Here is a 56860-nt window from a genome sequence, read left to right as displayed (position 1 = left end):
GTCGTGCCCATGATTTCCGGGGACTGACCCAGCCCCGTCGCCTGCAGCTGCTGCGGGCCGTGCAGCGCACGCCCGGTCGGCGGGCCGCCGAGCTGGCCGAGGAGTGCGGCATCCCGCTGAACACCGCGCGCGACCATCTGCGCGTGCTCGGCGACGAGGGGCTGATCCGCGCCGAGACGGTACAGGTCGGCGTGCGGGGACGCCCGCCGATCGTGTTCCATCCCGTCGTCGACGCCGACGCCAGCGCGCCGGCCGGTGCCCGCGTGGCGGGGGCGAGCGCGCGCGGGCGGATGCTGCGCAGGATCATCGCCGCGGATGCCGGGTCGGTTTCGGGATCGGGTGCCGGATCGGATGCTGGGTCGGATGCTGCTGCCGACGCGCTGCGCGAGGATGCGGTCCGCCAGCTCGACGTGCTCTACGAGCATCTCGACGACGCCGGGCTGGAGCCGGAGGTCGACGAGCGGACGCTCTCGATCGGCCTCGCACCGTGCCGGTACCACGAGATGATCGACGCCGACGAGGCGCTGGTCTGCAGTGTGCACGCGCGTCTGGTGAAGGACGTGCTGCGGCAGGCCGACGGGCCGTTGCGGGTGCGTGCGCTCGAGCCGTTCGTGACTCCGCACACCTGTCGGCTGCGCCTGACGCACGCACGCCAGGGATCCTGACTCACCGACGTCGGGCTGACGGCTCTTGCCGCGCGGGCGTCTCTGCTCTAGTGTCCGGTCACAAGCCCTTTCTGCGGGCTGAACAGGCACGACGACGTGACGGAGATACCCATGACGACGGTGAAGGCGGCGATCAGCCAGACGACCTGGACCGGTGACAAGCAGTCGATGCTCGACAAGCACGAGCAGTTCGCGCGGGATGCCGCCGCAGACGGTGCGCAGGTGATGAGCTTTCAGGAGCTCTTCTACGGCCCGTACTTCGGCATCACCCAGGACCAGAAGTACTACCGGTTCGCCGAGGCTGCCGATGGCCCGATCGTGCAGCGCTTCCGCTCGGTCGCGAAGGAGCTGGGGATGGTTCTGGTGCTGCCGATCTACGAGGAGGCGCAGACCGGCGTCTACTACAACACCTCGGTGCTGGTCGACGCCGACGGCAGCATCCTCGGCATCTACCGCAAGAACCACCTGCCGCATCTCGAGAAGTTCTGGGAGAAGTTCTACTTCCGTCCCGGCAACCTCGGCTACCCCGTGTGGGACACGGCCGTCGGCCGCGTCGGCATGTACATCTGCTACGACCGGCACTTCCCCGAGGGCTGGCGCGAACTGGGACTGAACGGCGCCGACATGGTGTTCAATCCCAACGCCACCAAGCCCGGACTCAGCAACCGGCTCTGGGAGGTCGAGGGTCCGGCCGCTGCCGTCGCCAACGGCTACTTCGTGCTGCAGCCCAACCGCGTCGGCCGCGAGGACAACGAGTACGGCGACGACGCCGTGGCCTTCTACGGCACGAGCCAGGTGATCGACCCGCGCGGGAACTTCGTCGGCGAGCGCGGCAGTGACACCGACGAGCAGGTGCTGGTGCGCGATCTCGACATCGACATGGTGCGGCAGATGCGCGACGACTGGCAGTTCTACCGCGACCGCCGCCCCGACACCTACGGAGGGATCGTCGAGCCATGACCACCACACTCATCACGGGCGGCACCGTCGTCTCGGCCACCGGGCGCAGCGAGGCCGATGTGCTCGTCGACGACGAGCGGATCGTCGCCGTGCTCGAGCCGGGTTCGCAGCTGCTCGGCAGCGATCTGAAGTCGTCGGTCGACACCGTCATCGACGCGACGGGCAAGTTCGTCATCCCCGGCGGGATCGACGCGCACACGCACATGGAGATGCCGTTCGGCGGCACGGAGGCATCCGACACGTTCGAGACGGGCACGCGCGCCGCGGCCTGGGGTGGCACGACGTCGATCATCGACTTCGTCGTGCAGCGTCAGGGCGAGCGCGTGCAGGACAGCCTGGCCGAGTGGCACGAGCGCGCCGGCGGAAACTGCGCGGTCGACTACGGCTTCCACCAGATCATCGGCGGCGTCGACGACGACTCGCTCGCGGCGATGCGGGGGCTGCTGGATGAGGGGGTGTCGAGCTTCAAGCTCTTCATGGCGTATCCCGGCGTGTTCTACTCCGACGACGCGCAGGTGCTGAGGGCCATGCAGGTGTCGGCCGACACCGGTCTGATGACGATGATGCACGCCGAGAACGGCCCGGCGATCGATGTGCTCGCCGAACAGCTGGTCGCCCAGGGCAAGACCGATCCGTATTACCACGGCATCGCGCGCGCGTGGCAGATGGAGGAGGAGGCGACGCATCGGGCGATCATGCTCGCCGATGTCGCCGGGGCGCCGCTGTACGTGGTGCATGTCAGCGCGAAGCAGGCGGTGGCCCAGATCGCGACCGCGCGCGACGGCGGGAAGAACGTCTTCGGCGAGACGTGCCCGCAGTATCTGTATCTGTCGCTGGAGGATCAGCTCGGAGCGCGCAGCGACGAGTGGGGAACGTTCGAGGGGGCGAAGTGGGTGTGCTCCACTCCCCTGCGCTCGCATGCGGAGGGTCACCAGGATCACATGTGGCAGGCGCTGCGCACCAATGACCTGCAGATGGTCTCGACCGATCACTGCCCGTTCTGCATGAAGGATCAGAAGGAGCTCGGCCGCGGCGACTTCCGGGCGATCCCGAACGGGATGGGCTCGATCGAGCACCGCATGAACCTGATGTACCAGGGCGTTGTCGCGGGACACCTCACGCTCGAGCGCTGGGTGGAGCTGACCAGCACGACGCCTGCGCGCATGTTCGGCCTGTACGGCCGCAAGGGCGTGATCCAGCCTGGGGCGGATGCCGACATCGTCGTCTACGACCCGAACGGGCACACCTCGATCGGCATCGACGCGACCCACCACATGAACATGGACTACTCGGCGTGGGAGGGGTTCGAGGTCGACGGGCATGTCGACACCGTGATCTCGCGCGGTCGGGTCATCGTCGACGGCGGCGAGTATCGCGGGAGGCCGGGCGACGGCCGATTCGTCAAGCGCGGCCTGTCGCAGTATCTGGTGTAGGGACGCGGCCATGGACTTCGGTGTGGTGCTTCAGACCAATCCCCCTGCCGCGCGGGTCGTGCAGCTGGCGCAGCTGGCCGAGGCGCACGGATTCGGGCACGTGTGGACCTTCGACTCGCATCTGCTGTGGGAGGAGCCCTACGTCATCCACTCCGCGATCCTCGCGAACACGCACCGGGTGAGTGTGGGCCCGTTCGTGACGAACCCCGCCACCCGGGACTGGACGGTGACAGCATCCGTCTTCGCGACGCTCAACGAGATGTACGGAAACCGCACCATCTGCGGGATCGGCCGCGGCGACTCGGCGGTGCGCGTCACCGGCGGCAAGCCGACGACGCTGCGCGAGCTGCGCGAGGCGATCCACGTGATCCGCGAGCTCGGCAATTCGCGGTCGGTGGAGTACAACGGCACCACCCTGCAGTTCCCGTGGAGTCACGGATCGTCGCTGGAGGTGTGGGTGGCGGCGTACGGGCCGCTCGCGCTGAAGCTCGCCGGCGAGGTGGGTGACGGGTTCATCCTGCAGCTCGCCGACGTCGACATCGCCGCGTGGATGATCAAAGCCGTGCGGGATGCCGCGGAAGCCGCCGGCCGCGATCCCGACGCCCTGTCGTTCTGCGTGGCTGCGCCGATGTACATCGGCGACGACGTCGCGCACATGCGGGAGCAGTGCCGGTGGTTCGGCGGGATGGTCGGCAACCACGTGGCCGACATCGTCGCGAAGTACGGGACACGTTCGGGGGGTGACGGCGTCGTTCCCGACGCGCTGACGTCGTACATCGCCGGCCGGCAGGGCTACGACTACAACACGCATGGGAAGGCCGACAACGACCACGTCGACTTCGTGCCCGACGAGATCGTCGACCGATTCTGCGTGCTCGGGTCGGCCGAGGAGCACATCGAGAAGCTGAAGCAGCTGAAGGAGCTCGGGGTGACGCAGTTCGCCGGCTACTTGCAGCACGATTCGAAGGAGGAGACGCTGCGGGTGTACGGCGAGACGGTGATCCCCGCGCTGCGCGAGCACGTCACCGCGAAACGATAGGTGCGGGCTCGCGGCGACGGATCATACTCGCCGCCGTGCGTCGCGTCACGGCCCTGTCGGATGCCCGATATCGCGGGTGTACTCATGACATGAGCACCGACAAGCACCACGACGCGTCCGCAGACATCCACGCGGTCCACCGCGCCTCGCAGCAGGATCCCCCGCCCGCGTCCGAAGCCGCACCCGACGGCCAGTTCAACGATCAGCGCATGCCCACCACCGACGGTGAACCCGCTGACGATCAGGATTCTGCCGCCAGCGCCGGCGCCGAATCTCAGGAGGAGGGCGAGGCGGCGATGGATGCTGCGGAGGAGGCGACCGAAGACGACTGAGCATGGCGCCGGGGGCTTCTGACGATACGATGAACAAACGTTCATTGTAAAGGTGGCCCATGCCCCGCACGGCAGAGCAGAACACGGCAGCAAGAGCCGCGACGCGAGCGGCGATCGAGACCGCCGCCGTCCGTGTCTTCGCGCGACACGGGTTCGCGGACTCCAACATGCGCAAGATCGCTGCCGAGGCCGATCTCAGCGCCGGATCGATCTACCGCCATTTCGCGAGCAAGGAGGAGCTGTTCGATGCCCTCCTGCGCCACGCATCCGAGGGGATGCGGATGGCTGCGGCCCACCTCTCCGGGGGCGGCGATCCCCTCCACCTCCTCCGCGGGTTCACCGAGGGGTACATCGCAGACCTCGTGAGCGGCGACGGTGCCGCCGAGTTCTTCATGGTCATGAATCACGGCTTCACGACCGACAGTCCGCCGGGAACAGCGTCCAGGCTCGCGGTCGAGCAGGGCGCGCTCTGGGATGCTGTGGCGGATCTCGTGCGGCGCGGCCAGCGCACCGGCGCGTTCGCAGCGGGTGATCCCCGTCGTGTCACCGCCCACTACTTCGCGCTGCTCACCGGGCTCACCTCGATGCACCTCGCGATGGGCACCGGGCTGCCGGAGCCGGACGTCGACCTTGTGCTTCGCACGCTTATCGGAGGAGAACAGAGATGATCGCGACCATGCGCGGCGACGAGCTGGGCGAGGGGTACCGCCGAAGGATCACCGAGGTGCTCGTGAACGGGTTCGCCGACGACTTCGCCTTCTTCTCCAAGGACCCGCGGGTGCTCGCCGACGCCTTCGAGCACATGGTCATCCTCGAGCGGTTCCACGTCGCACTCGTCGACGGGGAGCCCGCTGCCATCGCGTCGGTGACCGAGGGTGCACAGGAGTGCTTCGCACCGGAGAAGCGCCCGATCCAGCAGGCTCTCGGATGGATACGCGGCACGATCAGCTATCGGATCGTTCGCAGCCAGTTCCTCGGCGCCTACGAAGATGCCCGCGACGGTCTGGCCGAGATCGGGTTCGTCACGACCGCACCGGCCCATCAGGGCAAGGGCGTCGCCACCGCCCTGATGCGTTCGATCCTTGAGCTGCCGTACGACGAGTTCGTGCTGCGCGACATCAAGGACACGAATGCGGCGGCCCTCGGGCTCTACCGCAAGCTCGGATTCGCCGAGACGGTTCGGCGTCCCGTGAAGTTCGCCAAGCGCGCGGGATTCTCGGACTACGTCTCGATGGGACTGCGTCGGGCCTGAACGGAATGGGCGTTGCGCGGACATCACGCGGTGGATGCGCGATCACCGGAGCCAACGAGTGGAGTCGGGCGGATCTCATCGCGAGCACCGCCCGCTGCGTACCGTTCCGCCAGCTCGGCGAAAGCGTCGACCAGCTCGGATGGCCCGACGACCTCCATCTGCGCTTCGAACCTCCCGAATGATGCTGCGAGGGCTCCCCACGACCACGAACCGGCTTCGAGGGTGCACGTGCGACCGTCGACCGCGGTGACCGTTCCGTCTCCGGCGAACGGCAGAACCTCGCCGGCCGGCAGATGAAGGAGCACGGTGCCGCGGCATGGCCATTCGTCGACGGTGGACCCCTTGAACCGCGCGGACACGAATTCATCGACATCACCACCGGGCGCGGCGCGCCGTTCGAAGCGTGGCCCGTGGGGAATGCGCGGCGCGATGCGATCAACGCTGTAGATGCGCCAGTCGTCGCGATCGAGATCCCATCCGACGAGGTACCACCGTCCGTGCGAGGTGACCAGGTGATGGGGTTCGACGCGACGGCGCGGGTTCGGCTCCTGCCCGTTGTCGTCGGCTGCGTCACGGCGCGCATAGTCGAAGCGCAGCGTCTGCCGGTCGCGAATCGTGTTCGAGAGCGTGACGAGAACGTCCGCCGAGACGTGCGTGGGCGCCCCCTCGCCCGGACGCCCGATCGTCGTGACCTCGAGCGCGTCGAGGCGGTGCCTCAGCCTCGACGGCATCACCTGACGGATGGTGCCGAGGGCACGGACGGCCGCTTCTTCGATGCCCGTGCCGGTCGCGGGTGCGGCACGGAGCGCGATCGCAATCGCCAGGGCCTGATCATCATCGAAGAGGAGCGGTGGGAGTTCACTGCCGGAGTCGAGGCGGTAGCCGCCGTCCGGCCCGAGGGCCGCCTGGATGCTGTACCCCATCTCGCGCAGGCGGTCGATGTCCCGCCGAACCGTACGACCGCTGACCTTCAGGCGCGATGCCAGGACCGACCCAGGCCATTCCCGGTGCGTCTGCAACAGCGACAGCAGACTGAGCAGCCGCGATGTCGTCGTCATGGCTCCACGCTAGGTGCTATCTAGGACCGAAGTCGACCTATATGGCTGAGACGGTGGATGCATCGAGCCGCACGGCCGAGTCCGACTAAAGGAGCAGAGATGACCATTCAGACCACCACCCACCTCAACTTCCGCGGCGATGCGCGAGCGGCACTGGAGTTCTATCAGTCCGTCTTCGGCGGTCGCGTCGTCATCAACACCTACGCGGATTTCGGCATGCCTGCCGACGCACCCGGCGCCGACAAGGTCGTGTTCGGTCTGGTCGCCGCAGAGAACGGCTTCCGTGTGATGGCCTATGACATCCCCGGCCAGACCGAGGGATCCATCGCCGGCGGTGGGTCGACCAGACGTGAGAACAGCGCCACGATCACCGACCAGGCTCTGTTCGTCTCAGTCGGCTCCGACTCCCTCGATGAGCTCCAGGGGTATTGGGATGCCCTGTCGGTGGACGCCATCACCGTCGAGCCGCTGGCGGCATCGGCGTGGAGCGCAGGCTTCGGGATGCTCACCGACCGCTTCGGCGTCACCTGGAGCTTCACCGTCAGCCCCGCCTGAGCGACCCGGTCGCGGCGCCCGGCCCAGGAGACCAGAGGTCGGGCACTCAGCGCACCTCGGCGCTCAGCGCCGAAAGACTGGTCGGGTCGGCGAGGACATCGAGCGCCACGATCCGGCCGGAGGAGAACGTGACCAGGTAGACGGCGTGGATCGTGTCGCCGGTGACATACGCGGCCGCGGGGACGTTCTCGACCCAGACGAGGCGGGTGAGCTCCGCACGGCCCGCGAAGACGCGAGCGACCGCATCGGCGCCGTTGACCCGGCCGTCGAGCAGCGGCGCGCCGTACTCGGCGCCGTCCGCGGCGAGCGCGACGGCCGCCTCATCGCTTCTCAACTCGATGTCCGGGTCGAGAAGCTGGAGCAGCCGTCCGAAGTCGCCCTTCCTCGCGGCATCCAGGAAGGCGCCGGTGGCGGCATCCTGACGCTCCCTGGTCTGGGCGACGTCGACGCCTCGAAGTCGGGCGCGAGCTCGGGATGCCATTTGCCGAGCCGCGACCGGCGTGCGCTCCACGATCGGCGCGATGTCGTCGTACGACAGCGCGAACACGTCGTGCAAGACGAGTGCGAGTCGCTCGAGCGGGCCGAGGGTGTCGAGGACGACCTGCATCGCGACGGCGAGGTCTTCTGCGCGCATCACCACGTCGAAGGGGTCGGATGCGTCGGATGCCGGCGTCGCAACGGCCGTGTCCGCTGCCGCACCGCCGTTGGAGCCGGGGTCGTCGTCGAGGTCTTCCCGCCAGCTCACCTGCTGACGGATCATGTCGATGCAGACGCGCGAGACGACGGTCGTGAGCCAGGCTTCCAGGTTGGCGATGGCACGGGCATCCGATCTCTGCAGCCGCACCCACGTCTCCTGCACCGCGTCGTCGGCCGACCAGGGCGAGCCGAGGGCGCGGTAGGCGATCGCGTACAGCTTCGCGCGATGCGTCATGAACTCCGCGGCGATGTCATCGAGTGCTGCGGTGGGTGTCTCGGGCATCGTGCTCCCTGCTTCGTCGTCTCGTTCGTCACGTTTTCCGCATGCGTAACGACTTCTGGGTGAGAGCATGATCTGCGATCGTGCTCACTCGAACCGTCTCGTGAAGGAGTCCCGATGAACATTGTGTCCCAGTCCGGCCTGACCCAACTGTCGGATGCGGTGCGCGGCCGCGTCTGGCTCCCGTCCGACCCCGGCTTCGCGCAGGTGCACCGCCCGTGGAACCTCGCCGTCGCGCAGCCCGTGTGCGCCGTGGTGGAAGCTGTCGACGCCGATGACGTCGCAGACCTGGTGCGCTTCGCCCGCTCACGCGCGTTCGCCGTAGCCGTCCAGCCCACCGGCCACGGCGCGACCGGACGCGCGTCGGATGCGATTCTGCTGCGCACGAACCTGCTCGACGCCATCGACGTCGACCCGGTGGCGATGACCGCGCGGATCGGCGCCGGAGTGCGCTCCGGTGATCTGCAGCGCGCAGCCGCTCAGCACGGCCTCACGGCGCTGCCAGGCAGCTCGCCGGTCGTCACCGTCACCGGGGCGTCGCTCGGCGGAGGGCTGAGTTGGTTCGGCCGCGCGTTCGGGTGGATGGCCGACAGCATCCTCGGTGCCGACGTCGTCACCGCAGACGGCGTCGCTCGCCACATCACGCCGGATGCTGACGCTGAGCTCTTCTGGGCGCTGAAGGGAGGCGGCGGCGACATCGTCATCGTGACGGCGCTGGAACTGCAGCTGCACCCTGCCCCATCGGTGTTCGGCGGACGTCAGCTGTGGGCCGGCGAGCATGCGCACGAGGTGGCGCGGGTGTTCCGCGACATCACGGCGTCGGCGCCCGATCATCTGACGCTGTGGCTCGAGGTGCTGCACTTCCCCGGCGCGGACCCGCTCATCGCGATCGATTCGACGTGTCTCGGTTCGGAAGCAGAGGCCCGTGCGCTCATGACGGCGACCGAACAGCTGCCCCCAGCCCTGTCGGATTCACGAGCGACGATGAGTGTCGCCGAACTGGGCAGCATCACAGCCGAGCCGACCGATCCGAGCGCCGGGGAGTCGCGCGGCGAGCTTCTCACGCGTCTTGATGACGCCGCGCTCGCCGCGTTGCTCGACGATCCGATCGCTCCGCTGATGAGCGTGCAGATCCGGCATCTGCAGGGTGCGTTCGCCCAGCCGAGCGACAGCCCGCACGGGTCGCTGACTGAGCCTTACGTGATCTACATGTTCGGTGCGCCGGCTGATGAGCAGGCCGCTGAGGTGATTTCGCAGAAGCAGGTGCGCCTCGTCGGTTCGCTGCCCGTGAGCGGACGCAAGCCGATGACGTTCCTGCACCGCAGTGAGAAGCTGTCGGATGCCCTGCCCGAGGCGAGCATCGCGCGTCTCCGAGCCCTGAAGACGGAGCTCGATCCCGAGCAGCGGGTGCGGGGCAATTACGCGATCCCACGGTGAGCGGTGCTGCGTCGTCATCTGAGGTCTCGTCGGAGCGGGACGATCACCGCCAAGAGGCCTGCGACTGCGGCATAGGCGAGCAGGATCAGCGTTCCCGCGGCGGGAGACACCAGCGCGGCGGAGCCGAGCGAGGTCTGCTCGGCCATGGTGTCGGTGAGGAAGGAGAAGCTCGTCAGGGATGCCGTCGCTCCGCCGGGCAGGAACGGGTAGAAGGTGTTGACGCCGGGGATCATCATGAGCACGAACTCGAGCAGGTAGAAGTATCCGAGCACGATGGCGATCGCGATGAGCTGATTGCGAGCGAGCGCTCCGATGCTCACCCCGAGCACCATGTACACGGCGGCGGCGAGCGCGAGCTGGATCAGCGGCAGCAGGACCTCCCCGATCGGGACCGGGATCGAGACGCCGCGCGCCGCGGCGCCCGCGAACAGTGCCGCGCCGGATGCCACCGACGAGACGATCCCGTAGGTCAGGCCGAGCAGCGCGTAGACGATGAGCTTCGCACCGAGCACCCGCCCGCGTCTGGGGACGGCGAGGAACGTGGTGCCGATGGTGTGGTGCCGGTACTCGGAGGTCACGGCGATGGTGCCGATGAGCGCGGGGACGAACAGCATCACACTGGGGAGCCCGAGGACGATCGCGACGCCGTCCGCGGTGTCGAGGCCGGGCATCGGCGGGGTCGCGTTCTCGGGTCCGATCAGCGCGAGCGCGCCTGTCAGCAGGGCGCCGCAGGCTGCTGCGAGCAGCATCGCCCAGATGGCGAGGCGAAGTGTGAAGAGCTTGGTGAGTTCGCCGTGGATCGCGTTCACTGCGGCACTCCTTCCTGGGTGGCGCTGAGAAAGACGTCTTCGAGAGACGCCCCGCTCGATCGCAGGTCGGCGAGCGTTCCGGTCCGGGTGACGTGGCCGCGGTCGATGAGCACCACATCGTCGGCGGTCTGCTCGACCTCGCCGAGAACGTGACTGGACAGCAGAACGGTGCGTCCTGAGGCGGCGAAGTCGCGCAGGAACGTCCTCAGCCACACGATGCCCGCGGGATCGAGACCGTTGGAGGGCTCGTCGAGCACGAGGATCTCCGGGTCGCCGAGCAGCGCGGTCGCGAGCGAGAGACGCTGTCGCATCCCCGTCGAGAAGGCACCGACGCGCCGATCCGCAAAGGCAGTCGCGCCGGCTTGCTCGAGCACGGCATCCACTCGTTCCGCCGGGAGCCCCGACAGTGCTCCGTAGGTGCGCAGGTGCTGCCGGGCGGTCATCCTCGGATGCGCGCCGGCAATGTCGAGAACCGCCCCGAGGAGGCGGGCGGGGTGGGAGTGATCGCGATACGGCTTGCCGTGCACGAGGGCCGAGCCTTGGGACGGGCGCACGAGACCGAGCAGCATGCGCAGCGTCGTGGACTTTCCCGCGCCGTTCGGGCCGAGAAAGCCCGTCACCCGGCCGGCGGCGGCGACGAACGTCGCATCCGTCACGGCGTCGACGGATCCGAAGCGCTTGGCGAGATCACGGATCTCGATGGCTGCGTGACTCATCGCGCGACACCTTCCTGTATCGCGTGCGCGATCTGCTCTGCGTCATCGGTGCTGAGCAGAATCTCGTCGAACCCGGTCTGGTTCCGGTCCGTATGAAGCCTGAGCAACGGCATCCCCCGTTTCATCGACACCAGCCGCCTCGCACCGGAAGGGTGCGTGAAGGTGCCGAGTTTGCGATACCCCGACACGACAAGGCCAGAGCGGATGCCGAGGATCTCCGAGGTCCAGCCGGGCTCGACCCGAGCCGACAGGATCGCGTGCTTCGGGACATGGAAAGAGCTCCTGCCGGCCATCGTGGCTTCCCAGCCCGGGAAGTGGATGTCGACTCCTCCCGGCCCGTGATTCGTCTGCGTCATCAGGCTCACCTCTGGTTCAATGGTTGATATCTCGATGAGAACATTATCAGAGCGATAATGGTTAGGTGAAGAGCTCATGACCCAAGAGCGTCCGATCGCGGACATCGTGCTGCACCCGGTGCGCATGAAGATCATTCAGCAGCTCGGCGGCCGCAGCATGACGACGACCGAGCTGCGCGAAGCGCTGCCCGAGGTGAAGCAGGCCACCCTGTATCGGCATGTCGCGGCCCTGCTCGACGCCGACGTCCTCGCTGTGGTCGAGGAACGACAGGTGCGCGGCGCCGTCGAGCGCACCCTCGCGCTGGGTGAGCGGATGGCGCACGTGGGCCAGGGCGAGATGCAGGCGATGGATGCTGTGCAGCTTCGCTCGGCGTTCGCGATGTTCCTGAGCGGGCTCTCCAACGACTTCGAGGAGCTGCTCGACGACGACCATACGGAGATGCGGGGCATGCTCGGGTTCTCACGCGCGCCGCTCTATCTCGACGCTGAAGACCTCGAGCGACTGCAGTCGGAGTTCATGCAGGTGCTCACCCCGTACCTGCAGCCACGCAGGGACGGACAGCACCGCATCAGCCTCGCCACTGTCCTCATCCCCGAAACCGACGGAAGGACCCCATCTTGAACGACGCGCAGCAGGTGATGGCGGGAGGGAACATGAACGCCGTCGTCCGGGATGGCGACACAGTCCGCCGCATCGGCGGGCCCTGGACGCCGACCGTGCACCGGTACCTGCAGTACCTGCGTCGCGGCGGGATCGACTGGGGTCCGGAGCCGCTGGATTTCGACGGCACGCACGAGACGCTGAGCTTCATCGACGGCATCGTTCCCGCCTATCCCCTGCCGAGCTGGGTGTGGACCGACGCCGCTCTCGAGCAGGGGGCGCGGATGCTGCGCCGGCTCCACGACGCATCGATCGGGTTCCCGCTCGATGAGGCGACCTGGCAGTCGTCGACCAAGGTGCCCGTCGAGATGATCTGCCACAACGACTTCTCGCCTCACAACCTGGCGTTCCGCGACGGCGCGATCATCGGCGCGATCGACTTCGACATGTGCTCCCCCGGCCCGCGCATCTGGGATATCGCGTACTACGCCACGCGCATGGTGCCGCTCACCGGCGAACCACCGCACGGTGCGCCGTCGGGAGCAGACGCGCCGCGGCGCATCCAGCTGCTGCTGGATGCCTACGGGTCGGATGCCGGCAGCATCCCGCTCACTGTCGAAGCCGTGATGCAGGTGGCGATCCGCAGGCTCTACGAGCTCGCTGACTTCTCCCGCCTCAAAGCCGTCGAACTGAACAAACCCGAGCTCCGCGACGACGCCGACGAGTACGAGCGCGACGCCGAATTCCTGTCGAGAAAGTGAGCATCATGCGCGCATCTGGAACATTCACCGTGGAGGCGTTCACGCCTGTCGATCCCCCCCTCGACACCGGGGTGGAGACCGCGGCATCCGTGGCGGTCGTGAGGATGGAGAAGGTGTTTGTGGGCGAGGTGGCCGGGCGCTCGACCACGGTTTTCACGTACGCTATGGACCACGTCGCCGAGAGCGGCGGCTACGTCGCAATGGAGTCCTTCGAAGGAGCGCTGGCCGGCCGGGCGGGCACCTTCAACTTCTCGCACTCGGCGAGCACTCTTGGGGCGGACCGGAGCGACGAATCGTTCACGATCATTCCTTCCAGCGGCACCGGCGAGCTGGCCGGGATCTCGGGCGGCGGCGGCATCACCGTCGACGCGGATGGCACCCACCGCATCTGGTTCGACTACCGCCTGCCGGAGTGAGTGGCGGGAACTCAGGCGAGGTCAGTCAGCGGCGAATCGAGCGGATCGCGGCGATGAGGATCCCGAACGCGAACACGGGTGCGGCCGCGAAGATCGATCGCCAGTTGCCGTTGAGCAGCGGGACCGCGACTGCCATGATCACCCCGATCGCGAAGATCCCGATGATGATCAACCGCCACAGGATGTCGGATGCGGTGCTTGCTCTAGCCGATGTCGTGTCGCTCATGAGTTCCTCTCCACGCGGTCGTTTCATGCACTGTATCGGACCGGCTCTTCGGCGTCATTCCTGCGGAACGGCAACGGTCCCGTCGATGCCGTTGACGGTGATCCGAGCGCCATCCCGGATTCGGCTGGTGGCGTGCGGAACGCCGAGCACCGCGGGGATGCCATATTCGCGGGCGACGATCGCCGCGTGAGAGAGCGCTCCCCCTGTCTCGGTGACGAAGGCGGCGGCGATGCGGAACAACGGCGTCCATGCCGGGTCGGTGTAGGCGCAGATCGCGATCTCTCCGGGCTGGATGCGCGGGAAGTCGGATGGTCCGCGGAGCACTCGGGCCGTTCCGGTCACGCTGCCGTGGGATCCCGGCGTGCCGACCAGAGACCCGCTCCCTGTGGCTGGTGATTTCAACGCCAAAGGAGGAAGGGTCACGGTGAGCGGTCGCGCTTGGAGGATCCAGACTCTTCCGTCGGCGATCGCCCACTCGATGTCTTGCGGGTGGGCGAACACGTCGGCGATACGCTGCCCGAGGGCCGCGAGAGAAGTGACGGCGGCATCGTCAAGCGTCGGGAGCGTCTGCCGCTCCTCCGGCACGTCCCTGGTGGCGACGCCGCATCCATCACGATCCAGGCGGGTCGCCTTGCGAGCGATGGTTCGTCGGATGCCGCCGCCTGACGCGACCGCGTAGGCATCGGGCGTGACGCTTCCGCCGACCACACCGAGGCCAAGACCCCACGAGGCCTCGATTCGGGTGTCTTCCCCGGGATGTGCGGCCGTGAACACGACACCTGAGACGTCGGCGTCGATGAGGCGCTGAACGAGCACGGCCATCTCGGGTTCACCCGTCGCGGCATCGTCGTCCAGATGGTTCCAGTAGTCGGTGGCGCGCACCGACGAGGCTGACTCCCAGCAGACGCGGACCGCTTCGGCAACGGCTGCCGTGCCGCGCACAGCCAGCACGCTCTCGTATTGACCGGCCGCCGACCCACCCGCTGTGTCTTCGGTCGCGGCCGACGAGCGAACGGCCACGGCGGGGTCACCCAGGCTCGCGAGGTGCCGGCCGAGTGCAGCACCGACAGGGCAGCTGCCTTCCCACCGCAGAATTCTGCTCTCGCATTCCGCAGAGTCACGATCATTCCCGTTGCCTCCATGCCCGAAGAGTCACGCATCAACATTACATTGACAACAGCATGTTGATCACCCAGGCTTGAAGCATGACGCACGAGCCGAACCGCCAACGGTCTGCTGAACACGCTCAGGCTCACCGGGAGCACGAGGCCCAGGATCGGCTTCTGCAGCTCGGCGCCGATGCTCTGGCGGTCCGCCCATGGCGGCCCGGTTCGATGCCGCCCACCGCGGTCGACTTGACGCAGTTCGCGCTCTGGCGTTCCGCAGATCTCTCCCCTGCTGACCTGCTCAGCACGCTCACTCTGCTCCCGGCGGCGCGGGCCGAGGTAGAGGGAGTGGAGGCCGCACTTCTGTTCACAGCGAAGGCAGCCGGCCTGACCTGGGCGCAGATCGCCGAGGCGATGGGCTTCCGGTCGCCGCAGGCGTGTCAGCAGCACTACAACCGCCTCGCTGCCCGGCAAGGCTCATGACGCATGACTCGGCTCCATCGCTGCTGGCGCTGCATGCGGTCAGATGCCTGGGCTTCGCCGACACTGTCATGATCGCCAATCGCGCGGGGATCGGCTACGACGCCACAGTCGAACTCTTGCGCGATGCGGAACGACATCGTTGGGTCAGGCGTGACGCGTTCGCCGGTCTCGACGGATGGTCGCTGACGGAGTCGGGCAGGGTCGAGAACCAGCGTCAGCTCGCCGACGAACGCGCCGGCGCCGACCCCGACGATACGGTCGGGAGCGTCTACAGCGATTTCCTCCCGCTCAACGCGCGGTTCGTGAGTGCCTGCACTGACTGGCAGCTCCGGCCCACCAGCGAAGACAGGCTCGCCGCCAACGACCATGCTGACGCCGGCTGGGACGCTCGCGTCTTCGGTGAACTCGAGGCACTGAGCGGCGCCCTCACACCACTTGTCGCGCGACTGACCGACATGCTCACAAGGTTCGCCGGGTACGACACCCGCTTCGAGGCCGCGCGCAGCCGGGCGCAAGGAGGTCAGAACGAATGGGTCGACCGGTCCGACATCGACTCCTGCCATCGCGTCTGGTTCCAGCTTCACGAAGATCTCCTGGCGACCCTCGGCTTCGACCGCAGAACCGAGGTCTGACTTGCGCCCGGTGGCACGCCGATACCTTCGGCGTCTTATCGATACCTCCGCTTTACGAACGCGAGCAAACGCAAGGCCGGGGTCCTTGCGGATCGACCCTTTGGCGTCCACGTCGGGCTGCGCCCCCACAGCGCCCTCCACGCGCCGCTGGATATCGACGTCGGCACACGATGCGAGAAGGCGGCGCGCGGAGCCTCTCGGCGCTGCGTCGCCGACACCAGCTTTGCGAACGCGAGTAGACGCAGTGTAGGGGCCGGCTGATCCTTGCGGATCGGCCCCGGCCCCTACACTGCGTCTACGTCGGGCTGACAGGATTTGAACCTGCGACCCCTTGACCCCCAGAGAACCCTCAGCCGTGCTGAGCGGTGACGCCGAGTGCTGGGGAGTAGTCGCCCGTTGACTCTCCCCGGCACTCGCGTGCTGTCCTGTGATGCGCCCGCCGATCACGTAACGGCGCGTGTGCACAACGCGTTGCACAACCACCGGACGTTGCTTGACCTACCGTTGCCGATCTCCCGACGTCGGGCCGGACGCAGCAGCACACCACCCCGCCGCGTGTCTTGGCTCATGGTGTCCTATCGTCGAGCGGCAGATCGGGCGCGGCAGAGGGCGCAGCGCTCATCTCGCGCTCGTAGTCGGCGATCATGTCCTCGCCCCGCTGCCGCTCGTTCTGCATGTGCTGTTCCCAGCGCCGCAGATACCGACGCAGCAGTCGAGTCCGAAGCAGTTGCGCGGACGCGATCTGGTACTCCATCGCGACGATCTGAAGGCGGCGATAAGCCTGCCTGATCTCGTGCGAGAGCATCCGTTCGTTCGCGTCTCGCGCGTCGTCCCACTGCTTCGCGTTCATGCGGTTGACCACGACTTCCCGCTGGCTATCAACCGCGCTCAGCGCGTCGCTCAGCGGCTGACCGGAGAACTCGTGAGCACGCGCCAGCGTGAGACGCCACCTGTCCGTGGCGACGCGCACTCGCTCTTGCGCAGTATCGCCAAGGCTGATCGTGACCGACTGCGCGCCAGGCGGGCGGCGCTGCGCGACTTCCTCGGCGATCGCGGCGATGTCGCCGGGCTGCGCGATGTATCTCGACATCGCGACCGCGAGTTCGTTCATCGCGGCGACCGCCTCATGCTGGAACTCGGCGAAGCGCTGGCTCGTGTCGCGCTGCGAGTCCAGCAGGCGCACGATGATCGCCGAGCGTGCAGACCATGCCGCCGCGATGAGCAGGCCCGTCAGACCGATCGCCGCGACGATGAGCGGCAGGTACGCGACGACGTCGATCACGCTCGGCTCGGCTGTTCCAGTGGGGGATGGTGACGGCGTCGGTGGCATGCCTGAATGCTAGGGGAACCTCGCTCTCATCATGAGAGCAGAGAGGCGAGCAGCACCGACCAGGCTGCTCGCCTCTCCTGGGCGTCGTCGCGGATGACCGACACGACGACGCCCGTCTGTGAGCACTCGGCTACGCGAGCACGTGCAGCATGCGGTCGATCGCCGCGACGTCGACCTCGCGCTCGGCGGCGGCGACGAGATCGTACGCGGACGCGTCCGCACGGTAGAGCGCCGACTTCGCAGCGACGCCCGCGACGCCAGAGACTCGGAACCTCGCGACTTCCGCGTGATTCCGAGCCTCATCTCGGTCGGGCTGACAGGATTTGAACCTGCGACCCCTTGACCCCCAGGTAGACGGTTCCGCCTGGTTCTTTGATTTTCCGGGCGTCACCGCTGCGCAGAAGGCCACAGTTCACATCACGTATTGCATGCTTTGCACGCATCAGGTCCCGGCCAGGTCCCGGCGCTTGATAGTCGCAGGGGCGCACACCGAGGGTTTTGTTGGGTTTGAGCTGACGTCGACCAGCTCCACGATTCCCCGACATCTCGGGGCTCCCGCGTGATAGGTGTGTCACGTTCGGCAGTGTCCGATAGGCGTAGTTGCCGCGGCGACAAGACCGGCTCAGTGTGTCCGCGGACGAAGGCATTGAGCCGCTCCGGCATGCGCGGAAAGTCCCTGCGGAGATGCAAGCGGGTGACGGGAGAATGTGGTTGTGTCTCCTCGTCACCACACCGTGCCGCAGCTGTACTTGCGGAACTTCGCAGATGCCTCTGAACAGGTGATGCTCGTCAGCCGCGACGAGCTGTCACTAGCTCACCGGAGTGCGATCAACAGGGCCATCGCGGAAGTGGGGTTCTACCGAATCGAGACCGAAGCTCTCGCCCGCGAGGAAGACAAGATTGGATTCGATCCGGAAGACGTCGAGGCCGCGCTGAGCAAGCTCGAGTCCGCGATCGCACCGACCATTCAGAAGCTGGTCGAGGGACGCTTCGCTGCCGTCGACGAAAGCGACTGGTATCGCCTGATCCAGTTCACCGCTCTTCAGACGGTCCGCGGACATCGCTGGCGCGACGACATCATCGCGCTGATCACCCAATCGGTGCACACACAAGTTCTCGCCGACCTAAACGAAGAAAAGGCTCGTGCTGCGCTCGCACACCAGGGCAAACCCAGTACCGCCGCGAATGCGGCAGCGTTCGTTGAGGACCTCGCGTCCTCAAGGTTTCCGCGCATCGTCCCCCCGCAAGCTGTACTAGTTCAGGAGAGTCTCAAGATGGCGTTGGGCGACCCTGAGACCGATGACCGTGGGCTCGCGCAGTATCTAGTGGAGAAGAAGATCGAGGTAATCGTCCCGAAGAACGCCACAGTCCTCACCAGCGATGAGCCAGTGTGCTGGTGGTCGCCGGGAGACGACCCCGTCGGGTACGCGACGGCGCAGATCGTCTGGCTGCCGCTGTCGCCTCGGCTGATCGTCCAGTTTCGCGAGCCGACTTTCGACCTGACAGCACACGAACTGCCCGACCTCCGAGTAGGTGAAGCTCACGATGAATTGGTTGCGTTCGTGAATCGCGTCGTCGCCTCCCAGGCAGAACGGTGGATCGTCCATCATCCCAACGACGCACCGATCGCGGACATGGTCCTCCCGGCGCGCGAGGTCTGGGGAGACGAGTTGATCGCCGTTCGAGAAGACGCGACGACTCGTCGCGAACTCTACGTCCATCACCGCTTGCAACGCGGATTGGAGCCGGCAGACACCAGCATCAAGCAAGATGCTCGGTGAACCACATTCGCAAAGAGCTATCTCGCGATGCATCCCACTGATTCGTCTGTTGGCGAAGCTGCAAGGAGGACGCACGGTGCTTCTCGCGCCAACCCTCCCGACACATGTTCCCGCTCAACAGCGAACAGGCGGGACATCATGAAGACTCACAGCTCGGGACCGACCGAGAAATCCCGACTCCTCCGATTCGACCGGGGTCATCAGCGTGAGGTCGAGGATTGGCGCAACGGGAAGCGTGTCGAGATCCTCGAGGACGGCGTTGAGCGAATCGGTGGACGGGTAGATGAGGAACACGTCAATGTCATGCGCTGGATGGGGCCCATGCACGGTCGAGCCAAACACGAAGATCTGAATAGTGGGGTGGCGAAAGGCAACGTCCCGCAGTCCCGCGAGCTGGTCCTCGCTCATCGTCTGAGGCGGGACAGGGTTGGACCCCATCTGAGGATTTCTACGCCCGCTTCCGCCGCGGCGCTTTCGGCTTGCGCGGTGGGTCCTCGATTCGGATTCGTCGAGGCGAAAATGTCGAAGGGCCAGCACCGGTCCAGGGCGAAGTGCACCGCCGCGACTTCGGGCTGATACTTCTCCTCGATGTACAGCACTAGAGGCTCAAGACCATGCACTCGGGTGACCAGCAGTCGGCGGCTATCCAAGAATGACACCGAGTCAACGTGGCTGTGTCGGTGCAGGCCGGCCAGCACGAAGCCCATCTCACCCGACGTATAGCCGCCGGGATCGTCCAGATGGAAGGCGCGCATTGCGTCGGCCAGTCCACCCCATCCCACACCTGCTTCGCGGCAGAGAGCAATCGCGTCTCCCTGGAATAGGCCGTCACGCGGGACGTTCGCGACGAAGTCAAGATCACCGTCAAAGAGGTGCGCAATATCGGCGGCATGCACGTCCCGCCTGCGGACGATACCGACGCGGACTGGTCGTGCATGTTTTCGATGGACATGCACGTGGTCCCCGTCGAGTTCGACACCGGTGACGACGTCGTCGACCTTCTCGAACAGCGAAGCGATGAATGCGTCTGCTTCAGGCAAAGAGATCCTCCATTCCCGCTGGATACCGAGACGCGCGCAGGCCTCCAGCGCCGAGATGACGATGGGTCAAGCCATCGATGTGACTGCGAAACGCAGCCACAACATCCTTCTCATCATCCGTCAGCAGCTCCCGGTTCGCGTCGATAATGCGCAGAATGTGGTGCAGGTTCGGGATGATCGTGGCGACGACTTCGCGCTCCCACATGGCTGCTTCTTCGGCATTCGGATCAAACCTGTAATCGTTGTCCGGACCTATCGTCTGGTGGATGTGCCGGTTCTGGCGTGCGAACGGTTCTATAGCAGCTCGGGCCTGCTCGCGGGTAGCGTAAGCGGCGATCCCGAGGGCCGCTTCAACGGCGGCCTTGCGCTGTTGCTTCCACGCCAGCAGCATCTCGACGGGGTGACTCTCAGGGGTCTTGTCCACGACTGTGTGGCAATTCGCACACAGCAGGACGAGGTTCGCCCACTCCCCGAGATCTGGAACAGGAACCCTCTCGTCACCACGCGGTCCGCCGGGGCTGGCAGCGATGATGTGCGCTATCTCCCCGAAATGGGTGGTGAGCGCCCTTCCGGCGTCGACGAATAGAGCATTCTGACATGTCGGGTTGGAGCAGTACCCCGCGGAGTCCGCCCAGAGTTGATAGCGGGTGGCCTGCGTCGGGTTCGTTGCGCCGCGGACACAGGTTGAACTCATGACACGAGTATGCCCCGACAGATCTCACCCTGACGAGCATCTGAAGGTCACTCGACCCGGCCGCAGCGACATAGAACGCATCTAGCGTGTACGCACTCCGCTTCACCGCAGGTGAGTCGGCGAAGATACCCCGTCCCGTAATCAACGGTCGCAGGGATCGGCTCACTATCGATCTTTGGCGCGATTACGCCCTAGCCGAAGCGACTGCTCCAAAGTTCCGACGAAGCCCGAGGCATCGCGCCTAAAGCCGTGGCTTCAGCAACGCTCGCAAGAACCGTCGGCGCCACCGAGTAGATCACGCATGTGACGTTGAGCAGAGGCGCCTCCGAATAGGGAGAGCCATCGCTTCTAGGATGAGGCCAGACGGATCAAGCCCGCAGAGGGCGCGATCGATGATGCGGCAGGCGGGAGCAACATGGCTGACTGGAGACCTCTGTCCCTCGCGTCGCCGCTCTATTCCCCGCCATCCGTGACCACACCAGCGCCCGTGATTGGGAAGCTCGACGAACTGCCCTTCACATCCCTCAGTTGGGAGAACTTTGAGCGACTCCAACTTCGGATGATGCGAGATGTTGAGGGCCTGCGACACGCCCAGCTCTATGGCGATCGCGGTCAGGCCCAGCTCGGACTCGACATCGTCGCCCTGGCACCGGACGGAGACGGCGTCGCGCTCCAGAGCAAGGACTACAAGCGCTTCTACAAGTCGCATCTCACGGCTGCGATCAAGAAGTTCCGTGACACGAAGCGTCCCTTCGAGGTCAAGCGCCTGATCCTTGGCGTCGCGTGCGCGGTCAAGAGCACCGGCGCAGTCGAGGAGCTGGCAGTCCAGCGCAAAGCGCTGTACCCGATCGTCTTCGATCTGTGGGACGCCCAGGAGCTCTCAACGTTGCTGCGTGATCGACCCGAGATCGTTATCGAGTACTTCGGCATGCCCACTGCCGAGGCATTCTGCCTTCCGTTCAAAATTGACGTCGCGCATGTGCCGTCTGCGGACGCGGCTGCGGTTCGCGAGGCGATCGCTCGCACGCCTGAGGTATCAACCGGAGCACAGGACCTCTTCGAAAAGGCCGCCGCCACGACCGATGCCGCTGAGGCGCTCACCCTCATCGAGGAGGGCCAGTCAACTCTCCGGAAGGCGGGCTTCGGTCCCCACGCCTCGGCGCACGATAAGGAGCGCGTCCGTCTCTTGGCGGTTGCGGGACGGGCCGATGAGGCAGCGCGTCAGATTCTCGACGACTTCTGGGCGGCACTGGACCAGGGTCTCTCGGCGACCGCCCAGATGACCCAATCTCGACTCGACGAACTGTCAATCCTGGCGGCCGACGACGAGACCGTGGCCCTCTATCGTCAGGTTATCGAGACTGCAATCAACCTGTACCAAAACCCGCTCGGCTACGTTCCAGAAGCTGCGAGCCTGCGCTTGGGAGATCCCGCAGATCAGGCTCGTCTCATTCTGTTGGCGGGAGAGACTGCACTCGCCGGCGATCAGTCGGGGTGGCTGACGAAGGCCGTGCCGGCGTTCTCGGAATACTCGCGGCTTCCCGCGATTGATGAGTCACGACGCGTCCGGCTCCGCATCCTCATCGCAGAGTCAACCGATGACTGGACCGAGCTCCTCACTGACGCACGACAGCTAAAGCTGGGGTATGGTCTCTCCGGCGTCGTCACTGCACGGCACGCGCGAAGCCTCGCCTTGCACCAGAAGTTTCTCGAGGCGGATCTCGCGTGGGACGAGGCCTCCGGTTTCGCCTCGTTGGCCTCCCAGTGGGGTGAGGCATCGACCTGGATCTTCAGCCGACGTGCCTTCCGCTCACGCTGGAACCCATTCACCAGCAACGAGTTACTCCCCCTGCAGACGGCAGTCCGGGAGATGGGCACTTCCAGGCCGCTCCTTCCAACTTCGGACGGTGCCTACGTGGATGCACTAACCGCCCTGAGCGAGGGAAACCTGCGGTCTGCGTCCATCTCCGCTCAGCGCGCATTACGCGACGCCATCACCACAAGCGACTGGGTGGGTGAGGACCGCGCCCGTCGGGTGCTCGCGTCAATCCTCATCGAGTCAGACGAGCCCGCTCTCGCCGCCCACCACCTGGCCCAGGTTGGGGCCACGAAGCAGATCGAGGCACTTGGCAAGTCCCTGTCCCTTGAGTTCATCGACATCACACCCGACCTCGACGCTCCGAACTATTGGACGGTTGGCGCGACCTACCGGCTCCTGGGGGCGCAGGCAGACCTTATGCCGGACAACCTGGTCCATCTCATCGCCACGCACATCACGGCCGAGCTGCACGCCGCGGAGAAGGGAACATATCCTGACCTGCGCTCGTTTGCCACGTCGCGATACAACAACGCAATCAAGGCACTTGCTGGAATCGCTGAACGCCTCGATCTCACGGCCGCAGACGCCGCCCTCACGCACTTCGAGGCACAGCCCGCCGTCGAGGAGAACCACTACCGGTATCACGACGAGGATGAGGCGCTCACAGTCGCGAGGATCGCGCTCACCCATCCGAGCTTGGCGCCGCGTGCCATCGCTCACCTCGTGCCCCTCCTGGGACGTGCGCAGGGGGGCCGGAGCGACACCGCTCAGGAAGCGATCGCCACACATGCAACACTCGCTCACCATAAACTCACCGAACTCGCCGAAGCCGGCAACAAATGGGCCCGAGAGACTCTCGCGCTGGGCGACCCGAAAGATATCGACGCCACTGTCGCCGCCGAGGCACTGGCGCGGCTCACCACGCCGCTCACCCACGTGAAAGGCGTCTACAGCGTCGGTACGGGCGCGGTCGGAGACTCGCTTCTCGTCCGCCACCTCGGTTCAGAATCACTCGACACGGCCGTCACGGAGCTTCTCGCCCGAGCGGATCATCCCCATCTCAGTTCCAGCGACCGAGGCGACTACCTGGTGGCCGCGAGCAACCTCGCGCCCCACCTCGGCGAGGCCCAGCGGACCGGGCATTTCGCGACCGCAATGCGACTCGCCATATCCCCCACACCCTCCGAGCACGATGAGATGAATCAGCAATTCACGCATAAGCTCGGCGGCCTCCGCATGAACGGGGTGCCACAAGGCAGCCGCGGCCAAGCACTGGCACTGGCCGCCAAGCTCGCTTCGACTGAAGCCGAGCGCGAAGAGGTGAGGCGCGTCGTGTACTCGCTGTTGGGCGAGAACGCGGACTATTGGCCAACCATCGCATTGCAACGACTCGGCGACACTGTGAACGATGATCTGACGTTCCTCGCAGTGCAGGGATGGGCGATCCGCACTCTGGTCGCGTTGCGGTGGGCTGAACATGGCAAGCCAGATCACTTAGGCCCGAGACTGGCGCGAGACCCAGATGTTCGCGTAAGGCGAGCTCTCGCCCGAGCGCTCGCTCAGCAGCCGGGCGGCACCCATGCCGACACCAGGGACATACTGGCCGCCGACCCCGCCTACAGTGTCCGAACGGCGCTCAAGCAAGCTCCTGCCTAAACTCGCCTACCCCATCGCGCCGACGTCTCTGGGCTGGCCCGGAGACTTCCTCCGCCGTGTCGGAAGCCCTTGTCACCATGAATGAGTGAGCGACGAGCAGATGAGGTGGACCGAGGAGGACGAGGGGTGAGCACTCCCCCACGCTTCTCCGGGCCAGCGGACGCCTGTCTATGTCAGTCACCCTCGCTATCGTCGTCGTATGGGTCGAGCGCAGCTTGCGCTGGATCGACTGGGGTACACCTTCGCGAGGGAAGCACCATGAGTTCGTCTAGTAGGGGCCGAAAGAGGCCACGTAGACAAGCCCCGACCGCGTCACGAGGTGACAACGCTCCGACGCCGCCACACCTTGCGGACAGCGACGCCCGCGAAGGACTGTGGGGGAAGCTGAGGCAAGGCTCGCGCAACGTCGCGGGCGTCACTTGGCAGCTTGCCGTCTCGGTGCACGTGCTTGTGATGTCTCGTGCAGGCGTCCTGCCGTTCACCACGCTAGTTCCCGAGGGTTTCGAAGACCTGGACTGTCGCACAGCTACAGGCGACGAGACTTTGGTGCAGGTGAAGGAGGTCAGTGCTGGAGCGGGACAGCTAGAGACTTCCAGAATCCGCGACGCGATCTTGCACGCTATGCATGCGACGACCGGCCCGATCGTTATCGTCACGGACGGAAACGTCGGTTCGGGGCTGCAGTTCACCGGATGGGACGAAGCACTTGCCGCACATCCTGAGCGGTGCGTCGCCTTGATTGACGCTCTCGTCGCGCAAGGCCTGACCCGAATAGACGCAACCACTGCGGTGGGGCGTGTCCATCTCGTCTCGTTGCCGTGGAACCTACGTGAACAGACCGAGGCGCTCCTCAGCGATATACAAGGTGTTCATCCATCTGTTGCGTCATTCACTGTCGGCGCGCTGTATGAAGCCTTCGGGATGGCCAGCGCGGACCAACGTCATCTAAGCCTCGATCAGGCTCGAACACTAACCGTCGGCGACGTTGATACCGCGCTGCACGTGGTCCAGTCAGCAGTCGATGTAACCGGCTTGGACGCTGCGGTATCCGCAGGCGTGTGCCGCCCCGCAGATTACTCGACCACAAGGGTGACGTCCGCCAGCCGGTTCTATCTGGGCGTGGACGGTGCGCCTATTCACATCGCACAGGGCCTCGATGTCATTAGGGCCGATGAGATGGATCAGATCACCCAGGCAGCCCAAGAAGGCGAGTACACCGTCATCGTTGGCCCATCCGGTTCGGGCAAATCGGTACTCCTTTGGCGCGCAAGCCGTGACGTGATCCTGGGAGCTCGCGTCGTTCGTGTCGCCCGCGTGACTACGGATGAGGACGGCCGACTGCTGGTCCGACACGTCGAGTTGCTTCGTGCTACTGCCACCTCTCCAGTTGTCGTCGCAGCGGACAACCTCGGCCGACCTTCCACCAGCGCGTGGCCGAATGCTGTTGCCTCCCTACGCGAGATTCCCCATGTCTTCGTCATCGGTGCGGCACGCGAAGAAGACTTCAGCCCTCGTCTCTTGAACGGCAGCACACGTGTCATCAGGCCATTGCTCGACCGCCTCACCGCTGAGCTGATTGCCGAGCGTGTCGAGCGCGCAGAGCTCACGACAAAGATGGCCACCGCAGAAGCTCTCGCGCGCAGTGATGGTCTGCTCATGGAATTCCTCTCCCTGTTGCGCGAAGGCAAGCACCTAGAGCAGGTCCTCGCCTCACAAGCCGCCGAGCTGGCGGCTCCTGGACGAGAGATTCAGCGAGAGGCTGCTCGCCTGGTTCTCGCAGCTCACGCAGTTGGCTTGTCGTTGACCGCCCGAATGCTCGGAGATGCGCTTGCCGCCGTCGCTGGAAGCAATAGCGCGGTAGGCGACGCCCTGGCGATACTGAAAAACGAGCATGTAGTTCTCGACTACGGGGACATCTGGACCGGACTCCACGAACTTCGTTCGCAGACCCTGACCACTCTGCTTCACGACGCGCCGCCCCCAACCCTCGGCGAGACCCTAAGCGTCATAGCTCGGCTGCTCCCCGCCGACGAAGCGGGCTGGTTGCTGCGTCGCTCCGCCGAACGCTACCCGGAGACCATCGTCGCTGTTGCCGGTGCCGTTGCGTATCATCTCCACGAGCCGGGTACAGCCGCCTCGGGAGTAGCCGAACTTCTTGAAGGAGCCGAGCGGGCGGACAACGTCGCCTACGCCACCGCCTGTCTTTCGATCATTCGACGCCTCGCGCCTTCTGGGGTCTCGCCGACTCTGATAGCTCCATTCGTCTATGGAATTCGCAACCAGGACACGGCCCTCGACCCGATCGGCTCGCCAGCGTTCGATCGCGCAGCTACGCAGATAACCCGGATCGCGCGAGCGCTGCCGCCGCGAAGTTCACCAGTGCTGGAAGCCATCACCACGCACCTCGATTCTGCCCTCGTCGTACGCCTGCTCACTGCAGGGACGCTCGTCGAGGCCGTGCGTCTCCTAGAGGCGCTGGCCGGAACTGTGCCGCTCAGCGCATCGGAGGCTGCAGCGGTATTCCGGGAATTCGACGAGCCGACCAACGCCACTCAAGCCGACGCCTGGGCGCGTCTGATCGATGCGCTGAGCCGCTTCGTCTCTGCCGAGAACAGAGAAGCTACCTTCGGAACGGTGGAGCACCGTGCCCTGGTGATCGCGCAATCCGAACCTTCGGCCGTCGCACTGACGATGCAAACGGAGGTTGATCCGTCCGTGACGGTCATGCATGGTCTCGATGTTCAGGAGCAGACGCCCGGCATGACCTGGGACGTCCCGTCGGCAGACAGCAGCGATGCTCTCAACGACTTTGTCGTGGCCTTGGCGCGGCAATTGGCGTTCGCATGCCCAGAAGCAAATCACGTCGAGGTCATCACCATCACGCCGTCGGGACGCCGCTACAGGGCCGGCGAGTTTGAGCCCGGCTTCAAACACATGGCACGTGAGGTCTTCAAAGAACGTGCTGGAGTCCGACGTAATGTCGGCTTCCAGGGAGCCATCCGGATGCTGTCAGCGGCACCGACATGGACAGCCCTGCTCCAAGAACAGGCACAGATCGCCCAGGAACTCGTCAATCTTGCAGGCGACGGCACCTTCCGGCTACGGGCCAACGACCCGTCTCACCAGGCACAAGCTTGGGCGGAGCGTGTGCAAGCTGCAAGCGAGCGAGCCGGAGTACTAGCCTCCAAACCGAAGGACGGATCGAAAGAAAGAGCCGCTTCCCACGCCAGCGAGGATGATGCTCAACGACAGAACGACCCGGTTTCGCAAGCCCTCGGGGCGGCCGCGCAGGCGCTGATCAATCTCAGGACGAACGATAATCGCGTCGCGGTGGCGATGTCGCTTCGAGATGCTGCCGCCAAGGTCGAACACGCACGATCGCTGACACCGACATATTTCGGCCTCGATCAACCTGTCCCCGATGCACTCGGCACTGAACTCGAACGGCTGGCGCGCGCCGCGATCAGCGCCGTAAACGACCCCGACGCCTGGCGCTCAGTCCGATTCGGTGACCATGCGACAATCGATGCGATCACGGCGTCCTCGGCGATCGCAGTCCAACAGCAACAACACACGGTGTTGTCCGAGATCAAAGCCGCCGTTCCCGGCGCTGTTCTGCGGACGGTGCCAGACCCTGCACCGTTCCCCAGCAGCATCGATCAGACCGGATGGCTTGTGACAGCGGGGCTGCAGGACTGGGAGGCTACAGTTGACGCCTTGGCGAGGATCGACGCTGAGGCTCGTCATTCTCTCGACTGCAACGTGTGGGTGCTCGCGGTAGATGGCGTTCGACCGCTTCCGCTAGCGGTATTCATGGCGCGCTACGGTGAGCAATCTGTTCTTCCCCTGGCGGGCGAGTCTTTCAATCAGCTCCTGACGGCGGCTGGACTCACGCTCGCACAGACAGCAGACACCGCCATCGAGAAGATCCGCGAGCTGACCGCGTGGGTAGCCCGTGCCTCATGGACGTTGGCCCTGTATCGACGACGGCCCGTCGAATGGCCGGCGACGGTGCCGGTGCCAACTGCTGACGAATTGGCCGGCATATCGGTCGCGGCCAGGACCGCCGTCGCACAGCTGCCGAACACGGTTGGGCCTGTCCTCGGGGCCGCCCTGGATACGTTGGCCACGCAAGTCGAACTGGAACTGCAGGGACCCACTGAGGTGACACTCGCCGGGGAACTGATCGACGTGGTCAATGAAGGACCCACCGCCGCGGCCATCGACGCGGGTATCTGGCAAGCCCTGACCAACCTTTCCCTCACCCCCGCCGTCAATCTCCAGGCCAGCGAGGAGTCCGTATGAATATTCCTGATATCGACTTCACGCGCGTGCGCTTGCTGGGCGCAGGCGGCCAGCGTGACGGATACGAGCAACTCATCTGCGAGCTGGTCGCGCAAGACCCCCCGCACACGGACGCGAAGTTCGTATCCCTTCACGGAGCCGGAGGGGATGGAGGCGTCGAGTGCTACTGGACCCTCCCCGGCGGCGCCGAGCACGGCTGGCAGGCAAAGTATTGGACCAGCCACACTGCCGTCGATAAGTCGCAGCTGGACAAGTCCGTCAAAGCCGCTCTCGCCAACCATCCGGCTCTCACCAAGTACACCATTGCCATCCCCGCAGATCCGACCGGCCGCACTGGTGGCAGAGGGAAATCGCTGCTGGAGAAGATAAACGACCCTGATGGTTGGCTTGAGGGTTGGCAGACGATGGCGGCCGACCGCGGCATGACCGTCATCTTCGAGTTCGAATGGGCGACAAACACGGCCACACGCCTAACCCGCTTGGATGCTTCCGGTGCGCAGCGGCGGTATTGGTTCGACGCCGACGTGCTCTCTCAACAGTGGTGGATCGACCGGCTGCGGGACGCGACCGACGCTGCGAGACCGCGGTATACGCCAGAGTTGAACGTGAACGTTCCCGCCGCTCGAAGCATCGCTGCGCTCTGCTCCGACGATGAGTGGTGGCAGGTCGTCCTCGGTCAAGTCGATGAGCTCACGGAGGCGACACGACGCCTGCAGCACGCCGGAAACGATGCAACGGCCGCCGACCTGGGCGCCGCGCGCAGCGCCGCCACGACCGTCATCAATGCCCTCAAGACCTGGGAGCGCGCCCGGACCGACGCTGAGTTCCGCGGTCTCGACGAGAAACTAACGGCCGCCATCACTGTGGTCAGGGAACAGGAGGCCATAGAGGTCGAGCGGATGAACGCCACGCACGAGAACTGGGACAACGCGGGGTGGAGGCAGTACCAGAGCGAATATATGGTCCGTTTCCCGGCGGAAGCCGTCGATTCTCTCCGTGACTTGGAAGGCAGACTCGAAACTGCAACCAAGCTCATCATCAGCGCCCTCGGGACGCTCGCCAGCTCTCAAGTTGCGTTGATGACCGGACCCGCCGGCATCGGCAAGACCTATCTCGCCCTCGATGCCGCCGCCCGCCGCCTTCGGAGAGGTCTGCCCAGCATCGTGATACACGGTCGCTGGTTCAATGACCACGACCCACTCACTCACCTCCGCGACGTTCTCCAGATGCCGGCGGACCTGACCAGCGAGGAGACCATCGCGCTGCTGGACCAAAGCGCGCGCGCTGCAGGAGCACCCACCTTGCTCGTCATCGACGCGCTCAACGACACCCGCCCACGGTCGGTGTGGCGGGATAGCCTCGATCGCCTCATCTCCATCGTCACCCGGCACTCGCACGTTCGGCTGCTGCTGACCGCACGCACCCACTACGTCAATCAGGTCCTCCCGCCCGGCATGTCTATTACCCGGTTCGAGCACACAGGGTTCGAGGGTGTCGAGTTCGAGGCGGTCAGCGAGTACGCCGCGTTCTACGGTCTCGAACCTCCGACGTCACCGCCGATCCACGGTGAGTTCGATAACCCGCTCTACCTTCGGTTGGTCTGCGAAGCGCTGCAATCCGATGGCCGCCTCTCGCTCGACCAGGCCAACATGGGGCTGGGCGAGCTCACCAAAATGGTCCTCGACCACGCGAACGAGGCCGTTAGTAATCGCGTCGACGCATCGGTGTCCGACCAGATCGTTCACCGCGCGATGCACGCTCTGGCCGGCGCTATCGCAGACCAGGGCGGAGCCCCCCTCACCCGCCTCGCCGCGCATGCCGTGCTGAACCCGATCTGGTCGGACAACAGTGTCGAGAAGTCGCTGCTCGATGGACTCATCGCACAGGGTCTTGTCGAAGAAGACGTCATCCCGGATAGAAGCCCTTATGGCACGGACATCATCACCATCACCTTCGAGCGCATCAGCCACCACCTGATCGTCTCCGATGCGCTCGCTCACGTGAACGATGCGGATGGCGTCCGCGCCCAGCTGGCCGGTCGCCTCGGGGAGCTCATCGGACTCGACACGACCATCGACGTCGGTCTCCTCGAAGCGACCTCGGTCGTCGTCGCCGAACGCTTCGGGCTCGAGCTGGCCGCCTTCACCGCCGAGATCCCCGACACCGCTGCGCGCTACGCTGCCGTCATCGCCGGCACGGCCTGGCGATCTGTGTCCTCCATCACCCTCGACACGGGCAGCATTATCACCAACGCTTTGCATCGCCGTGAGACCTTCGACGCGGGCCTTACGATGCTGTTTAGGCTCGCAGCTCGCCCCGGCCACCCGCTCAACGCCGACTTCCTCCATGAGTTCTCCAGTGAACTCACCATGTCGACCCGAGATCAGTTCCTCACCGGGTGGCTGCACACAAGTCACGGCACCAGCGGAGCAGTCGACCGTCTGATCCGCTGGGGAGGCGAGAAACCGCTCGACCTGGTCGGCGCGGAAACCACCCGACTGTGGGTCGCCGCACTACTCTGGACGACTAGCGCCACTGATCGCCGCGTTCGCGAGCCAGCCACGATCGCCGCAGCCCGCCTGCTCGCGCGTCACCCCCACCAGGCCGCCGCCCTGCTCAAACGATTCTGCATCATCGACGACGAGTGGATAGTCGAACGCGCGCTTCAGGTCTCTTACTCGGCGCTCCTGGCCAGCGGCAGCGGCGCGGACTGGACTGCAGCGGCCGTTGTCGTCTGGGCCACCTTCTTCGCACCCTCCGCAGACCTCACCCCCAACGCCGCCGTTCGCGACGCCGCCCGCTGCATTATCGAGGCGGCACTCGATCGAGGAGCGCTGCCCGCAGAGGTAACGCCCGACCGTTTCAGGCCCCCTTACAGCAGCACCTGGCCGCTGACCTGGCCCACCGAAGACGACATCGCCCCATACGACAATCGTGACTACCCGAAGCTCGTGCACTCCACCACGGGCGATGACTTCTTCACCTACCAGCTCAAGCACGAACTCCATGACCGGCCAGGTGTCGACGCGGCAGCCGGCGCGCGGTGGGTGGTCGCAGAGGTCATCCGCCTCGGATACAAACCCCGGCTGCACTCAAACTTCGACGGGTATGTGCTAGGCAAGTACGGGCCCGGACGCGGGAAGCCAAAGTGGATCGAACGGATCGGCAAGAAGTACCAGTGGATTGCACTCAACCGGCTCATCGGTCACCTATCCGACCACGCACCCAAGACCAGGAGCTCCTGGGAAGCCCCGCCGCCGGCTGTACCCGGACCCGAATCCTCCATCGTCCGGCAGGTCGACCCCACAGTAACCGAGTTCGAACCCGCGAGCGACGCGCCCCGCGCCTGGGTGCCGGTCTACGACTGGGATGTGAAGATCGGGCGGGCTGACGCGCAATGGGTGGCCGATGACTCCGACCTGCCCACCATCAATGTCACCTCCGCTGAACGAGACGGACGCCCCTTCATCGTCGTGTCGGGCTCATACAGCTGGGACCTCACCGGCGACAACACGAAGCGCACCCACCAGGTCTGGACCAACCTCTATACCCACTTGGTGAGCACCGACGATCTTTCCGTCGCCCTTGGCGAACTCGAAGGACGAGATTTGATCAACGATCTTGGGATGTCTCGGCTCCCCATGAGCTACAAAGGGTACGTCGGCGAGTACCCGTTCGGGCACCACCACGGCGAAACGCTGAGTGTCATGGAGCACGATTGGACGGATCCGCTCAGTGTTCCGACACGACCAGCTGTATGGGAGCTGCTGGGTGAAAACGAGTACGCGCCGGGCAACCTCGAAACGATCTCGTTCGACGCCCCTGCTCCTGAGTTCTTCGGCGCCGCACCCGGCGCTCTCCGCTGGAACGGCCGTAACGGGTGGACCGACGCGAGCGGCCGGCTCTTCGCCGTTCTGCGACACTCCGTCAACGTGGGCCAGAACGAGCTCCTCATCGATGCCGATTTCCTGCGGGACTGGCTCACCGCCGAGCGGAAGTCGCTGATCTGGGTCGAGAACACGGGAAAGGACGTCTACCGAGAGTTGGGTTGGAGCACGTCCTATCCGGGAGCGCTCGTTCGTTCCCAGGTCCGGGCGTGGACCCCTGGGGAGGACCTGCGGACGGTCGCGCCTGGCTGGCAGCGCATACCGGCGCGCGACGATTGAAGCCCCCTCATCACAGCGCTCTCACGCGAAGCCAGGGTCGGACATTGGGTCCCGGGTGGGGTGATGCCGAGGCGATGTGATCGCCGCCATAGGTTCATTTGCCGAACACGGAGCACCAGCCGCCAGACATCCGAAATCGCGATCACTGTCTAGGGTACTCTGCCAACTTCGAGTGAATGAACACGAAGCACCGTCGCGTCCCGCCCATCGGAGTACACCTCACGCAAGACGTCGCGAATCGCCACGGCCGGTTCCGCGCTCGCGCCCGGTGGAGCGATCCCGTTTCACACGAGCGGCGAAGCTACTCGGCCACGTTCGAAACCGAAGACAGGGCCAGGGCGTTCCTGCAACAGCTCCAGTCCCGAACGCACATCGCGAGCGACCCGCTAATCTCTCTCGCCGACTACATCGCCGAGATCGGGGATCGGTACCTTCGAGGACTCGATCCGTCGTCGACAGCGAGCGGATATCGCGGCAGCATCAGAGTCCGTGCGCTTCCCGCCCTGGGGCACCTGCCCGTGCGATCTATCAGCACCGCCGTCATCGACAGGACGATCGACCGGTGGGAAGGCGACTGCTCGCCTTCAACCCTGAAGAACACAGTGTCAGCCCTCACACGGGTGCTCGACGAAGCAGTGCGAGACGAGATCATCGCCGCGAACCCCGCGCGAACACGAGCAAAACGACGGACACGGTCGTCGACAGCCGATCTCGCGCGCAAGATCCCGACTCTCGGCGAGGTGCAAAGCCTCGCGGACGCGTGCCGACGTGTTCACGCAGCTTATGGAGACTTTGTCCTCCTCTCCGCTCTTCTCGCGGCGCGGGTGTCCGAGGTCGCCGGTCTGGTCGTCAGCGACATCGATTGGGACAATCGCCTCGTCACCATCGCACGACAGCACTTCCCCGGCTCGAACGGGCTATGCGTCAAGCCCACGAAGAGCAGGCAGACACGCAGAGTACCGATCCTCAAGCCGTTGGAGCCCGTACTCAGACGCATTACTGGGGACCGCGAACATGATCAGCCCCTACTTCGAGGGCCTCGAGGTGGAGTCCTCACCACCGGAACGCTCTCGCGAGCAACCGACTGGACCAACCTGGTGCAAAAACTCGGCCACCCCGGTCTGCGACGACACGATCTCAGACATGCCGGAGCCACATGGTTCGCGAACGCAGGCGTCCCGCTTCACATCGTCCGTGACATCCTCGGACACGCCTCGATCGAGACGACCAAGAGCTACTTGCACACCGACACCACCGAGCTCGCGCTCGCCGCGGACCGGACGAACCAGCATCTCAGATGGAGCGGAGCGAGCCTCTACACCACTTGACTTTGATTCGCGGGGGTCAGTGATTTGGGAACATGTTGGGACCACGCGAGCTCCGTGAGGTCCGACATCCCGTAACACAGGAAGCACGAATCGGGACCACAGAATCGATCTTCGTCCGACGTATACTCGCGGAACTCGGACACTCATAAATGCCGTTCCATCAGGCGTTTTCTGTCGGGATGACAGGATTTGAACCTGCGACCCCCTGACCCCCAGTCAGGTGCGCTACCAAGCTGCGCCACATCCCGTTGTTGAATTTTCAGGGCCGCTTCCGACCGTTGAGGACAATGTGCCCCCCAGTCAAGTGCGCTACCAAGCTGCGCCACAGCCCGTGGCGGTCCGCACCGAAGCGCGGGCAACTCCATTATCCTAGCCGACGCGAACGGGCCTGGCGAACCACGACGGCACGACAGCGCGCCCGGGCGTGGCGACGCGCACATCACACGAGACGCGCACATCACCCGAACCGTTGCCGATGTCCGACACCCGGCGTAGCGTTGCCGCCCATGGCGACCATCACCACAGAAGAGGCGACCATCCAACGATGGGACGACGTGCAGCACGCGCTCTCCGGCGGCGGTGACGGCCGCAGCTGTCAGTGCATCTGGCCCGTCGTGCGCAACAAAGACTGGCAGGCGACGACATTCGAGCAGCGGCGCGACATGTTCCACGATGAGATCGCCGCCGGTCCCCCGCCGGGCCTGGTCGCGTACGTCGACGGAGAGGCCGCGGGCTGGATCCGCGTCGGCCCGCGCACCGACCAGTTGCGCATCCTGCACACGAAGTCGATCACCGCTGCCACCACCGAAGCGCTTGATGACGAGTCCGTCTGGGCGGTGACCTGCTTCGTCGTCCGTCGTGATCACCGCAACCAGGGCCTCAACGCGAAGCTGCTCAAGGCGGCCCTCGATCACGCCCGCGAGGCCGACGCCCGAATGATCGAGGCGTACCCGGTCGACAACACGCGCGGCTCGCACCGCTCGAACGACATGTTCCACGGGGCGCTTTCCACCTTCCTCGCCGCAGGATTCGAACAGGGACCAGCTCTCTCGGGCGGACGCGTCCTCGTGACGCGCCCGCTCACCACCTGATCCCCCGCCGCCGGGGCGCTACGGTGGCGCTATGACCACCGCGCACCCGATCATCGACGATCCCGACCTCGGCCGCCTCACGCGCGCCGAGACGACGCTCGATGACGGAGACACCGTCATCCACGACTGGTATGCGAGCAGCATCCGACTCGCCGACCGCGACGTCGACCTCATCATCGACGGCGCCGATCCCGACGAAGTCCAGCGCCTGCTCCCCCGCGCCCGCGCCGTGGTCACCGAAATCGACAGCATCCGCCGTCGCGCATCGGATGCCATCCTCACCCACTTCAGCGACACCGAGCCCTCACGCGCCGAGCTCGACGACGGCGCCGACGACCTGCTGCTCGACGTCATCGAGACGACCTCCGATACGACAGTGCTGCACTTCACCGACGCCTGCGGCCAGCATTTCCCCGCCGGCTACTGGCCGGCTGCGCACCTCGACGCCGACGGCAATGTCACCGAGGTCACCGTCGAATCGTGAACGGCTGAACACGCGCACCACCTGAATACGATGGAGGGATGCCGCGCAGCATCCGCCCCCTCGACATCGCCGTCTGGGTCCCGTACATCGTCCTCGCGATCATCCACGTCGTCGCCCTCGCTCTGCAGAGCCCGCTCGCAGCACCCACCAAGCTGACGCTGATGCCGCTGCTCGCCGTGCCGGTGCTGGCCGCTGCGCCCCGGCTGCGTCCGCGCGCCACGATCGCACTGCTGCTCGCCGCGCTGCTGTTCTCATGGCTCGGCGATGGCGCCGGCACGTTCTTTCCCTCCGGACCCGAGCTGCCGCTGATGCTGCTGTTCTTCGGCATCGCGCACATCGCCTACATCGTGCTGTTCCTGCGACACACCCGCGAGCGTCGGATGCCGTGGTGGGCGCTCATCTACGCACTGTGGTGGGTCGGGATGCTGGTGTTCCTCGGCCCGCACACCGGCGGGCTGTTCTTCGGCGTCGCCGCGTACGGGCTCGTGCTCGCAGGCACCGCGGCGACTGCCGCGCGCGGCAACCGCATCATCGCGCTGGGTGGCGCGTTCTTCCTGCTGAGCGACTCGATCCTCGCGTTCCGGCTGTTCCTCGACGGAATGCCCGCCTGGACCAGCCCCGCGGTCATGCTCACCTACACGCTGGGGCAGGGACTCATCATCGCCGGCGCGATCCGCGCCCTGCGAAAGGAGCGGACGAGATGACGTCGGATGCGGGAAGGGCGGATGCTGAAAAGCCCGTGCGGGTCGACAGCTGGCTCTGGTCGATCAGGATCTACAAGACGCGCTCGGCGGCGACCACTGCATGCCGCGCCGGGCATGTGCGGGTCAACGGCGAGCGGACCAAGGCCGCGCAGACCGTGAAGGTCGGCGATGAAGTGCGAGTTCGAATGTCGGGGTTCGATCGCATTCTGATCGTGCGCAAGACGCTGTCCAAGCGCGTGGGCGCGCCAGTGGCCGCGACCGCGTATGACGATCGCACGCCTCCTCGCGAGCCGGGCGCGATGATCGCGGTGCGCGACCGCGGCGCCGGGCGTCCGACCAAGCGCGAGCGCCGCGAGATCGACCGCCTGCGCGGGCGCGACACTCACTGAGCGCCTCCCTGCTCTGGTGTCGCACCCTGGCGGTAGCGTTGCTGGCAGGCACTACCTCTCCGGTCGTCGAGCGAGCGAAGCGAGCGCCGTACTGAGCGAGCGCAGCGAGTCGAAGTGACGAAACGGCCCAGTTCTCCAGAACCGATCCGGCAAAAATTCCTTCAGAAATCTCTTGTGACTTTCGAAGTTTTGTTCTATTCTGGATGCATGGCCTCCTCCATCACCGATCGTCTCGAGCAGCAGTCCGCGCTGCTGGATGAGTGGCTCGAGGTACGGAGGGAGATCAACCGGGCCGAGGCGCGAGCGGCTGCGCTGCTCGCTGAGCGTGCGGTGCTGATGGATGCGGATGTGGCTGAGCAGCCGCAGCATCGGGAGGCGATCGAGCGGTCGATGGTCGCGGAGTTCTCCGCGGCCGGGAACATCGCCCGCGGGACGGTCGAGCGGGCGGTCTCGGATGCCCGGTTCCTCGCCACCGGCGAGTATCCGGCCCTGTCCGCGTCCTACGCCGCCGGGATGGTCAGTGCGGCGCATGTGCGGGAGATCCTGCACGCAGCCTCCCCGGTCCGTGAGGCGGTCGCCGCCGGCACCGCCGACCCGGATGCGCTGGATGTCTACGACAGTGCGGCGGTGGTGTTCGCCGAGTCCGAATCCCCCGCCCGCACTCGTGTCCATGCCCGGGAGGTCGCCGCGGCACTGGCCGGGTCGACGATCACCGACCGGCACGAACGGGCACGCTCCGAGCGGACGGTGACCGTCCGCTCCGTCGGCGACGGGCTCGCGCTGCTGCAAGTCATCCTCCCCGAACACCTCGCCCTCGCCATCCACGACCGCCTCACCCAGATGGCCCGCCACCAGAAACAGCACGGCGAAGACCGCGAACCCACCCTCCCCCTCGACGAAGACGCCCTCCAGGACAAGCTCGACAACGACCCCCGCCACTACGGCCCCGAGAACGACACCGGCACCGGCACCGGCACCGGCGACGCGACGTTCTCCGGCAGCGGCACCGGTAGCAGTAGCGGCAGCAGCACTGGCAGCAGTAGCGACAGCGAGGGTGCGCACAGCGGCGAGACGATCTTCGGCGCCGGGGACACCTTCACCCGCGACCCATTCACCACCGGCCCGGGCAGCGACCCGTTCTACACCGGTCTCGGCGACGACGGCACCGAGTACGTCAACGGGGTCCGCGTCCCACCCGACGACGACCCCTTCCACGGCGACCCCGACGCCTACTGGGCCCACGTCGAAGCCATGATCACCGCAGGCCCCCAGGTCATCCACCTCCCCACCGATGAGCGCACCCTCGACCAGATCCGCGCCGACCTGCTCACCGACCTCCTCCTCACCGCCACCCCGACCGAGGTCCACGGCACCGGGTTGGAGAACATCACCGCCCGCATCCAAGTCACCGTCGCCGCCACCACCCTCACCGGAGCGGACAACAAACCGGCGCAACTGGACGGGCACGGGGAACTGCACCCCGACATCGCCCGATCCCTCGCCGGCCGCAACACCGGGTGGACCCGCCTGTTCCTCGACCCCACCGGCATGGTCACCGAAACCGACACCTACACCCCCACCGAACCCATGCGCAGGTTCCTGCGCGCCAGAGACCAGCACTGCCGCTTCCCCGGATGCCGCATGCCGGTGCACCGGTCCGAGATCGACCACACCCACGACCACGCCCACGGCGGCCCCACCGCCACCGACAACCTCGCCCACCTCTGCAAAACCCACCACGCCCTCAAACACCCCGACATCGACGACCAACACCGGTGGACCGCGCGGCAACTGCCGAACTGGGACCTGCAGTGGACCAGCCCGGCGGGACGAATCCACACCGAAACCCCACCACGACGCGTGATGTTCGTCCCGTCCGGTCCACTGTCCTCGGAATCGCCGACCATCCCGGCGTGGACCACCGCCCCGGCCGGCTCAGACGCGCCCTTCTGACTCCTCGCCATCGAGCTGCCGCAGCAGCCAGCCGACAGACTCGGTGCGCGCATCCGACCCCTCCGCGCGTGAGCGCAGTCCCCGATCGCTCGTGACGACGATCACAGTCCGGCCCTCGGCGACGAGCCTGGTGGCCTCCGCGACGATCGCATCATCGCCACTCCCCTCGGCGCGAACGATCCCTATCTCGGTGCGCAACCCGGCGTCCGCACCCGCGTCGGCTGATCGACCAGCACCAGAATCCGCTTCAGATGACGAGTCAGCACCAGCATCCGCGTCAGCTGACGGGCCAGCATCAGCATCCGCGTGCTCGCCAGCATCCACCATCGCCCGCGCAGCGCCCTCGACGACCATCGTCACCGCCGGGTACCAGCGATCCGCACCCTGCCCCAGACCCAGCGCCGACGCCGCCACGCCGTCGCGCGCCCACGCCGAGAGCCGGTCACGCAGCCTCGCGGCAGCACCGGCGCGATCCTTCCACCAGCCGTCCGGCACGGAACCCACGACATTCGCGGCGTCGACGACCACCGTCGGGCGCAACTCCAGCAGCGCCCGCAGCGTCGGCCACGCGGCCGCGAACCCTGGATGCAGCGGCCGCTGCCCAACCTCATCCAGCGGCACCCACTCCAGCGCAAGGCTCTCGGGGTCGCTGATCGTCGGCTCGAACGGCTCCACAACGTCGACGACGACCGTCGTGTACGACCAGATCTTCAGATCGAGCACCCACGCGAACCGCGGCCGCACCGCGCCGTCGGGCACACCGGCCTCTTCCTGCGCTTCGCGCAGCGCACCGTGCAGCGCCGACTCGCCCTCGTGCAGTGCGCCACCCGGCAGACCCCAGGTGCCGCCGAAATGACTCCAGCCCACGCGGTGCTGCAGCAGCACCCCGCGCACCGGGTCTACCGCCAGCAGGCCGGCGGCGCCATAGCGCCCCCAGTACTTCTCACCGGTCTCGGCAACCACCCAGGCGTCGCCGCTGTCACGCGGCCCGTGCGGACGGCGCGGTTCACCTGGTGCGGGAGGGACGATGCTCACCCCTCCAACCTTTCACGTCCCGCGCCCACGGCGCACCGAAAAGCGAACCGACGACGCACCGAGAAGCGCGTCCACGGCGGAGCCCGTCAGCGCACGCCGGCATCCGCTCCCGCGCGCAGACGCGACGCCGCGAGCTCTTCGGCGGCCTGCAGCGGAGTCACACCGCGAGCACTCGCGTCGTCGAGGATGCCACCCACGGTGTCGCCGATCCCGGCCACCCTGGCCATGATCTCGTCACTGGTTCCGAGCTGCTTGGCCTCGAGGTCGAGGTAGATCACGCCGCCGGCATTGACGACGAAGTCAGGGGCGTACAGGATGCCACGGCCCGCAAGCCGGGAAGCGCCCGAATGATCGGCCAGCGGGTTGTTCGCCGGCCCGCAGACCGCGCTCACGTCGAGGGCGTCGATGACCTCGTCCGTCAGCACGCCGCCGATGCCGGCCGGCACGAATACATCGCCGGCGACCAGGTGCTCACCACCCGGCTCCACCCAGGTCGCGCCGATCGACTCGGCGAACTCACGACGGGCGGGGTTGATGTCGGTCACCGTCAGTTGCGCGCCGTCTTCAGCCAGCCGCGACGCGAGCCGTCCGCCCACCTGACCGAGGCCCGAGATCGTGATCCGGCGGCCACGGGCATCCGACGACCCCGCCACACGCTCGAGCACCGCCTTCAATGACGCGTACACGCCCAGGCTTGTGGGCCCGGCGGGCTCGCCCGAGCCGCCCACGGTCGACGGCAGACCCACCACGTGCTGAGTGCGTTCGCTCACGGTCAGCATGTCGTCCGTCGTCGAACCGACGTCCTCTGCTGTGCGGTACAGCCCGCCCATCAGCTCGACAGCATCCCCGAGATCGAGGAAGGCCGCGCGGCGTCGGTCGGCGTCGAGCACCGTGCCCGGGGGCAGGCCGATCACCGACTTGCCTCCGCCCGCGTCGAGTCCCGCCGCCGCGTTCTTCAGCGTCATCGCCGCCGAGAGCCGCAGCGCGTCGCCGAGGGCGTCGCTCCAGTGCGGGTACGTCCACAGGCGCGCCCCGCCGAGTGCCGAGCCGAGCACAGACGAATGCAGCGCCACCGCGATGAAGAGGCCGCTTCTCGCGCCGGTGATCACCTCCACACGCTCGTGGGTGAAGTCCGGCAGGGGCAGGGTGTGCGACATTGCATCCTCTTTCACGCGGGGCCTTTTGGGCATTGCGATACGCGCCGCGGGGTTGCGACGCTCATCCCATTATCCCCCGTGAACGCGGGCGGATGCTATCGCTTGCGGCGCTCCCGAACACGCATGTTGATCACGATCGGGGTGCCCTCGAAGTCGTACAGCTCGCGCAGGCGACGCTGCACGAATCGGCGGTAGCCGGGGTCGAGGAATCCGGTCGTGAACAGCACGAACGTCGGCGGACGCGTCGACGCCTGCGTGCCGAACAGGATGCGCGGCTGCTTGCCACCGCGCAGCGGGTGCGGGTGCGCGGCAACCAACTCGGTGATGAACGCGTTGAACTTGCCGGTCGGGATGCGACGATCCCAATTCTCGAGAGCCTTCTCGAGCGCGGGCACCAGCTTCTCGAGGTGACGGCCGGTCTTGGCCGAGATGTTCACCCGCGGCGCCCAGGCGACGTGCGCCAGATCCTGCTCGATCTCGCGCTCGAGGTACCGACGACGATCCGCGTTCTCCATGTCGTCGTCGAACAGACGATCCCACTTGTTGAACGCGAGCACGAGCGCACGACCCGACTCGAGCACCATGTCGATGATGTTCAGGTCCTGCACGCTGATCGGCTGGCTCACGTCGAGCACGACGACGGCGACCTCGGCCTTCTCCAACGCCGTCGAGGTGCGCAGCGACGCATAGAAGTCGGCGCCCTGCTGCAGGTGCACGCGACGACGGATGCCGGCGGTGTCGACCAGCCGCCACATCTTGCCGCCCATCTCGACGATCTCATCAACCGGGTCGCGGGTGGTGCCGGCGAGGTCGTTGACGACCACGCGCTCCTCCCCCGCGGCCTTGTTCAGCAGCGACGACTTCCCGACGTTGGGGCGGCCGAGGATAGCCACGCGGCGCGGTCCGCCGATCTCCGCCTTGGCGACCGCCGAGACCTCGGGCAGCTTCTCCATGACCAGGTCGAGCAGGTCGGCGACGCCGCGACCGTGGATCGCCGAGACGGGGTGCGGCTCGCCGAGCCCCAGGTTCCACAGCGGTGCCGCTTCGGGCTCCTGCCGGGCGTCGTCGATCTTGTTCGCGACGAGGAACACCGGCTTTCCGCTCTTGCGCAGCAGCTTCACGACGTGCTCGTCGGTCGAGGTCGCGCCGACCTTCGCGTCGACGACGAACAGCACCAGATCCGACAGGTCGATCGCGACCTCGGCCTGGGCCGCCACCGAGCGGTCAATGCCCTTGGCATCCGGCTCCCACCCGCCCGTGTCGACGAGCGAGAATCGGCGGTCCATCCACTCGGCCTTGTAGGTGACGCGGTCGCGCGTCACGCCGGGGGTGTCCTCGACGACCGCCTCGCGACGGCCGAGGATGCGGTTCACCAGCGCCGACTTGCCGACGTTCGGGCGTCCCACGATCGCCACCACCGGCAGCGCCGGCGAATACTCGATCGCGTCCTCGCCGAGCTCGAGGCCGGCCAGCAGATCGGCGTCGTCCTCGTCGAGCTCGTAGTCGGTCAGCGTGGCGCGCATGATGCCTGCACGGTGCTCGGCATCCTGCTCGTCGATCTCGGCGAGCTTCTCGGCGAGCTGATCGGGCGCGCCCTCGTACTCTTCTTCATCGGCCATGTTCATGCTCCTGTGTCAGCGTCGCGCCGCTGGTCGATGACTGTCAGCACGGCGGCGACGGTCTGCGCGAAATCAAGTTCTGTGGAATCGACGACGTCCACGCCGGGGGCGGCGTTGAGGAAGTCGACGACACTGCTGTCGGAGGCGTCGCGCTTGTGCAGCGCCTCGGCGACGGCCGCGGCGTTCTCACCCGCGAGCTCTCCCGCCCGGCGCGCGGCGCGCACCTCGGGGGCGGCGGTCAGCAGTATGCGCACCGGGGCATCCGGTGCGACGACGGTGGTGATGTCGCGTCCCTCGACGACGACAGCGGGATACTCCGAGTCCGCGACGATCCGGCGGAACATCTCGTTCACCTGCACCCGCACCTCCGGCACACGCGCGACCCCGCTGACCGCGGCGGACACCCGCGGCTCGCGGATCGCGTCGGTCACGTCGGCGCCGCCGACGCGCACACGCCGGTCGTCGGGATCGAGAGCCTGGGCGAAGGGGAAATCGGATGCTGCCGCGCGCACCGCATCGGCATCCGAGGTATCCGCGCCACGATCGAGCACGTGCCAGGCCAGCGCACGGTAGGCGGCGCCCGTGTCGAGGTAGCCGTAGCCGTGCCGACGGGCGATCTCCTTCGACACGCTCGACTTGCCGGACCCGGCCGGACCGTCGATCGCGATGAACTTCTGTGCGCTAGTCATTGGTGTTCCCTGCAATCCGCCAGCCGCGTTCCTGGAGTCCGTCGGTCGCGCCGCGCAGCGCAGCCGGGGCGACGCTGATCTCGGCGAGACCGAACTGCGCGCCCGGAGAATGCTCCAGACGCAGATCCTCGACGTTCACGCCCAGTTCGCCGAGCTCGCCGAACAGGCGGCCCAGCTGACCCGGGGTGTCGTCGACCATGACGACCAGAGTCTCGAAACGGCGGTTCTGACCGTGCTTGCCCGGCAGACGCTCCACACCCTCGTTGCCGTGCCGGATCGCATCCGCCACCGCGCGGCGCGCGCCCGGGGCATCCGGAGTGCGCAGTGCCTCGGCGACATCCCTGAGATCGTCGGCGAGGGCGTCGAGCACGTCGACGACGGGCTCGGCGTTCGCTCCGAGGATCTGCACCCACAGCTCGGGAGCCGACGCGGCGATCCGCGTGGTGTCGCGCACTCCCTGCCCGGCCAGGCGCAGCGAGCCCTCGTCCGCCTCGGCGAGCCGGCCGGCGAGCAGGCTCGCGACCACCTGCGGCACGTGCGAGGTGAGCGCGACGGCGCGGTCGTGCTCCTGCGGCGTCATCTCGAGCGGCATCGCCCCCACGTCGAGCGCGAGCGCCTCGACGAGCGCGAGATCGGATGCCCGTGTCTCGCCGTCCCGGCAGACCACCCACGGCCGACCGATGAACAGATCGGCGCGGGCGGAGATCGCCCCGCCGCGCTCGCGCCCCGCCAGCGGGTGCGATCCGATGTACCGGGTGAGATCGATGCCTCGGCGGCGCAGCTCGTCGAACGGCTGCAGCTTGACGCTGGCCACGTCGGTGACGACGGCGTCGGGATGGGCGAGCAGCTCGGCCTGGATCACATCGGCCGTCACATCCGGCGGCACGGCGACGACGACCAGCGCGGGCTGGTCGTCCGCCTGCTCGGCGCGGCCGGCACCGTAATCGATCGCGAGCCGCAGCTGTGACGGCGACGCATCGGCGAGCACGACGTCGACGCCCTTGGCGCGCAGCGCGTGACCGATGCTCGACCCGAGCAGGCCTGCCCCGACGATGCGCACCGTCCCCGAGAGTCGCGCAGCGACCTGCGTCGCACGCGCGCCAGCGGTCTCGCTCACTCGTTCTCCCGGGATTCCTGGCGCGAAAGAGTCAGCAGCGCGCCACGTTCGATTTTAGTCAGCTCACGGGTCTTCCCCGCCGGGAGCGTTCCCAGGTGCAGCGGGCCGAACTGACGGCGCACCAGCTCGCTCACCGGATGCCCGACGGCGGCCATCATGCGCCGCACGATCCGGTTGCGGCCCGAGTGCAGCGTGAGCTCGACCAGACTCGAGCCACCCTTGCCCGTCGCAGAGCTGTCGAGCAGCCGTGCCTTGTCGGCCTTGATCGGCCCGTCTTCGAGCTCGATGCCCTTGAGCAGTGTCGAGATCGTCTGCGCGGTGACGATGCCTTCGACCTTCGCGATGTAGACCTTCGTGACTCCGAAGGACGGGTGCGCGAGCACGTGCGCGAGGTCGCCGTCGTTGGTGAGGATCAGCAGCCCGCTGGTCTCGGCGTCGAGCCGACCGACGTTGTAGAGGCGCTCGGGCCAGTCCTTGGTGAACCGCCGCAGGTCGGGGCGCCCGCTCTCGTCCTTCATCGTGCTGACCACGCCGGTGGGCTTGTTGAGCATGACGTAGCGCTTCGAGACGTCGAGCTGCACGGCAGTGCCGTCGACGTCGATGAGATCGCTGTCGGGGTCGATGCGGGTGCCGAGCTCGGTCACGGTGCGGCCGTTGACGCGGATGCGTCCCTCGACGATGTACTGCTCGACCACGCGGCGCGAGGCGACGCCTGCGTTCGCGAGCGCCTTCTGCAGCCGGACGCCCTCGGCACCGGGGCCCTGGGTCTGTGAGCCCGTCGAAGGGTCTGTCATCGGAGTGCTCCTTCATCGAAGCCGTCGGCACCGTCGTCGAGCAGCGGTGAGATCGGCGGAAGATCGTCGATCGAGTTGATGCCGAGGTGCTCGAGCAGCGCATCGGTGGTTCCGTAGTTGATGGCACCGGTCTCGGAGTCGGCGAACAGCTCGGTGATCAGACCTCGCGCGAGCAGTGTGCGCACGACCGAGTCGACGTTGACCGCACGGATGGATGCCACCTGGCCGCGCGTCACGGGCTGCTTGTACGCGATCACCGCGAGGGTCTCCAGCGCAGCCTGCGACAGGCGAGCCGGCGCCTGCCCACCGATGAAGTCGGCGACCAGGTCGTCGTGGTCCTCACGCACGTACAGCCGCCACCCCCCGCCGACCTCGCGCAGCTCGAAGCCGCGGCGCGGTCCGCTGCCCCGGCCGTCGTAGTCCTCGACGAGCGATTCCAGCGTCTGCCGCACGGCCGGCACGGGTGAGTGCACGGCGGCGGCCAGCGCGACCAGGGCGATCGGCTCGTCGATGATCAGCAGGATCGCCTCGACCCGCTCGGCCAGCGGGGTCTCGAGGGTCGTCTCGAGTGGTGTCTCGAGTGGTGTCTCATCGGCCACGGTCACGTCATCGGTCATGTTCTGCTCACCTGTCATAGTCGGCTCCGAGCGTCGCCAGCTGTTCGTCTGACCAGCTCTCCGCTGACCATCTCAGCGTCAGCTCGCCGAGCGGCTCGAGCTGCTCGAACGACAGTGCGGCGTGGCGGTACAGCTCGAGCACCGAGATGAATCGCGCGACGACGATGCCCGGCTCGGCGATGCCCGAGACGAGCTCTCGGAAGGTCAGTGACTCGGTGCTGCGCAGCAGGGTGACGACGACGGCGGCCTGCTCTCGGATGCTGACGAGCGGGGCGTGCAGGTGATCGACCCCGACGGTCGGGATCTGCTTCGGCGCGAACGCGAGCATCGCCAGGGCTGCGAAGTCGTCGGCCGACAGCGACCAGACCAGCTCCGGCGTCTTTCGGCGGTGCTTCTCATCGAGTGGCACGGCGCGCACGTGCCTGCGGTCCTCGCGCTGCAGGCAGCGCGCGAACCAGGCGGACACCTCTTTGAATGCCCGGTACTGCAGCAGCCGGGCGAACAGCAGATCGCGCGCCTCGAGCAGCGCGACCGACTCGGCGTCGACGAGTTCGCCCTGAGGCAGCAGACCCGCGACCTTCATGTCCAGCAGCGTGGCCGCGACGACCAGGAACTCCGATGCCTGGTCGAGCTCGTCGTCTCCGTCGAGTTCCTTCAGGTACGAGATGAACTCGTTAGTCACCTTGCTCAGCGACACCTCGGTGATGTCGAGCTCGTGCTTCGAGATGAGGTTCAGCAGCAGGTCGAACGGTCCGTCGAAGTTCGACAGCGAGATGCGGAACCCGCTCTCTGTGGGCTCGACCTCAGGCGACGGAACCACGGGCTACCAGCTCCCGCGCCAATCTCAGGTACGCTTGGGCTGCGGCGTGCTCGGGCGCGAACTCGGTGATGGGCACCCCCGACACCGAGGCGTCGGGGAACTTCACGGTGCGACCGATCACAGTCTCGAGCACATCGTCGCCGAATGCCTCGACGACGCGCTCCAGCACCTCGCGGGAGTGCAGCGTGCGCGGGTCGTACATGGTCGCCAGCAGGCCGTCCAGGGTGATCGCGGGGTTGAGCCGGTCGCGCACCTTGTCGATGGTCTCGATCAGCAGGGCCACACCGCGCAGGGCGAAGAACTCGCACTCCAGCGGGATCAGCACGCCGTGTGCGGCCGTGAGGGCGTTCACCGTGAGCAGCCCGAGCGAGGGCTGGCAGTCGATGAGGATGACGTCGTAGTCGCCGGAGACCTGGCGCAGCACACGCGAGAGGATCGTCTCACGGGCGACCTCGTTGACGAGGTGCACCTCGGCGGCCGACAGGTCGATGTTCGCCGGCAGCACGTCGAGGTTCTCGACGGCGGATGCCACGATCACGTCACGCGGGTCGCGCTTGGTGTCCAGCAGCAGGTCGTAGACCGTCGGGACGTCGTGGGTGGGGATGCCGAGGCCGGCCGACAGCGCGCCCTGAGGGTCGAAGTCGACGGCGAGCACCTTGCGGCCGTACTCGGCGAGGGCGGCGGCGAGATTGATCGAGGTCGTCGTCTTGCCGACGCCGCCCTTCTGGTTGCACAGGGCGATGATGCGGGCCGGTCCGTGGCTGTCGAGGGGCGCCGGCGTCGGGAACCCCTGATAGGGGCGACCGGTCGGGCCGAGGGGGATGTCGTTCCCCTTCGTGGTCTTCGACCTGGACTTCGTCGCCTTCTCCGTCACCGTTTCCGCCCTTTCCATGCTTGGTCGATTGTAGCGGCACGGCACCGGCCGCTCCGCCCGGCACGCGGGATGCGGGGTCAGCGGGCCCGGGGATGCGATGTGGCGTACACGTCGCGCAGGGTGTCGACCGACACGTGCGTGTAGATCTGGGTGGTCGCCACCGAGGCGTGCCCGAGCAGTTCCTGCACGACGCGCACGTCGGCTCCGCCCTGCAGCAGGTGGGTTGCGAACGAGTGCCGCAGCGTGTGCGGTGACACCTCTGCGGTGATCTGCGCCTTCTCGGCGGCCGCCTTGATGATCAGCCACGCGCTCTGACGTGACAGCGGGGCGCCGCGCACACCGAGGAACAGCCGCGCGGTGGCCCGTCCCGCGGCCGCAAGACCGGGGCGCACACGGGTGAGATAGGCGTCGACCGCCGCCCTGGCGTACGAGCCGACCGGCACGATGCGCTCCTTGTCGCCCTTGCCGCGCAGGCGCAGCACGTCGCCGTGGGCGAGGTCGTCGACGTCGAGCGACACCACCTCCGAGACACGCGCCCCGGTGGCGTACAGCAGTTCGAGCAGCGCACGATCGCGGATGCCGACGGGTTCGTCCGGCGAGGGCGCCGACAGCAGCCGCTCGACCTGGTCGATCGTCAGCGCCTTCGGAAGCCGCTGCGGGGTCTTCGGCGGCCGCAGCCGCGCGGAGGGGTCGTCCTGTGCGATGCCCTCCCTCGCGAGGAAGCGGTGCCAGCCGCGCACCGCCGACTGCAGCCTGGCGAGGCTGGTCGCCGCCGGCGGCGGCTCGGCCGCCGACCGCTCGGCGATGAACTCGCCGACGACGGTCGCTGTGACGGCGTCCGTGCTCGTGATGCCGCGGGCATCCAGCCATTCCAGGTATCCGCCGAGATCGCGACGGTACGCCGCGATCGTGTGCTCCGACAGGCCGCGCTCGATCGTGACGTGCCTCAGGTAGGCGTCGAGTGCGCGCTCGAGCTGCATGTCAGCGCGCGTCGCGCAGACGCCGTTCTGCGGCGAGCACGCCGATCGAGAGGATGCCGTTGTGCATCCGCCCGGCGAGCACGGCATCCGCTGCCTCGCTCAGCGGCACCCACTCGATGCGGATATCCGCCTCCTCGGCTTCACGGGCGTGCGCCGCCTCGGTCGCCGAGATGCCCGTCGCGAGGAACACGTGGATCATCTCGTCGTTGCCGCCCGGCGTCGTCCACGACGACACCAGGTGCTCCCAGTGCGCGGCGGTGATGTCGGCCTCCTCGGCGAGCTCGCGCTGCGCGGCGAGTATCGGCTCCTCCCCCGGCACGTCGAGCAGCCCTGCGGGCAGCTCCCAGTCGCGGTGGCGGATCGGATGCCGGTACTGCTGGATCAGCAGCACCCTGTCCTGGTCGTCGAGGGCGACGATCGCGACGGCGCCGGTGTGCGCGACGTACTCGCGGGTGATCTCACCGTCGCCGTACGCGACCCGGTCCGAGCGCACATCCCAGACCCAGCCCTTGTAGACGAGGTCGCTGCTGAGCACTTCCGGCTCGAACGATTCGTCGCGCAGGTGACTACTCATCTTCGCTGAACAGCTCGCTGGAGCGGTGACGCTCGATGGCTGCTCCGACCAGTCCGCGGAACAGCGGGTGCGGCTCGGTCGGGCGCGAGCGCAGCTCGGGGTGCGCCTGGGTGGCGATGTAGAACGGGTGCACGTCGCGGGGCAGCTCGACGTACTCGACGAGGTCGAGGTCGGGGTTCAGTCCCGAGAACGACAGGCCCGCCTCGGCGAGGCGCGCGCGGTAGGCGTTGTTGACCTCGTAGCGGTGACGGTGGCGCTCGGATGCCGTCGGCGAGCCGTACAGCTCGCGCGCGAGCGAGCCCTCGGCGAGTGCTGCCTCGTACAGCCCCAGGCGCATGGTGCCGCCGAGGTCGCCGCCATCGAGGATCTCGACCTGCTCGGCCATGGTGGCGATGACCGGCTCGGCGGTCTCGGGGTCGAATTCGGTCGACGAGGCGCCGTCGATGCCCGCCACGTGGCGGGCGTATTCGACGACCATCATCTGCAGGCCAAGGCACAGGCCCAGGGCGGGGATGCCCTGCTCGCGCGCGAAGCGCAGCGCACCGACCTTGCCCTCGATGCCGCGGATGCCGAAGCCGCCGGGCACGCAGATCGCGTCGAGGTCGCCCAGCGCCTTGGCGGCGCCCTCCGGGGTCTCGCAGGAGTCGGACGGCACCCAGCGCACATTGACCTTGGTCTCCTGCGCGAAGCCGCCTGCCTTCAGCGCCTCGGTCACAGACAGGTAGGCGTCGGGCAGGTCGATGTACTTGCCGACCAGGCCGATCGTCACCTCGAGCTTGGGGTTGTGCACGGCGTGCAGCACGCGGTTCCAGCGGGTCCAGTCGACCTCGCCGGCGCGCGCGTCCATGCCCAGGCGGCGGATGATGTACGAGTCGAGACCCTGCTCGTTCAGCGTCGACGGGATGTCGTAGATGCTGGGCAGGTCGACGGTGTTCACGACGCCCTCGTTGTCGACGTCGCACATCAGGGCGATCTTGTTGCGGTTGCTCTCGCTCACCGGGCGGTCGCTGCGCAGCACGAGCGCGTCGGGCTGGATGCCGACCTGACGCAGGGCGGCGACCGAGTGCTGGGTCGGCTTGGTCTTCTGCTCGCCGGAGGCGCCCATGAACGGCACCAGCGACACGTGCACGAAGAACACGCTGTCGCGGCCGAGCTCATGGCGCAGCTGACGGGCGGCCTCGAGGAACGGCTGCGACTCGATGTCTCCGACGGTGCCGCCGACCTCGGTGATGATCACATCGGGGCGCGGATCCTCGGTGGCCTGCAGGCGCATGCGCCGCTTGATCTCATCGGTGATGTGCGGGATCACCTGCACCGTGGCGCCGAGGTAGTCGCCGCGGCGCTCCTTGGCGATGACCTGCGAGTAGATCTGCCCGGTGGTGACGTTCGCCGACCGCGACAGGTCGATGCCGAGGAAGCGCTCGTAGTGGCCGATGTCGAGATCGGTCTCGGCCCCGTCATCGGTGACGAACACCTCGCCGTGCTCGAAGGGGTTCATGGTGCCCGGATCGACGTTCAGGTACGGATCGAGCTTCTGCATCACGACGCGCAGACCGCGGGCGGTGAGCAGGTTGCCGAGGCTCGCGGCGGTGAGTCCCTTACCCAAAGACGAAACGACACCGCCTGTCACGAAGATGTGCTTCGTGGTGGATGTGGTGTCGTTCTGGGGTCCCGCTTGAGAAGAGTTCATCACGGGCTTTTATCCTATCAGGTCGGGCTCGAGCCGAGGCTCAGCAGTTCGCGGGCGTGGGTGAGGGCGGCGTCGGAATCGGTGAGGCCGGAGAGCAGCCGGGCCATCTCGGCCTCCCTGTGGTCGCCGTCGAGCCTGGTGACGCTCGAGGCGGTCACGGCGCCGTCGTTCGACTTCACGACCGACAGGTGATTGGTCGCGAACGCGGCGACCTGCGCCAGGTGCGTGACGGCGATCACCTGCGAGGTGCGGGCCAGCTGCGCCAGCCGCCGGCCGACCTCGATCGCCGCGGCGCCGCCGATCCCGGCATCCACCTCGTCGAAGACGAAAGTCGGCACCGGGTCGGTGCCGGCGATGACCACCTCGATGGCAAGCATGACGCGCGAGAGCTCACCACCCGATGCGCCGCGCGACACCGAGCGCGGCTCGGCGCCGGGGTGCGGCGCCAGCAGCAGCGCGACGTCGTCGTGTCCGTGGCCGGACTCCGCGCCCGGCGAGACGCGCACCTCGAACCGGGCATCCGGCATGGCCAGCGCGTGCAGCTCATCGGTGACAGCATCCGAGAGGCGGCCCGCGGCCTCTGTGCGCACCGCGGTCAGCGCCGCGGCCGCGGCATCGAGTTCAGCGCGGGCGCGCTCGGCGTCGGCGGTGAGCCGCTCGATGCGGTCGCCGTCGTCGTCGAGCTCGGCGAGCCGCAGCGAGCCGGTGCGCCACAGCTCCAGCGCGGTGTCGAGCGAACCGTGCTGGCGGATCAGCGCGCCGATCGCGGCCCGACGCTCCTCGACCGCCGCGAGCTCGTGCGGACCGGACTCGTCGAGGTCTGCCAGATAGCCCGACAGCTGCAATGCGAGATCGGCGGCGCGATAGCCGAGGTCGGTGATGCCCTCGGCGATTCCGGCGAGCTGCGGGTCGGCGGCACGCTCGAGGGCGCGTCGCGCCTCGGCGAGCAGCGCCGACACGTCGGTCTCGCCCTCCTCGCTCGAGAGCGCGGAGCGCGCGACGGATGCCGCCAGCCGCAGCTCCTCGGAGTTGGCGAGCCGCTCGGCGCGCTCGTTCAGCTCGGTGTCCTCACCCTCGACGGGCTCGATCTGCTCGATCTCGGCGAGCTGCTCACGCAGCTGTGCAGCCTCAGCTGCACGGCGGTCGCGGTTCGAGGTCAGTTCGGTGATCTCGGCATCCAGCTCGCGCCATTCACGGAACCGCTCGGCGTATTCGGCGACGGCCTCGGCGACCGGCTGCCCGCCGAAGCGGTCGAGCGCGTCACGCTGCGCGGCCGCGGACCGCAGCCGCAGCTGCTCGGACTGACCGTGCACCACCACGAGCTCCTCGGCGAGCGAGGAGAGCACCGCGGCGGGTGCCGGCCGACCGCCGACGCTGGCGCGGCTGCGGCCCTCGGCGCTGAGCGTGCGCGACACGTACAGCTCGGCGCCGGCCTCGCCGGCCGGCTCCAGCTCGCCGCCCGCATCGGTGACGATGTCGGCGACGGCGCCCTGCGGCGGCACCATCCACACACCGGCGACGGATGCCTGTGCGGCGCCTGCCCGGATCGCCGAGGTGTCGGCGCGCGCGCCGAGCAGCAGTCCGAGCCCGGTGACGACCATGGTCTTGCCGGCGCCGGTCTCGCCGGTCACGGCGGTGAATCCAGGCCCGAGCGGCAGCACGGCGTCGTCGATGACGCCAAGTCCGCGGATGCGCATCTCGTCGATCATGACGCGCCCCGCCATCCGGCCACCGGAAGCTGGAACTTGCGCACCAGCCGGTTCGTGAACGCCGTCGGATGCAGTCGCGCCAGCCGCACCGGCTGCGTGGAGCGGCGAACGACGACGCGCGCGCCGGGCGGGAGATCGTGCGAGCGGCGCCCATCGCACCAGAGGATGCCCGTGCCATCGGTGCGGTCGAGCATCTCGATCGCGACGGAGGCCTCGGGGCCGACCACCAGCGGCTTGGCGAACAGGGCGTGTGCTGAGAGAGGCACGACGGCGATGGCCTCGACGGTGGGCCAGATCACCGGTCCCCCGGCGGAGAAGTTGTAGGCGGTGGAGCCGGTCGGGGTGGAGACCACCATGCCGTCGCATCCGTAGCTCGACAGGGGGCGGCCGTCGATCTCGACCACCACCTCGATCATGCGCTCGCGACTCGCCTTCTCGACGGTGGCCTCGTTGAGCGCCCAGGTGTCGTAGACGACGTCGCCCGCGGCATCCTTGACCCGCACCGACAGCGCGAGCCGCTCCTCGACCTCGTAGTCGCGGTCGATCACGCGGTGCACCGCGGCATCCATGTCGTCGCGGTCGATCTCGGCGAGGAAGCCGACGTGCCCCATGTTGATGCCGAGCACGGGAGCCCCCGACTCGCGCACCAGTTCGGCGGCACGCAGAATCGTGCCGTCACCGCCGAGCACGATTGCGAGCTCGAGATCAGCTTCCGCCACGTCGACGCCCAGCAGCGGAACGTCCGCGAAGCGGGCGTCGACCTCGGCGAGTTCCGAGCGGTCGGGGTCGGGCAGTACGGGCATGGCGCCGGAATCGCGCAGGGCATCGACGACGCGCAGGGCCGCTGCGACCGTGTCCTCCCGTTTGGCATGGGCGACGACCAGGATGCGGCGCTCGTTCATCGTCCTCCTGCCAGGTGTTCGATCTGCTCTGTCCATTGTGACGGATCCGTGCCGCGGCCGGATGCGAGGCGCACCAGGTACTCGGCGTTGCCGTGCGTTCCGAGCAGCGGTGAGGGCAGGATGCCCAGGGTGCCGAGACCGGCGTCGTGAGCGCTCCACAGGGTTCGCTCGACCGCGTCGATGCGGGCCGCCGGACTGGTCACGAGGCCCCCGCGCACGGCCGTGCGTCCGACCTCGAACTGCGGCTTGACCAGCAGCAGGATGTCGGCGTGCGGAGCCGCGGTCTCGGCGACGGCGGGCAGCACCAGTGAGAGGGAGATGAAGGACAGGTCGCCGACGACGAGATCGGGCCGGGAGCGCTCGCCCGTGGCATCCGCGAGGGTCTGTGCGGTCATGTGGCGGACGTTGAATCCCTCCACCGCGACGACGGCGGGGTCATCGGCGATCCTCGGTGAGAGCTGGCCGTGCCCGACGTCGACGGCGAGCACCCGGCGGGCGCCGCGTTCGAGGAGCACCTGTGAGAACCCGCCCGTCGATGCGCCCATGTCGAGGGCGAGGCGACCCGCGGCATCGACGCCGAAGCCGTCGAGCGCCGCGATCAGCTTGTGGGCACCGCGACTGACGTAGTGATCGCCGCCGTCGACCGCGAGCTCGGTGTCGTCGCCGACCGGCGTGGAGGCCTTGACGACCGAGCGTCCGTCGACCTTCACGAGTCCATCCGCGATCAGGGATGCCGCATGTGTGCGCGACCGCGCGAGTCCTCGCGCCGCAAGCGCGGCGTCGAGCCGGGTCATCGCGGCTCCGGGGAGGCGTCACCGTGCGGAACGCCGCGCGGGGCGCTCTCCAGCCGTTTCATGAGGTCGTCGTGGAGCGTGCCGTACGCGTCAGCACGATCTGCGAGCGGCTGCCCCTCGATGAGGCGCAGTCTGCTCCAGAGCGCGTCGGTCGGCTCGTCTCGCGTGTGCTCCATCCGACCACTGTATCCCGCTCGCCGTCGACGACACCGGCGACGCCCCTGACCTGTGGAAAGGAGGTCGTCGTGGAGCGCGTGGAGCAGATCAGGGGCGGTGGAACGGGTCGGCGTAGAGCTGCTCGGGCACGCGGAACGCATAGATCGCCCGCCCCGTGGCCCAGATGGCCGCGGCTCCGGCGCGCAGCAGGTCGATCTGCTGCTCGCCCTGCGCGACGATCTGCACGTCGGCGTCGACGACGCGCACGGCGGCGCCGTTCACCGAGAACACACCGTCCTTCTCCACCGTCTGCGGGTACGGCCCGTGCAGGTCGCGCAGGTCGGCGAGGATGTAGTCGGGCCGTGACCCCTGCGGTGCAGCGAGCACGTGCTTGGGCCTGTCGATGCCCGTCAGCACCAGAGCCGAGTCGATGCCCGCGCGCACGGCACCGGCGATGTCGGTATCGAGGCGGTCACCGAGGAAGAGCGGGTTCTGCGCGCCGTAGCGCGCCACGGCCTCGTCGAAGATGGGGCGCTCGGGTTTACCCGCGACCGTCGAGAGTCGGCCGATGGCCGTGTGCACCGCCGAGACCAGCGTGCCGTTGCCCGGTGCGACGCCACGCTCGCGCGGGATCGTCCAGTCGGTGTTGGTCGAGATCCACGGGATCCCGCCCTCCTCCTCCGGGACCTTCAGCGCGAAGGCAGCCTCGGCGAGGTCGGTCCAGGCCACGTGGGGGGCGAAGCCCTGCACCACGGCTGCGGGGTCGTCGTGGGCGCTGCGGGTGACGGTGTAGCCGGCCTTCAGCGCCTCGACCTCGAGTCCCTCTCCCCCGACGATGAGGATCGTCGCCGGCGCGGGCACCATCGTAGCCAGCAGACGCATCGCCGCCTGCGGACTGGTGACCACCTCGTGGGGGGCGACCGTCAGACCGAGGTCCGTGAGATGGGCGGCGACGTCGGCATCAGTGCGCGAGGCGTTGTTGGTGATGTACCCCAGCCGCATCGACTCACCGGCGCGGTTGAGGTTCTCGACCGCGTACGGGAGCGCGCCAGGACCGGCGTAGACCACGCCATCCAGGTCGGCGAGCAGCGCGTCGCGATCGGTCAGCGGAGTGCGCGCCGGCGCAGCGCGGCGGAACAGTGCCATCAGTGCTCGGGCTCCTCGTCGGGGTCGGAGGTGGCGTCGGAGTCGGAGGTGAGGTCGGACTCGGAACTGGCGTCGGAGTCGGAACCGGCGTCGGAGTCGGGCTGCTCGGCGGAGTCGGGCGCGGCGGAAGCGTCGGAGTCCTCGCCGTTGTGATCCTCGAGTTCGTGATCCTCGAGTTCGTGATCCTCGAGCATGCCGTCCTCGACGTAGATCTCGTCGAACGCACCGTCGAGGCCGAGTGCGGATGCCGCAACGTCGGCGCGCTGAGTCCAGAAGGCGGCTTCATCCGTGCGTCCGAGGTCCTCGAGCACGGCGGCGCGCGCCGAGAACAGCGCGGGGCTCCACTCGAATGCGCGGTCCGGGTCGAGTTCGGGGATCTCGAGCTCGCCGAGCGCCAGCTCTGTCTCACCGCGATCAAGCCGGGCACCCGACATGGCGATGGCCAGCGCGACGCGCACGGCCGGCACCAGTGCGGCACGGTCGACGCTGCGCCCCTCCTCGAGGGCACGATCGGGACGGCCGACGCCGCGCTCGCTGTCGACGATCAGGGCGATCTGGTCGTCCTTGCCCGAGATGCGCCGGTAGGTGCGCAACTCGCGCAGGGCGAGGGAGAAGTCGCCGACGCCATACGCCGTGATCGCAAGGGTTTCGCGGACGACGGCGACGCGGCCGGCGCGGCGGGACGCTGCAAGTGCGTGCTCGTGAGCGCGCTCAGGATCGTCGTCGACCAGGCGGGCGACCATCGCGAGGTGGCGGGCGACCTGCTCGGCGTTCTCCTTGCTCAGGGTCTTGAGCTCATTGCGGGCTGCGGGGTGCAGGTCCTTCGGCGTGATCTCGACAGGGATCTCAGGCTCGGGCACGCGCTCGCGGACAGGTGCGAATTCGTTGCGCGGTCGGTCGGCCCCGCCGCGCGGCTGATCCCGGTACGAGTCCTTCTCGCGATCAGGACGACGCTCACCCGACTGATTACGGTCACCGTACGGACGACGCTCACCCGACTGACTGCGGTCGCCGCGATACGGGCGGTCGTCAGACTGACGACGGTCGCCGGACTGGTTACGGTCACCATACGGACGACGCTCACCGGACTGGCCGCGGTCACCATAGGGACGGCGCTCACCGGACTGGCCGCGGTCACCATAGGGACGGCGCTCACCGGACTGGTTACGGTCGCCGTAAGGACGGCGCTCACCGGACTGGCCGCGGTCACCATAGGGACGGCGCTCACCGGACTGGCTGCGGTCACCGCGGTACGGGCGGTCGCCCTGACGGCGCTCACCAGACTGGTTACGGTCGCCGTACGGGCGACGCTCACCAGACTGGGCACGGTCACCATACGGGCGACGCTCACCAGACTGGGCGCGATCACCGCGGTAGGGACGGTCACCCTGGCGGCGATCGCCTGCACCCTGATGACGCTCACCTGTGCCGCCCCGCTTGTCGTCGCGGCGCGGCCGGCGCGAAGCGGAGTCCGAGTAGCGTGGCTTGCGATCGGACTCAGAACGTCGGTCGCGCGCTCCATCGCCGTCGTTCCGGCGGTCCCGCTCATCTGACATTCTGACTCCCTGTGTAGCTGTGATCGCTATGTAGCTGTAAACGCAAAATGGCCACCCAACCTTGGGTGGCCATTTTAC

General features: G+C 67.2%; 54 protein-coding genes and 1 tRNA gene (1 of these 55 cut by a window edge). 25 read left to right on the top strand and 30 right to left on the bottom strand.

The window, feature by feature from the left end:
* The 7 genes from WDU99_RS00275 to WDU99_RS00245 all read left to right on the top strand — a co-directional run.
* Nucleotides 1–665, top strand: the 3' portion of a protein-coding gene (locus WDU99_RS00275; RefSeq protein WP_337330431.1) for a helix-turn-helix domain-containing protein. Its footprint begins 7 nt before the window's first position; only the last 665 of its 672 coding nucleotides appear in the window; the start codon falls outside the window, past its left edge; its stop codon occupies nt 663–665.
* Between the two features lie 111 nt (nt 666–776).
* Nucleotides 777–1625: a nitrilase-related carbon-nitrogen hydrolase gene (locus tag WDU99_RS00270; protein ID WP_337330430.1), complete on the top strand. Its 849-nt coding sequence runs from the start codon at nt 777–779 to the stop codon at nt 1623–1625.
* Entirely contained in the window at nt 1622–3058 is a 1437-nt protein-coding gene (gene hydA, locus WDU99_RS00265; RefSeq protein WP_337330429.1) for a dihydropyrimidinase, read from the top strand. Before WDU99_RS00270 ends, hydA begins: the two co-directional genes overlap by 4 nt.
* A gap of 10 nt (nt 3059–3068) precedes the next feature.
* Entirely contained in the window at nt 3069–4097 is a 1029-nt protein-coding gene (locus WDU99_RS00260) for a TIGR03842 family LLM class F420-dependent oxidoreductase (RefSeq protein WP_337330428.1), read from the top strand.
* A gap of 89 nt (nt 4098–4186) precedes the next feature.
* Nucleotides 4187–4429 carry a hypothetical protein gene (locus WDU99_RS00255; RefSeq protein ID WP_337330427.1) on the top strand — a complete coding sequence of 81 codons (243 nt, stop codon included), beginning with the start codon at nt 4187–4189 and terminating at the stop codon, nt 4427–4429.
* Between the two features lie 59 nt (nt 4430–4488).
* The gene (locus tag WDU99_RS00250) at nt 4489–5097 is read left to right on the top strand and encodes a TetR/AcrR family transcriptional regulator (protein WP_337330426.1); all 609 of its coding nucleotides are present in this window, start codon (nt 4489–4491) and stop codon (nt 5095–5097) included.
* On the top strand, nt 5094–5681 hold the full coding sequence (locus WDU99_RS00245) for a GNAT family N-acetyltransferase (RefSeq protein ID WP_337330425.1): 588 nt from the start codon (nt 5094–5096) through the stop codon (nt 5679–5681). Before WDU99_RS00250 ends, WDU99_RS00245 begins: the two co-directional genes overlap by 4 nt.
* Nucleotides 5682–5704: 23 nt before the next feature.
* On the opposite strand, the gene WDU99_RS00240 is transcribed toward WDU99_RS00245, so the two are convergent.
* Complete coding sequence (locus WDU99_RS00240) at nt 5705–6739, bottom strand: helix-turn-helix transcriptional regulator (RefSeq protein WP_337330424.1); 1035 nt, start codon at nt 6737–6739, stop codon at nt 5705–5707.
* Between the two features lie 99 nt (nt 6740–6838).
* Here WDU99_RS00240 and WDU99_RS00235 point away from each other — a divergent pair, with 99 nt between their 5' ends.
* Complete coding sequence (locus WDU99_RS00235) at nt 6839–7294, top strand: VOC family protein (RefSeq protein ID WP_337330423.1); 456 nt, start codon at nt 6839–6841, stop codon at nt 7292–7294.
* A 46-nt stretch (nt 7295–7340) separates the two neighbouring features.
* Here the strand turns inward: WDU99_RS00235 and WDU99_RS00230 are convergent, their stop codons facing one another.
* Entirely contained in the window at nt 7341–8273 is a 933-nt protein-coding gene (locus tag WDU99_RS00230) for a sigma-70 family RNA polymerase sigma factor (protein WP_337330422.1), read from the bottom strand.
* 114 nt (nt 8274–8387) lie between these two features.
* Between WDU99_RS00230 and WDU99_RS00225 the strand changes: the two genes are divergently transcribed.
* Nucleotides 8388–9707: an FAD-binding oxidoreductase gene (locus WDU99_RS00225; RefSeq protein ID WP_337330421.1), complete on the top strand. Its 1320-nt coding sequence runs from the start codon at nt 8388–8390 to the stop codon at nt 9705–9707.
* 14 nt (nt 9708–9721) lie between these two features.
* Here WDU99_RS00225 and WDU99_RS00220 read toward each other — a convergent pair whose 3' ends face one another.
* Genes WDU99_RS00220 through WDU99_RS00210 form a run of 3 tightly spaced genes read right to left on the bottom strand, consistent with a single transcriptional unit; the run spans nt 9722 to nt 11666 of the window.
* Nucleotides 9722–10516, bottom strand: a complete 795-nt coding sequence (locus WDU99_RS00220; protein ID WP_337330420.1) for an ABC transporter permease — start codon at nt 10514–10516, stop codon at nt 9722–9724.
* Complete coding sequence (locus WDU99_RS00215) at nt 10513–11232, bottom strand: ABC transporter ATP-binding protein (RefSeq protein WP_337330419.1); 720 nt, start codon at nt 11230–11232, stop codon at nt 10513–10515. Before WDU99_RS00215 ends, WDU99_RS00220 begins: the two co-directional genes overlap by 4 nt.
* Nucleotides 11229–11666: a hypothetical protein gene (locus tag WDU99_RS00210; RefSeq protein ID WP_337330418.1), complete on the bottom strand. Its 438-nt coding sequence runs from the start codon at nt 11664–11666 to the stop codon at nt 11229–11231. Before WDU99_RS00210 ends, WDU99_RS00215 begins: the two co-directional genes overlap by 4 nt.
* On the opposite strand from WDU99_RS00210, the gene WDU99_RS00205 reads away from it, so the two are divergent.
* Genes WDU99_RS00205 through WDU99_RS00195 form a run of 3 tightly spaced genes read left to right on the top strand, consistent with a single transcriptional unit; the run spans nt 11665 to nt 13366 of the window.
* The gene (locus WDU99_RS00205) at nt 11665–12210 is read left to right on the top strand and encodes a helix-turn-helix domain-containing protein (protein WP_337330417.1); all 546 of its coding nucleotides are present in this window, start codon (nt 11665–11667) and stop codon (nt 12208–12210) included. The genes WDU99_RS00210 and WDU99_RS00205 overlap by 2 nt on opposite strands.
* Nucleotides 12207–12950, top strand: a complete 744-nt coding sequence (locus WDU99_RS00200; protein WP_337330416.1) for a phosphotransferase — start codon at nt 12207–12209, stop codon at nt 12948–12950. The genes WDU99_RS00205 and WDU99_RS00200 overlap by 4 nt, the downstream gene beginning before the upstream one ends.
* Before the next feature lie 5 nt (nt 12951–12955).
* A complete protein-coding gene (locus WDU99_RS00195; protein WP_337330755.1) occupies nt 12956–13366 on the top strand; it encodes a DUF3224 domain-containing protein in 411 nt (136 codons plus the stop codon).
* Nucleotides 13367–13391: 25 nt separating this feature from the next.
* Here WDU99_RS00195 and WDU99_RS00190 read toward each other — a convergent pair whose 3' ends face one another.
* Together WDU99_RS00190 and WDU99_RS00185 are read right to left on the bottom strand one after the other, a co-directional pair.
* A complete protein-coding gene (locus tag WDU99_RS00190) occupies nt 13392–13592 on the bottom strand; it encodes a hypothetical protein (protein WP_337330415.1) in 201 nt (66 codons plus the stop codon).
* A gap of 54 nt (nt 13593–13646) precedes the next feature.
* Nucleotides 13647–14612: a PEP/pyruvate-binding domain-containing protein gene (locus tag WDU99_RS00185; RefSeq protein ID WP_337330414.1), complete on the bottom strand. Its 966-nt coding sequence runs from the start codon at nt 14610–14612 to the stop codon at nt 13647–13649.
* A gap of 185 nt (nt 14613–14797) precedes the next feature.
* Between WDU99_RS00185 and WDU99_RS00180 the strand changes: the two genes are divergently transcribed.
* Nucleotides 14798–15181: an SANT/Myb-like DNA-binding domain-containing protein gene (locus tag WDU99_RS00180; RefSeq protein ID WP_337330413.1), complete on the top strand. Its 384-nt coding sequence runs from the start codon at nt 14798–14800 to the stop codon at nt 15179–15181.
* Nucleotides 15178–15813 (top strand): transcriptional regulator, encoded by a 636-nt coding sequence (locus WDU99_RS00175; protein WP_337330412.1) that lies wholly within the window; start codon nt 15178–15180, stop codon nt 15811–15813. The genes WDU99_RS00180 and WDU99_RS00175 overlap by 4 nt, the downstream gene beginning before the upstream one ends.
* A 565-nt stretch (nt 15814–16378) precedes the next feature.
* On the opposite strand, the gene WDU99_RS00170 is transcribed toward WDU99_RS00175, so the two are convergent.
* The gene (locus tag WDU99_RS00170; RefSeq protein ID WP_337330411.1) at nt 16379–17143 is read right to left on the bottom strand and encodes a hypothetical protein; all 765 of its coding nucleotides are present in this window, start codon (nt 17141–17143) and stop codon (nt 16379–16381) included.
* A gap of 713 nt (nt 17144–17856) precedes the next feature.
* Between WDU99_RS00170 and WDU99_RS00165 the strand changes: the two genes are divergently transcribed.
* Nucleotides 17857–18924 carry a DUF4238 domain-containing protein gene (locus WDU99_RS00165; protein ID WP_337330410.1) on the top strand — a complete coding sequence of 356 codons (1068 nt, stop codon included), beginning with the start codon at nt 17857–17859 and terminating at the stop codon, nt 18922–18924.
* A 114-nt stretch (nt 18925–19038) separates the two neighbouring features.
* Here the strand turns inward: WDU99_RS00165 and WDU99_RS00160 are convergent, their stop codons facing one another.
* From WDU99_RS00160 to WDU99_RS00150, 3 genes are read right to left on the bottom strand one after another with little or no spacing between them, the layout of a single operon-like run.
* Nucleotides 19039–19332: a nucleotidyltransferase domain-containing protein gene (locus WDU99_RS00160; RefSeq protein WP_337330409.1), complete on the bottom strand. Its 294-nt coding sequence runs from the start codon at nt 19330–19332 to the stop codon at nt 19039–19041.
* Nucleotides 19329–19964 carry a hypothetical protein gene (locus tag WDU99_RS00155; protein ID WP_337330408.1) on the bottom strand — a complete coding sequence of 212 codons (636 nt, stop codon included), beginning with the start codon at nt 19962–19964 and terminating at the stop codon, nt 19329–19331. Before WDU99_RS00155 ends, WDU99_RS00160 begins: the two co-directional genes overlap by 4 nt.
* The gene (locus WDU99_RS00150) at nt 19957–20658 is read right to left on the bottom strand and encodes an HNH endonuclease (RefSeq protein ID WP_337330407.1); all 702 of its coding nucleotides are present in this window, start codon (nt 20656–20658) and stop codon (nt 19957–19959) included. Before WDU99_RS00150 ends, WDU99_RS00155 begins: the two co-directional genes overlap by 8 nt.
* Nucleotides 20659–21073: 415 nt before the next feature.
* Between WDU99_RS00150 and WDU99_RS00145 the strand changes: the two genes are divergently transcribed.
* The 4 genes from WDU99_RS00145 to WDU99_RS00130 all read left to right on the top strand — a co-directional run bounded on the left by WDU99_RS00145 (nt 21074) and on the right by WDU99_RS00130 (nt 33932).
* Nucleotides 21074–24133: a hypothetical protein gene (locus WDU99_RS00145; RefSeq protein ID WP_337330406.1), complete on the top strand. Its 3060-nt coding sequence runs from the start codon at nt 21074–21076 to the stop codon at nt 24131–24133.
* 546 nt (nt 24134–24679) lie between these two features.
* The gene (locus WDU99_RS00140) at nt 24680–28438 is read left to right on the top strand and encodes a hypothetical protein (protein ID WP_337330405.1); all 3759 of its coding nucleotides are present in this window, start codon (nt 24680–24682) and stop codon (nt 28436–28438) included.
* Entirely contained in the window at nt 28435–32604 is a 4170-nt protein-coding gene (locus tag WDU99_RS00135; RefSeq protein ID WP_337330404.1) for an NACHT domain-containing protein, read from the top strand. Before WDU99_RS00140 ends, WDU99_RS00135 begins: the two co-directional genes overlap by 4 nt.
* Before the next feature lie 176 nt (nt 32605–32780).
* Nucleotides 32781–33932, top strand: a complete 1152-nt coding sequence (locus tag WDU99_RS00130) for a tyrosine-type recombinase/integrase (protein ID WP_337330403.1) — start codon at nt 32781–32783, stop codon at nt 33930–33932.
* 174 nt (nt 33933–34106) lie between these two features.
* Here WDU99_RS00130 and WDU99_RS00125 read toward each other — a convergent pair.
* Nucleotides 34107–34180: transfer RNA gene (locus WDU99_RS00125), tRNA-Pro, on the bottom strand.
* 258 nt (nt 34181–34438) lie between these two features.
* Between WDU99_RS00125 and WDU99_RS00120 the strand changes: the two genes are divergently transcribed.
* From WDU99_RS00120 to WDU99_RS00100, 5 genes are all read left to right on the top strand, one after another.
* On the top strand, nt 34439–35023 hold the full coding sequence (locus WDU99_RS00120) for a GNAT family N-acetyltransferase (RefSeq protein WP_337330402.1): 585 nt from the start codon (nt 34439–34441) through the stop codon (nt 35021–35023).
* 31 nt (nt 35024–35054) lie between these two features.
* Nucleotides 35055–35507 (top strand): hypothetical protein, encoded by a 453-nt coding sequence (locus tag WDU99_RS00115; RefSeq protein ID WP_337330401.1) that lies wholly within the window; start codon nt 35055–35057, stop codon nt 35505–35507.
* A 38-nt stretch (nt 35508–35545) separates the two neighbouring features.
* Nucleotides 35546–36211, top strand: coding sequence for a lysoplasmalogenase (locus tag WDU99_RS00110; protein WP_337330400.1), 666 nt, complete (start codon nt 35546–35548; stop codon nt 36209–36211).
* Nucleotides 36208–36600, top strand: a complete 393-nt coding sequence (locus tag WDU99_RS00105) for an RNA-binding S4 domain-containing protein (protein WP_337330399.1) — start codon at nt 36208–36210, stop codon at nt 36598–36600. Before WDU99_RS00110 ends, WDU99_RS00105 begins: the two co-directional genes overlap by 4 nt.
* Before the next feature lie 207 nt (nt 36601–36807).
* Complete coding sequence (locus WDU99_RS00100) at nt 36808–38553, top strand: HNH endonuclease signature motif containing protein (protein ID WP_337330398.1); 1746 nt, start codon at nt 36808–36810, stop codon at nt 38551–38553.
* On the opposite strand, the gene WDU99_RS00095 is transcribed toward WDU99_RS00100, so the two are convergent.
* From WDU99_RS00095 to WDU99_RS00010, 18 genes are all read right to left on the bottom strand, one after another.
* Nucleotides 38536–39588 carry an NUDIX hydrolase gene (locus WDU99_RS00095; RefSeq protein WP_337330397.1) on the bottom strand — a complete coding sequence of 351 codons (1053 nt, stop codon included), beginning with the start codon at nt 39586–39588 and terminating at the stop codon, nt 38536–38538. The two genes, WDU99_RS00100 and WDU99_RS00095, sit on opposite strands and share 18 nt — an antisense overlap.
* An 86-nt stretch (nt 39589–39674) precedes the next feature.
* Nucleotides 39675–40745, bottom strand: coding sequence for a Glu/Leu/Phe/Val dehydrogenase family protein (locus tag WDU99_RS00090; protein ID WP_337330396.1), 1071 nt, complete (start codon nt 40743–40745; stop codon nt 39675–39677).
* A 95-nt stretch (nt 40746–40840) separates the two neighbouring features.
* Complete coding sequence (gene der / locus WDU99_RS00085; protein WP_337330395.1) at nt 40841–42364, bottom strand: ribosome biogenesis GTPase Der; 1524 nt, start codon at nt 42362–42364, stop codon at nt 40841–40843.
* Nucleotides 42365–42366: 2 nt separating this feature from the next.
* Nucleotides 42367–43053 (bottom strand): (d)CMP kinase, encoded by a 687-nt coding sequence (gene cmk, locus WDU99_RS00080; protein WP_337330394.1) that lies wholly within the window; start codon nt 43051–43053, stop codon nt 42367–42369.
* A complete protein-coding gene (locus tag WDU99_RS00075; protein WP_337330393.1) occupies nt 43046–44170 on the bottom strand; it encodes a prephenate dehydrogenase in 1125 nt (374 codons plus the stop codon). The genes cmk and WDU99_RS00075 overlap by 8 nt, the downstream gene beginning before the upstream one ends.
* The gene (locus WDU99_RS00070) at nt 44167–44964 is read right to left on the bottom strand and encodes a pseudouridine synthase (protein ID WP_337330392.1); all 798 of its coding nucleotides are present in this window, start codon (nt 44962–44964) and stop codon (nt 44167–44169) included. The genes WDU99_RS00075 and WDU99_RS00070 overlap by 4 nt, the downstream gene beginning before the upstream one ends.
* Nucleotides 44961–45581, bottom strand: coding sequence for an SMC-Scp complex subunit ScpB (gene scpB, locus WDU99_RS00065; RefSeq protein WP_337330754.1), 621 nt, complete (start codon nt 45579–45581; stop codon nt 44961–44963). Before scpB ends, WDU99_RS00070 begins: the two co-directional genes overlap by 4 nt.
* Nucleotides 45582–45588: 7 nt before the next feature.
* Nucleotides 45589–46401, bottom strand: coding sequence for a segregation and condensation protein A (locus tag WDU99_RS00060; protein ID WP_337330391.1), 813 nt, complete (start codon nt 46399–46401; stop codon nt 45589–45591).
* Nucleotides 46385–47293 carry a ParA family protein gene (locus tag WDU99_RS00055; protein ID WP_337330390.1) on the bottom strand — a complete coding sequence of 303 codons (909 nt, stop codon included), beginning with the start codon at nt 47291–47293 and terminating at the stop codon, nt 46385–46387. The genes WDU99_RS00060 and WDU99_RS00055 overlap by 17 nt, the downstream gene beginning before the upstream one ends.
* A gap of 59 nt (nt 47294–47352) precedes the next feature.
* Nucleotides 47353–48255, bottom strand: coding sequence for a site-specific tyrosine recombinase XerD (gene xerD, locus WDU99_RS00050; RefSeq protein ID WP_337330389.1), 903 nt, complete (start codon nt 48253–48255; stop codon nt 47353–47355).
* Nucleotide 48256: 1 nt separating this feature from the next.
* The gene (locus WDU99_RS00045; RefSeq protein WP_337330388.1) at nt 48257–48829 is read right to left on the bottom strand and encodes an NUDIX hydrolase; all 573 of its coding nucleotides are present in this window, start codon (nt 48827–48829) and stop codon (nt 48257–48259) included.
* On the bottom strand, nt 48822–50519 hold the full coding sequence (locus tag WDU99_RS00040) for a CTP synthase (protein ID WP_337330387.1): 1698 nt from the start codon (nt 50517–50519) through the stop codon (nt 48822–48824). The genes WDU99_RS00045 and WDU99_RS00040 overlap by 8 nt, the downstream gene beginning before the upstream one ends.
* Before the next feature lie 17 nt (nt 50520–50536).
* On the bottom strand, nt 50537–52228 hold the full coding sequence (gene recN, locus WDU99_RS00035) for a DNA repair protein RecN (protein WP_337330386.1): 1692 nt from the start codon (nt 52226–52228) through the stop codon (nt 50537–50539).
* Nucleotides 52225–53130 carry an NAD kinase gene (locus WDU99_RS00030; protein WP_337330385.1) on the bottom strand — a complete coding sequence of 302 codons (906 nt, stop codon included), beginning with the start codon at nt 53128–53130 and terminating at the stop codon, nt 52225–52227. The genes recN and WDU99_RS00030 overlap by 4 nt, the downstream gene beginning before the upstream one ends.
* Complete coding sequence (locus tag WDU99_RS00025; RefSeq protein WP_337330384.1) at nt 53127–53924, bottom strand: TlyA family RNA methyltransferase; 798 nt, start codon at nt 53922–53924, stop codon at nt 53127–53129. Before WDU99_RS00025 ends, WDU99_RS00030 begins: the two co-directional genes overlap by 4 nt.
* Complete coding sequence (locus WDU99_RS00020; protein WP_337330383.1) at nt 53921–54100, bottom strand: hypothetical protein; 180 nt, start codon at nt 54098–54100, stop codon at nt 53921–53923. Before WDU99_RS00020 ends, WDU99_RS00025 begins: the two co-directional genes overlap by 4 nt.
* Nucleotides 54101–54188: 88 nt before the next feature.
* Nucleotides 54189–55226 carry an HAD-IIA family hydrolase gene (locus tag WDU99_RS00015; RefSeq protein ID WP_337330382.1) on the bottom strand — a complete coding sequence of 346 codons (1038 nt, stop codon included), beginning with the start codon at nt 55224–55226 and terminating at the stop codon, nt 54189–54191.
* Nucleotides 55226–56086, bottom strand: a complete 861-nt coding sequence (locus WDU99_RS00010) for a hypothetical protein (RefSeq protein WP_337330381.1) — start codon at nt 56084–56086, stop codon at nt 55226–55228. Before WDU99_RS00010 ends, WDU99_RS00015 begins: the two co-directional genes overlap by 1 nt.
* On the opposite strand from WDU99_RS00010, the gene WDU99_RS00005 reads away from it, so the two are divergent.
* Nucleotides 56039–56779: a hypothetical protein gene (locus tag WDU99_RS00005; protein WP_337330380.1), complete on the top strand. Its 741-nt coding sequence runs from the start codon at nt 56039–56041 to the stop codon at nt 56777–56779. The two genes, WDU99_RS00010 and WDU99_RS00005, sit on opposite strands and share 48 nt — an antisense overlap.
* The last annotated feature ends 81 nt before the right edge of the window (nt 56780–56860 follow it).

It is taken from the genome of Microbacterium bandirmense (genome assembly GCF_037204185.1).
Lineage (GTDB): Bacteria > Actinomycetota > Actinomycetes > Actinomycetales > Microbacteriaceae > Microbacterium > Microbacterium bandirmense.
The sequence above is the reverse complement of the archived record's forward strand: the minus strand, read 5'-3'. Positions and strand labels throughout refer to the sequence as shown.

Bases quoted from the DNA above. Each gene is read 5' to 3' on its own strand.
- WDU99_RS00270 (WP_337330430.1), top strand. From the start codon at position 777: ATGACGACGGTGAAGGCGGCGATCAGCCAGACGACCTGGACCGGTGAC.
- hydA (WP_337330429.1), top strand. From the start codon at position 1,622: ATGACCACCACACTCATCACGGGCGGCACCGTCGTCTCGGCCACCGGG.
- WDU99_RS00260 (WP_337330428.1), top strand. From the start codon at position 3,069: ATGGACTTCGGTGTGGTGCTTCAGACCAATCCCCCTGCCGCGCGGGTC.
- WDU99_RS00255 (WP_337330427.1), top strand. From the start codon at position 4,187: ATGAGCACCGACAAGCACCACGACGCGTCCGCAGACATCCACGCGGTC.
- WDU99_RS00250 (WP_337330426.1), top strand. From the start codon at position 4,489: ATGCCCCGCACGGCAGAGCAGAACACGGCAGCAAGAGCCGCGACGCGA.
- WDU99_RS00245 (WP_337330425.1), top strand. From the start codon at position 5,094: ATGATCGCGACCATGCGCGGCGACGAGCTGGGCGAGGGGTACCGCCGA.
- WDU99_RS00240 (WP_337330424.1), bottom strand. From the start codon at position 6,739: ATGACGACGACATCGCGGCTGCTCAGTCTGCTGTCGCTGTTGCAGACG.
- WDU99_RS00235 (WP_337330423.1), top strand. From the start codon at position 6,839: ATGACCATTCAGACCACCACCCACCTCAACTTCCGCGGCGATGCGCGA.
- WDU99_RS00230 (WP_337330422.1), bottom strand. From the start codon at position 8,273: ATGCCCGAGACACCCACCGCAGCACTCGATGACATCGCCGCGGAGTTC.
- WDU99_RS00225 (WP_337330421.1), top strand. From the start codon at position 8,388: ATGAACATTGTGTCCCAGTCCGGCCTGACCCAACTGTCGGATGCGGTG.
- WDU99_RS00215 (WP_337330419.1), bottom strand. From the start codon at position 11,232: ATGAGTCACGCAGCCATCGAGATCCGTGATCTCGCCAAGCGCTTCGGA.
- WDU99_RS00205 (WP_337330417.1), top strand. From the start codon at position 11,665: ATGACCCAAGAGCGTCCGATCGCGGACATCGTGCTGCACCCGGTGCGC.
- WDU99_RS00210 (WP_337330418.1), bottom strand. From the start codon at position 11,666: ATGAGCTCTTCACCTAACCATTATCGCTCTGATAATGTTCTCATCGAG.
- WDU99_RS00195 (WP_337330755.1), top strand. From the start codon at position 12,956: ATGCGCGCATCTGGAACATTCACCGTGGAGGCGTTCACGCCTGTCGAT.
- WDU99_RS00190 (WP_337330415.1), bottom strand. From the start codon at position 13,592: ATGAGCGACACGACATCGGCTAGAGCAAGCACCGCATCCGACATCCTG.
- WDU99_RS00180 (WP_337330413.1), top strand. From the start codon at position 14,798: ATGACGCACGAGCCGAACCGCCAACGGTCTGCTGAACACGCTCAGGCT.
- WDU99_RS00175 (WP_337330412.1), top strand. From the start codon at position 15,178: ATGACGCATGACTCGGCTCCATCGCTGCTGGCGCTGCATGCGGTCAGA.
- WDU99_RS00170 (WP_337330411.1), bottom strand. From the start codon at position 17,143: ATGCCACCGACGCCGTCACCATCCCCCACTGGAACAGCCGAGCCGAGC.
- WDU99_RS00160 (WP_337330409.1), bottom strand. From the start codon at position 19,332: ATGAGCGAGGACCAGCTCGCGGGACTGCGGGACGTTGCCTTTCGCCAC.
- WDU99_RS00150 (WP_337330407.1), bottom strand. From the start codon at position 20,658: ATGAGTTCAACCTGTGTCCGCGGCGCAACGAACCCGACGCAGGCCACC.
- WDU99_RS00145 (WP_337330406.1), top strand. From the start codon at position 21,074: ATGGCTGACTGGAGACCTCTGTCCCTCGCGTCGCCGCTCTATTCCCCG.
- WDU99_RS00135 (WP_337330404.1), top strand. From the start codon at position 28,435: ATGAATATTCCTGATATCGACTTCACGCGCGTGCGCTTGCTGGGCGCA.
- WDU99_RS00130 (WP_337330403.1), top strand. From the start codon at position 32,781: ATGAACACGAAGCACCGTCGCGTCCCGCCCATCGGAGTACACCTCACG.
- WDU99_RS00120 (WP_337330402.1), top strand. From the start codon at position 34,439: ATGGCGACCATCACCACAGAAGAGGCGACCATCCAACGATGGGACGAC.
- WDU99_RS00115 (WP_337330401.1), top strand. From the start codon at position 35,055: ATGACCACCGCGCACCCGATCATCGACGATCCCGACCTCGGCCGCCTC.
- WDU99_RS00110 (WP_337330400.1), top strand. From the start codon at position 35,546: ATGCCGCGCAGCATCCGCCCCCTCGACATCGCCGTCTGGGTCCCGTAC.
- WDU99_RS00105 (WP_337330399.1), top strand. From the start codon at position 36,208: ATGACGTCGGATGCGGGAAGGGCGGATGCTGAAAAGCCCGTGCGGGTC.
- WDU99_RS00100 (WP_337330398.1), top strand. From the start codon at position 36,808: ATGGCCTCCTCCATCACCGATCGTCTCGAGCAGCAGTCCGCGCTGCTG.
- WDU99_RS00090 (WP_337330396.1), bottom strand. From the start codon at position 40,745: ATGTCGCACACCCTGCCCCTGCCGGACTTCACCCACGAGCGTGTGGAG.
- der (WP_337330395.1), bottom strand. From the start codon at position 42,364: ATGGCCGATGAAGAAGAGTACGAGGGCGCGCCCGATCAGCTCGCCGAG.
- cmk (WP_337330394.1), bottom strand. From the start codon at position 43,053: ATGACTAGCGCACAGAAGTTCATCGCGATCGACGGTCCGGCCGGGTCC.
- WDU99_RS00070 (WP_337330392.1), bottom strand. From the start codon at position 44,964: ATGACAGACCCTTCGACGGGCTCACAGACCCAGGGCCCCGGTGCCGAG.
- scpB (WP_337330754.1), bottom strand. From the start codon at position 45,581: ATGACCGATGACGTGACCGTGGCCGATGAGACACCACTCGAGACACCA.
- WDU99_RS00055 (WP_337330390.1), bottom strand. From the start codon at position 47,293: ATGGAAAGGGCGGAAACGGTGACGGAGAAGGCGACGAAGTCCAGGTCG.
- xerD (WP_337330389.1), bottom strand. From the start codon at position 48,255: ATGCAGCTCGAGCGCGCACTCGACGCCTACCTGAGGCACGTCACGATC.
- WDU99_RS00045 (WP_337330388.1), bottom strand. From the start codon at position 48,829: ATGAGTAGTCACCTGCGCGACGAATCGTTCGAGCCGGAAGTGCTCAGC.
- WDU99_RS00040 (WP_337330387.1), bottom strand. From the start codon at position 50,519: ATGAACTCTTCTCAAGCGGGACCCCAGAACGACACCACATCCACCACG.
- recN (WP_337330386.1), bottom strand. From the start codon at position 52,228: ATGATCGACGAGATGCGCATCCGCGGACTTGGCGTCATCGACGACGCC.
- WDU99_RS00030 (WP_337330385.1), bottom strand. From the start codon at position 53,130: ATGAACGAGCGCCGCATCCTGGTCGTCGCCCATGCCAAACGGGAGGAC.
- WDU99_RS00025 (WP_337330384.1), bottom strand. From the start codon at position 53,924: ATGACCCGGCTCGACGCCGCGCTTGCGGCGCGAGGACTCGCGCGGTCG.
- WDU99_RS00020 (WP_337330383.1), bottom strand. From the start codon at position 54,100: ATGGAGCACACGCGAGACGAGCCGACCGACGCGCTCTGGAGCAGACTG.
- WDU99_RS00015 (WP_337330382.1), bottom strand. From the start codon at position 55,226: ATGGCACTGTTCCGCCGCGCTGCGCCGGCGCGCACTCCGCTGACCGAT.